At 67.0% G+C, this 57,671-nt stretch carries 51 protein-coding genes and 1 pseudogene (2 of these 52 cut by a window edge); 28 read left to right on the top strand and 24 right to left on the bottom strand.

What is annotated here, in order from left to right:
- The 4 genes from G6N36_RS22805 to G6N36_RS29445 all read left to right on the top strand — a co-directional run.
- A protein-coding gene (locus G6N36_RS22805) for a succinate dehydrogenase subunit SdhC (protein ID WP_163689080.1) crosses the window boundary here: on the top strand, positions 1–153 show its end. Its footprint begins 687 nt before the window's first position; the window shows 153 of its 840 coding nt (coding positions 688–840); its start codon lies off the left edge, out of view; the stop codon is at positions 151–153.
- Between the two features lie 32 nt (positions 154–185).
- The gene (locus G6N36_RS22800; RefSeq protein ID WP_163689079.1) at positions 186–2,132 is read left to right on the top strand and encodes a fumarate reductase/succinate dehydrogenase flavoprotein subunit; all 1,947 of its coding nucleotides are present in this window, start codon (positions 186–188) and stop codon (positions 2,130–2,132) included.
- Complete coding sequence (locus G6N36_RS22795) at positions 2,132–2,884, top strand: succinate dehydrogenase/fumarate reductase iron-sulfur subunit (protein ID WP_163689078.1); 753 nt, start codon at positions 2,132–2,134, stop codon at positions 2,882–2,884. Before G6N36_RS22800 ends, G6N36_RS22795 begins: the two co-directional genes overlap by 1 nt.
- Positions 2,885–2,947: 63 nt before the next feature.
- Complete coding sequence (locus G6N36_RS29445; RefSeq protein ID WP_170311137.1) at positions 2,948–3,109, top strand: hypothetical protein; 162 nt, start codon at positions 2,948–2,950, stop codon at positions 3,107–3,109.
- 13 nt (positions 3,110–3,122) lie between these two features.
- Here G6N36_RS29445 and G6N36_RS22790 read toward each other — a convergent pair whose 3' ends face one another.
- Both G6N36_RS22790 and G6N36_RS22785 read right to left on the bottom strand, forming a co-directional pair.
- The gene (locus tag G6N36_RS22790) at positions 3,123–3,608 is read right to left on the bottom strand and encodes a flavin reductase family protein (RefSeq protein WP_163689077.1); all 486 of its coding nucleotides are present in this window, start codon (positions 3,606–3,608) and stop codon (positions 3,123–3,125) included.
- Between the two features lie 20 nt (positions 3,609–3,628).
- Positions 3,629–4,711: an NAD(P)H-dependent amine dehydrogenase family protein gene (locus G6N36_RS22785; RefSeq protein WP_163689076.1), complete on the bottom strand. Its 1,083-nt coding sequence runs from the start codon at positions 4,709–4,711 to the stop codon at positions 3,629–3,631.
- Positions 4,712–4,949: 238 nt separating this feature from the next.
- Here G6N36_RS22785 and G6N36_RS22780 point away from each other — a divergent pair, with 238 nt between their 5' ends.
- Positions 4,950–6,785 carry an acyl-CoA dehydrogenase gene (locus tag G6N36_RS22780; RefSeq protein ID WP_163689075.1) on the top strand — a complete coding sequence of 612 codons (1,836 nt, stop codon included), beginning with the start codon at positions 4,950–4,952 and terminating at the stop codon, positions 6,783–6,785.
- A gap of 224 nt (positions 6,786–7,009) precedes the next feature.
- Here the strand turns inward: G6N36_RS22780 and G6N36_RS22775 are convergent, their stop codons facing one another.
- A complete protein-coding gene (locus tag G6N36_RS22775) occupies positions 7,010–7,951 on the bottom strand; it encodes a TIGR03564 family F420-dependent LLM class oxidoreductase (RefSeq protein WP_372512305.1) in 942 nt (313 codons plus the stop codon).
- Positions 7,952–7,981: 30 nt separating this feature from the next.
- Between G6N36_RS22775 and G6N36_RS22770 the strand changes: the two genes are divergently transcribed.
- Entirely contained in the window at positions 7,982–9,103 is a 1,122-nt protein-coding gene (locus G6N36_RS22770) for a TDT family transporter (protein WP_163689074.1), read from the top strand.
- Positions 9,104–9,288: 185 nt separating this feature from the next.
- Here the strand turns inward: G6N36_RS22770 and G6N36_RS22765 are convergent, their stop codons facing one another.
- A complete protein-coding gene (locus G6N36_RS22765) occupies positions 9,289–10,587 on the bottom strand; it encodes an acetyl-CoA C-acetyltransferase (RefSeq protein ID WP_163689073.1) in 1,299 nt (432 codons plus the stop codon).
- A gap of 47 nt (positions 10,588–10,634) precedes the next feature.
- On the opposite strand from G6N36_RS22765, the gene G6N36_RS22760 reads away from it, so the two are divergent.
- Together G6N36_RS22760 and G6N36_RS22755 are read left to right on the top strand one after the other, a co-directional pair.
- The gene (locus G6N36_RS22760; RefSeq protein ID WP_163689072.1) at positions 10,635–11,990 is read left to right on the top strand and encodes a 3-oxoacyl-ACP reductase; all 1,356 of its coding nucleotides are present in this window, start codon (positions 10,635–10,637) and stop codon (positions 11,988–11,990) included.
- 5 nt (positions 11,991–11,995) lie between these two features.
- Positions 11,996–12,820, top strand: a complete 825-nt coding sequence (locus G6N36_RS22755; RefSeq protein WP_163690832.1) for a MaoC/PaaZ C-terminal domain-containing protein — start codon at positions 11,996–11,998, stop codon at positions 12,818–12,820.
- Between the two features lie 18 nt (positions 12,821–12,838).
- Here G6N36_RS22755 and G6N36_RS22750 read toward each other — a convergent pair whose 3' ends face one another.
- From G6N36_RS22750 to G6N36_RS22740, 3 genes are read right to left on the bottom strand one after another with little or no spacing between them, the layout of a single operon-like run.
- Complete coding sequence (locus tag G6N36_RS22750; RefSeq protein WP_163689071.1) at positions 12,839–13,462, bottom strand: TetR/AcrR family transcriptional regulator; 624 nt, start codon at positions 13,460–13,462, stop codon at positions 12,839–12,841.
- Positions 13,463–13,521: 59 nt separating this feature from the next.
- Positions 13,522–14,694: a glycoside hydrolase family 3 N-terminal domain-containing protein gene (locus G6N36_RS22745; RefSeq protein ID WP_163689070.1), complete on the bottom strand. Its 1,173-nt coding sequence runs from the start codon at positions 14,692–14,694 to the stop codon at positions 13,522–13,524.
- Between the two features lie 11 nt (positions 14,695–14,705).
- The gene (locus G6N36_RS22740) at positions 14,706–14,843 is read right to left on the bottom strand and encodes a hypothetical protein (protein WP_163689069.1); all 138 of its coding nucleotides are present in this window, start codon (positions 14,841–14,843) and stop codon (positions 14,706–14,708) included.
- Positions 14,844–14,866: 23 nt separating this feature from the next.
- Here G6N36_RS22740 and G6N36_RS22735 point away from each other — a divergent pair, with 23 nt between their 5' ends.
- From G6N36_RS22735 to G6N36_RS22720, 4 genes are read left to right on the top strand one after another with little or no spacing between them, the layout of a single operon-like run.
- Entirely contained in the window at positions 14,867–15,040 is a 174-nt protein-coding gene (locus G6N36_RS22735) for a DUF2613 domain-containing protein (protein WP_083128208.1), read from the top strand.
- Positions 15,018–19,259: a DUF3367 domain-containing protein gene (locus G6N36_RS22730; protein WP_179964847.1), complete on the top strand. Its 4,242-nt coding sequence runs from the start codon at positions 15,018–15,020 to the stop codon at positions 19,257–19,259. Before G6N36_RS22735 ends, G6N36_RS22730 begins: the two co-directional genes overlap by 23 nt.
- 10 nt (positions 19,260–19,269) lie before the next feature.
- A complete protein-coding gene (locus G6N36_RS22725) occupies positions 19,270–20,241 on the top strand; it encodes a phosphotriesterase family protein (protein ID WP_163689068.1) in 972 nt (323 codons plus the stop codon).
- Positions 20,241–21,707, top strand: coding sequence for an AMP-binding protein (locus G6N36_RS22720; protein WP_179964846.1), 1,467 nt, complete (start codon positions 20,241–20,243; stop codon positions 21,705–21,707). Before G6N36_RS22725 ends, G6N36_RS22720 begins: the two co-directional genes overlap by 1 nt.
- Here G6N36_RS22720 and G6N36_RS22715 read toward each other — a convergent pair.
- The gene (locus G6N36_RS22715; RefSeq protein ID WP_235690315.1) at positions 21,673–22,794 is read right to left on the bottom strand and encodes an acyltransferase family protein; all 1,122 of its coding nucleotides are present in this window, start codon (positions 22,792–22,794) and stop codon (positions 21,673–21,675) included. The two genes, G6N36_RS22720 and G6N36_RS22715, sit on opposite strands and share 35 nt — an antisense overlap.
- A 232-nt stretch (positions 22,795–23,026) precedes the next feature.
- Between G6N36_RS22715 and G6N36_RS22710 the strand changes: the two genes are divergently transcribed.
- A complete protein-coding gene (locus G6N36_RS22710; RefSeq protein WP_163689067.1) occupies positions 23,027–24,223 on the top strand; it encodes a cell envelope lipid trafficking protein PgfA in 1,197 nt (398 codons plus the stop codon).
- Positions 24,224–24,234: 11 nt separating this feature from the next.
- Positions 24,235–26,007, top strand: a complete 1,773-nt coding sequence (locus tag G6N36_RS22705; RefSeq protein WP_235690139.1) for an MmpA family trehalose lipid delivery protein — start codon at positions 24,235–24,237, stop codon at positions 26,005–26,007.
- Here G6N36_RS22705 and G6N36_RS22700 read toward each other — a convergent pair.
- On the bottom strand, positions 26,004–27,164 hold the full coding sequence (locus G6N36_RS22700; protein WP_163689066.1) for a glycosyltransferase family 4 protein: 1,161 nt from the start codon (positions 27,162–27,164) through the stop codon (positions 26,004–26,006). The genes G6N36_RS22705 and G6N36_RS22700 overlap by 4 nt on opposite strands.
- 35 nt (positions 27,165–27,199) lie before the next feature.
- Between G6N36_RS22700 and G6N36_RS22695 the strand changes: the two genes are divergently transcribed.
- The 4 genes from G6N36_RS22695 to G6N36_RS22685 all read left to right on the top strand — a co-directional run bounded on the left by G6N36_RS22695 (position 27,200) and on the right by G6N36_RS22685 (position 30,475).
- Positions 27,200–27,991 (top strand): class I SAM-dependent methyltransferase, encoded by a 792-nt coding sequence (locus G6N36_RS22695; protein ID WP_163689065.1) that lies wholly within the window; start codon positions 27,200–27,202, stop codon positions 27,989–27,991.
- A 14-nt stretch (positions 27,992–28,005) separates the two neighbouring features.
- Positions 28,006–29,481: an aldehyde dehydrogenase gene (locus tag G6N36_RS22690; RefSeq protein ID WP_163689064.1), complete on the top strand. Its 1,476-nt coding sequence runs from the start codon at positions 28,006–28,008 to the stop codon at positions 29,479–29,481.
- 207 nt (positions 29,482–29,688) lie between these two features.
- Complete coding sequence (locus G6N36_RS30150; RefSeq protein ID WP_264001522.1) at positions 29,689–29,823, top strand: hypothetical protein; 135 nt, start codon at positions 29,689–29,691, stop codon at positions 29,821–29,823.
- Between the two features lie 31 nt (positions 29,824–29,854).
- Positions 29,855–30,475, top strand: a complete 621-nt coding sequence (locus G6N36_RS22685) for a TetR/AcrR family transcriptional regulator (protein ID WP_163689063.1) — start codon at positions 29,855–29,857, stop codon at positions 30,473–30,475.
- On the opposite strand, the gene G6N36_RS22680 is transcribed toward G6N36_RS22685, so the two are convergent.
- Both G6N36_RS22680 and G6N36_RS22675 read right to left on the bottom strand, forming a co-directional pair.
- Positions 30,472–30,993 (bottom strand): dihydrofolate reductase family protein, encoded by a 522-nt coding sequence (locus tag G6N36_RS22680; RefSeq protein WP_163689062.1) that lies wholly within the window; start codon positions 30,991–30,993, stop codon positions 30,472–30,474. The two genes, G6N36_RS22685 and G6N36_RS22680, sit on opposite strands and share 4 nt — an antisense overlap.
- A 5-nt stretch (positions 30,994–30,998) precedes the next feature.
- Positions 30,999–31,973 (bottom strand): helix-turn-helix domain-containing protein, encoded by a 975-nt coding sequence (locus tag G6N36_RS22675; RefSeq protein WP_163689061.1) that lies wholly within the window; start codon positions 31,971–31,973, stop codon positions 30,999–31,001.
- Positions 31,974–32,013: 40 nt separating this feature from the next.
- Here G6N36_RS22675 and G6N36_RS22670 point away from each other — a divergent pair, with 40 nt between their 5' ends.
- Entirely contained in the window at positions 32,014–33,171 is a 1,158-nt protein-coding gene (locus tag G6N36_RS22670) for an acyl-CoA dehydrogenase family protein (protein WP_163689060.1), read from the top strand.
- Positions 33,168–34,181 (top strand): acyl-CoA dehydrogenase family protein, encoded by a 1,014-nt coding sequence (locus G6N36_RS22665; RefSeq protein ID WP_163689059.1) that lies wholly within the window; start codon positions 33,168–33,170, stop codon positions 34,179–34,181. Before G6N36_RS22670 ends, G6N36_RS22665 begins: the two co-directional genes overlap by 4 nt.
- Here G6N36_RS22665 and G6N36_RS22660 read toward each other — a convergent pair.
- From G6N36_RS22660 to G6N36_RS22650, 3 genes are read right to left on the bottom strand one after another with little or no spacing between them, the layout of a single operon-like run.
- On the bottom strand, positions 34,159–34,983 hold the full coding sequence (locus tag G6N36_RS22660) for an arylamine N-acetyltransferase family protein (RefSeq protein WP_163689058.1): 825 nt from the start codon (positions 34,981–34,983) through the stop codon (positions 34,159–34,161). The genes G6N36_RS22665 and G6N36_RS22660 overlap by 23 nt on opposite strands.
- Positions 34,984–35,027: 44 nt before the next feature.
- Complete coding sequence (locus G6N36_RS22655; protein ID WP_163690828.1) at positions 35,028–35,810, bottom strand: crotonase/enoyl-CoA hydratase family protein; 783 nt, start codon at positions 35,808–35,810, stop codon at positions 35,028–35,030.
- A 46-nt stretch (positions 35,811–35,856) separates the two neighbouring features.
- On the bottom strand, positions 35,857–37,098 hold the full coding sequence (locus G6N36_RS22650; RefSeq protein WP_163689057.1) for a serine/threonine-protein kinase: 1,242 nt from the start codon (positions 37,096–37,098) through the stop codon (positions 35,857–35,859).
- A 176-nt stretch (positions 37,099–37,274) separates the two neighbouring features.
- Here G6N36_RS22650 and G6N36_RS22645 point away from each other — a divergent pair, with 176 nt between their 5' ends.
- Together G6N36_RS22645 and G6N36_RS22640 are read left to right on the top strand one after the other, a co-directional pair.
- Positions 37,275–38,018: a lysophospholipid acyltransferase family protein gene (locus G6N36_RS22645; protein WP_235690314.1), complete on the top strand. Its 744-nt coding sequence runs from the start codon at positions 37,275–37,277 to the stop codon at positions 38,016–38,018.
- A gap of 41 nt (positions 38,019–38,059) precedes the next feature.
- Positions 38,060–39,328, top strand: coding sequence for an alpha/beta hydrolase (locus tag G6N36_RS22640; RefSeq protein WP_163689055.1), 1,269 nt, complete (start codon positions 38,060–38,062; stop codon positions 39,326–39,328).
- Here G6N36_RS22640 and G6N36_RS22635 read toward each other — a convergent pair.
- Complete coding sequence (locus tag G6N36_RS22635) at positions 39,318–40,733, bottom strand: WS/DGAT/MGAT family O-acyltransferase (RefSeq protein WP_163689054.1); 1,416 nt, start codon at positions 40,731–40,733, stop codon at positions 39,318–39,320. The two genes, G6N36_RS22640 and G6N36_RS22635, sit on opposite strands and share 11 nt — an antisense overlap.
- Before the next feature lie 24 nt (positions 40,734–40,757).
- The gene (locus G6N36_RS22630) at positions 40,758–41,981 is read right to left on the bottom strand and encodes an alpha/beta hydrolase (RefSeq protein ID WP_163689053.1); all 1,224 of its coding nucleotides are present in this window, start codon (positions 41,979–41,981) and stop codon (positions 40,758–40,760) included.
- Between the two features lie 175 nt (positions 41,982–42,156).
- Between G6N36_RS22630 and G6N36_RS22625 the strand changes: the two genes are divergently transcribed.
- Complete coding sequence (locus G6N36_RS22625; protein ID WP_163689052.1) at positions 42,157–44,337, top strand: acyl-CoA dehydrogenase family protein; 2,181 nt, start codon at positions 42,157–42,159, stop codon at positions 44,335–44,337.
- Here the strand turns inward: G6N36_RS22625 and G6N36_RS22620 are convergent, their stop codons facing one another.
- Complete coding sequence (locus G6N36_RS22620; RefSeq protein ID WP_163683907.1) at positions 44,338–44,487, bottom strand: hypothetical protein; 150 nt, start codon at positions 44,485–44,487, stop codon at positions 44,338–44,340.
- A gap of 108 nt (positions 44,488–44,595) precedes the next feature.
- Between G6N36_RS22620 and G6N36_RS22615 the strand changes: the two are divergent.
- The 3 genes and pseudogenes from G6N36_RS22615 to G6N36_RS22605 all read left to right on the top strand — a co-directional run.
- Positions 44,596–44,670: pseudogene (locus G6N36_RS22615) on the top strand (HD family phosphohydrolase); the annotation flags it as partial.
- 23 nt (positions 44,671–44,693) lie between these two features.
- Complete coding sequence (locus tag G6N36_RS22610; RefSeq protein WP_163689051.1) at positions 44,694–45,398, top strand: GntR family transcriptional regulator; 705 nt, start codon at positions 44,694–44,696, stop codon at positions 45,396–45,398.
- Positions 45,399–45,408: 10 nt separating this feature from the next.
- Entirely contained in the window at positions 45,409–46,323 is a 915-nt protein-coding gene (locus G6N36_RS22605) for an alpha/beta hydrolase (RefSeq protein WP_163689050.1), read from the top strand.
- Here G6N36_RS22605 and G6N36_RS22600 read toward each other — a convergent pair.
- Genes G6N36_RS22600 through G6N36_RS22590 form a run of 3 tightly spaced genes read right to left on the bottom strand, consistent with a single transcriptional unit; the run spans position 46,320 to position 49,727 of the window.
- Entirely contained in the window at positions 46,320–47,621 is a 1,302-nt protein-coding gene (locus tag G6N36_RS22600; RefSeq protein WP_163689049.1) for an amidohydrolase family protein, read from the bottom strand. The genes G6N36_RS22605 and G6N36_RS22600 overlap by 4 nt on opposite strands.
- Positions 47,615–48,730: a CoA transferase gene (locus G6N36_RS22595; RefSeq protein WP_163689048.1), complete on the bottom strand. Its 1,116-nt coding sequence runs from the start codon at positions 48,728–48,730 to the stop codon at positions 47,615–47,617. The genes G6N36_RS22600 and G6N36_RS22595 overlap by 7 nt, the downstream gene beginning before the upstream one ends.
- A gap of 13 nt (positions 48,731–48,743) precedes the next feature.
- On the bottom strand, positions 48,744–49,727 hold the full coding sequence (locus G6N36_RS22590; RefSeq protein ID WP_179964842.1) for a MaoC family dehydratase: 984 nt from the start codon (positions 49,725–49,727) through the stop codon (positions 48,744–48,746).
- Positions 49,728–49,756: 29 nt separating this feature from the next.
- Between G6N36_RS22590 and G6N36_RS22585 the strand changes: the two genes are divergently transcribed.
- Positions 49,757–50,914, top strand: a complete 1,158-nt coding sequence (locus tag G6N36_RS22585) for an acyl-CoA dehydrogenase family protein (RefSeq protein WP_163689047.1) — start codon at positions 49,757–49,759, stop codon at positions 50,912–50,914.
- Positions 50,914–51,642, top strand: a complete 729-nt coding sequence (locus tag G6N36_RS22580) for a GntR family transcriptional regulator (RefSeq protein ID WP_163689046.1) — start codon at positions 50,914–50,916, stop codon at positions 51,640–51,642. Before G6N36_RS22585 ends, G6N36_RS22580 begins: the two co-directional genes overlap by 1 nt.
- Positions 51,643–51,693: 51 nt before the next feature.
- Here G6N36_RS22580 and G6N36_RS22575 read toward each other — a convergent pair whose 3' ends face one another.
- The 4 genes from G6N36_RS22575 to G6N36_RS22560 all read right to left on the bottom strand — a co-directional run.
- Positions 51,694–52,578 (bottom strand): enoyl-CoA hydratase/isomerase family protein, encoded by an 885-nt coding sequence (locus G6N36_RS22575; protein WP_163689045.1) that lies wholly within the window; start codon positions 52,576–52,578, stop codon positions 51,694–51,696.
- On the bottom strand, positions 52,575–54,095 hold the full coding sequence (fadD4, locus tag G6N36_RS22570; RefSeq protein ID WP_163689044.1) for a fatty-acid--CoA ligase FadD4: 1,521 nt from the start codon (positions 54,093–54,095) through the stop codon (positions 52,575–52,577). Before fadD4 ends, G6N36_RS22575 begins: the two co-directional genes overlap by 4 nt.
- Positions 54,096–54,205: 110 nt before the next feature.
- Positions 54,206–56,035 (bottom strand): phosphoenolpyruvate carboxykinase (GTP), encoded by a 1,830-nt coding sequence (locus tag G6N36_RS22565; protein WP_163689043.1) that lies wholly within the window; start codon positions 56,033–56,035, stop codon positions 54,206–54,208.
- A 210-nt stretch (positions 56,036–56,245) separates the two neighbouring features.
- Positions 56,246–57,671 carry the 3' portion of a hypothetical protein gene (locus G6N36_RS22560; protein ID WP_163689042.1) on the bottom strand. It continues 35 nt past the right edge of the window, so 1,426 of the gene's 1,461 nt are visible here — the last part of the coding sequence; the start codon falls outside the window, past its right edge; it ends in the stop codon at positions 56,246–56,248.

The raw sequence follows: 57,671 nt of genomic DNA, 5'->3' as shown, positions 1-57,671 counted from the left end.
CCCGTCCGGTACTGGATGTGGACACAGATCAGCAGGCTGAATACGCGGCACAAGCTGTACGCGTGGATCACGCTGGGAACCCTGATGTTGACCGACTTCTACATCATGCTCGTTGCCAGCGGCACCATTTCTGACCTGAGATTCATTGGCTGACAAGCAGATTCGCGATTTAGTGAGGATTATCAATGACGGAGCCTGAGGCTCTTCGCGCAAGCGGCTCATCGCCGGTCGAACGGCACGAGTACGACGTGGTCGTGATCGGTGCCGGCGGCGCGGGTTTGCGTGCTGTCATCGAGGCGCGGGAGCGCGGCCTGAGGGTCGCGGTGGTCACCAAGTCGTTGTTCGGTAAAGCGCACACCGTGATGGCCGAGGGCGGCTGCGCCGCCGCGATGGGCAACGCGAACCCGAAGGACAACTGGCAGGTCCACTTCCGCGACACCATGCGTGGCGGGAAATTCCTGAACAACTGGCGCATGGCCGAGTTGCACGCCAAGGAGGCGCCGGACCGCGTGTGGGAGCTGGAGACCTACGGCGCGCTCTTCGACCGCACCAAGGACGGCCGGATCAGCCAGCGCAACTTCGGCGGCCACACCTACCCGCGACTGGCCCACGTCGGCGACCGCACCGGCCTCGAGATCATCCGCACCCTGCAGCAGAAGATCGTCTCGCTGCAGCAGGAGGACAAGGCCGAGTTCGGCGACTACGAGGCCCGTATCAAGGTCTTCCACGAGTGCACGATCACCGACCTGGTCAAGGACGGTGACCGCATCGCGGGGGCGTTCGGCTACTGGCGTGAGAGCGGCAACTTCATCCTCTTCGAGGCCCCCGCCGTGGTGCTGGCCACCGGCGGCATCGGCAAGTCCTACAAGGTGACGTCGAACTCGTGGGAGTACACCGGCGACGGGCACGCGTTGGCGCTGCGCGCCGGCGCGACCCTGATCAACATGGAGTTCGTCCAGTTCCACCCGACCGGCATGGTCTGGCCGCCCAGCGTGAAGGGCATCCTGGTCACCGAGGGCGTGCGCGGCGACGGCGGAGTGCTGAAGAACTCCGAGGGCAACCGGTTCATGTTCGATTACATCCCGCCGGTCTTCAAGGGGCAGTACGCCGAGTCCATCGAGGAAGCCGACCAATGGCTCAAGGACAACGACTCCGCGCGACGCACCCCTGACCTGCTTCCGCGCGACGAGGTGGCCCGCGCCATCAACTCCGAGGTCAAGGCGGACCGCGGCACCCCGCACGGCGGGGTTTACCTCGACATCGCGTCGCGTCTGCCGGCCGAGGAGATCAAGCGCCGACTGCCGTCGATGTACCACCAGTTCATGGAACTCGCCGAGGTCGACATCACCAAGGAGCCCATGGAGGTCGGGCCTACCTGCCACTACGTGATGGGTGGCGTCGAAGTCGATCCCGACACCGGCGCGGCCAAGACGCCCGGCTTGTTCGCCGCGGGCGAGTGCGCCGGCGGCATGCACGGGTCCAACCGGCTCGGCGGCAACTCGCTGTCGGACCTGCTGGTGTTCGGCAGACGGGCCGGAATGGGCGCCGCCGACTACGTCCGCGCGCTTTCCGATCGGCCCACAGTGTCCGAGACAGCCCTCGACGACGCAGCCAAGCTGGCGCTCGCGCCGTTCGAGGGTCCGTCCAACGGCGATGCCGCGGAGAATCCGTACACCATCCAGCTCGATCTGCAGGACTCGATGAACACCCTGGTCGGCATCATCCGCAAGGCCGACGAGGTGTCCGAGGCCATCGAGAAGCTCAAGGAGCTGCGGGAGCGTTACAAGCGGATCCGCGTCGAGGGCGGCCGGCACTTCAATCCCGGCTGGCACCTTGCCGTCGACCTGCGCAACATGCTGATCGTCAGCGAGTGCATCGCGATGGCCGCGCTGGAGCGTACCGAGAGCCGCGGCGGGCACACTCGCGACGACCATCCGTCCATGGACGCCGCGTGGCGCAAGACGCTGCTGGTGTGCCGCGCCGACGGTGACGTGGTCGTGCCGGACATCACCATCACCCGCGAGGACCAGGTCCCGATGCGCGAAGACCTGCTCGAGCTCATCGAGGTCGAAGAGCTGGAGAAGTACTTCACGCCCGAGGAACTCGCCAACCATTCGGCAAGGAGAGCCTGATGAGCTACCAAGCGAAGATGAGGGTGTGGCGCGGCGACGAAGCCGGCGGCGACCTGCAGGACTACACCGTCGAGGTCAACGAGGGTGAGGTGGTGCTCGATATCATCCATCGCCTGCAGCAGACGCAGACCGGCGATCTGGCCGTGCGGTGGAACTGCAAGGCGGGCAAGTGCGGGTCCTGCTCGGCCGAGATCAACGGGCGGCCGCGGCTGATGTGCATGACGCGGATGTCGACGTTCTCAGAGACCGAGACCATCACCGTCACCCCGCTGCGCGCCTTCCCGGTGATCCGCGACCTCGTCACCGACGTGTCCTTCAATTACGAGAAGGCCAGAGAAATCCCGTCGTTCACGCCGCCCAAGGACCTGCAGCCCGGCGAATACCGGATGATGCAGGAGGACGTGAACCGGTCACAGGAGTTCCGCAAGTGCATCGAGTGCTTCCTGTGCCAGAACACCTGTCACGTGGTGCGCGACCACGAGGAGAACAAGAAGGCCTTCTCGGGTCCGCGGTATCTGATGCGGCAGACCGAGCTCGACATGCACCCGCTGGACACCCAGCCGAACCGTGCGGTGCAGGCGCAGGAAGATAACGGCCTGGGCTTCTGCAACATCACCAAGTGCTGCACCGAGGTGTGCCCCGAACACATCAAGATCACCGACAACGCGCTGATCCCGATGAAGGAGCGCGCGGCCGATCGCAAGTACGACCCGGTGGTGTGGCTGGGGAACAAGCTGTTCCGGCGGAACTGATTCATGACTGCTCCCGCGGGTAGCCTCTAGTCGAGCGGCCAATCATCGACGAAAGGCAGCGCTATGAGTCTGCGGGAGCCCCACAGCATCAACGACATCCGTAACGCGATTCGTGAATTGAGCAGTCGCGCCGCATTGGCCCGCAAGGAGGGCCGCACCGGCGACGCCGAGGAGATCGAAGCGCGTATCGACGGCTATCGCGAGGAACTGGCAGCCCGCCCCTGACCGGCGGCGGGCGTTACGCGCCCAGACGACGGAATGTGCTGCGGTGGAACACGATCGGTGGCACGTCGTCGTGCACCGTGATGGACCGGACCGCCAAGATGACGATCGTGTGATCGCCGGCTGGGACCAGTTGCTCGATCGAGCTCTCCAGCCACACGCTGGTGCCCCCGACGAAGACGGCGCCGGACTCCCGCGAATGCGTTTCCAGGCCGGCGAACCGGTCGCCGGTCTTGGCGGCCAGCGCGCGCGCGGCGGCGTCGTGTGATTCGCCGAGCAAGCTGATCCCCAGATGGGGCAGGTCCTTGAGCTTGGGCCAGGTCTCCGAGCAGTTCTGCACGCAGAAGGACACCAGCGGCGGGTCGAGAGACACCGGCACGAAAGTGCTCGCCGCCAAACCCACCCGGACACCGTCGACCTCGGCGGCGATCGCGATGACACCGGACGGGAAATGCCCGAAGGCCTCTCGCAAAGATGTGGGGCTGAGATCGTGTTCGCTCATCGCCTCCATCTTCACACGTATCAGTCGGCCCAGCGCCGGGCTTCCACCTCAGCGGGACGCGCCGTTTGCATCGGCACGTCGAGACCGTCGTAGATCCCGGGTTTCTGCGTCGACAACCAGTCCAGCGCGCCGAGCAGCCGGTTGGCCGCGGTGGTGTTGCCACCGTCGGCGCGCGTGCCACCTGGCACGTCGGCGCGACTGGTGATGGTGAGCTCGGGGTCTCCGTGCACGATCACCCGGTGGTCGCCCACTCCCTGGTCGGGATACGGCCAGTCAGGTGCGCAGGATTCGTGGATGCGGGTGATGTGGTCGATGACGATTCGCTCGCGACCGCCCGACTTTCCGATCACCTTGAGCCAGAACGCGCCCTGAGTGCCCTTTTCGAACCGGCCCATCACGGTGTCGACGGACTCCTCCAACGGACGCCGCTCGATCTCCTCGGTGATTTCGTCGAGTTCCAGTCCGAGCCCGCGCGCGATGAGCCGAAGGTTGCCGCCCCACACCATGGTCGGGATGGACGGCAGCAGCATCATCGGCACCTCGTCCATGGATGCGCCAAACCCGCACAACACCTTGACGGCATGCGGCTGGTTGTAGGTGGAGTAGTCGAAGATCTCCTGACAGTGGATCGACTGGATCCGCGTGCACAACCCCGCGGCGATGACGGCCAGCGCATCATTGCCCCAGCCGGGGTCGACACCGCTGACGAGCAGGGTTGCCCCACCCTCCTCGGCGGCCTGGTTCAGGCGGTCAACCCACTCCTGCGGCGCCGAGCGCGGGTCGTAGAGCGAATAGAGCGACGGCGTGACGACGTGCGAACCGGCGCGCAGACACCGTTCGATGTCGGCGATCGCTTCGTCGGGGCGGATGTCGCCGGACGCCATGTAGGCCACCGCGTCACAGTCCGCGAGGACCGCGTCGACATCGGTGGAGGCCGGGACGCCCGTCGGCTGGTCCAGGTTGGCGAAGGTAGCTGCATCCTTGCCCGCCTTGTCCGGCGAAGACGTGATGACGCCCGTCAGTTTCAACCCGGGAAACGCCACCGCGCTCCGGATCGACGTAGCCCCCATATTGCCTGTTCCCCATACCGCGACTCGAAGCACGCGTCCACCCTATCGGGCGGCTCCGTGACGAGATTCACAGTGATCGCAAACGCCCCGAAAACCGGTCGCCAACTGCCTATTCAGGGTCCCGACCAACCACCGGGTTGCTTAGGTCGTGGAAATTGCTCTCGGCTGCTTTGTGTTGAAGTTACCGGGCGGTATAGTTCGGAGCAGTTACTGGTGGGTAACTTAGCCAAAAGTACCCAACCACAGGCGGCACTCTCGACGAGGAGGAACAGTGAGCCACTACAAGAGCAACGTACGTGACCAGGAATTCAATCTTTTCGAGGTCTTCGGACTCGACAAGGTTCTCGGTGACGGCGATTACACGGACATCGACGCCGACACGGCGCGCGAGATGCTCGGCGAGATGGCGAAGCTGGCCGCGGGGCCCGTCGCGGAATCTTTCGCTGACGCCGACCGCAACCCGCCGGTGTTCGATCCCAAGACGCACACGGTGACGCTGCCGGAGTCCTTCAAGAAGTCGATGCGCGTGCTGCTCGACGGCGGCTGGGACAAGGTCGGCGTGCTCGAGGAACTCGGCGGCATGCCGATGCCCCGTGCGCTGCAGTGGGCCCTGATCGAGCACATCCTCGGCGCCAACCCGGCGGCCTACATGTATGCGATGGGCTCGGGCATGGCCGAGATCTTCTACAAGAACGGCACCGACGAGCAGAAGAAGTGGGCCGTGCTGGCCGCCGAGCGCAATTGGGGCGCCACCATGGTGCTGACCGAGCCCGACGCGGGCTCCGACGTCGGCGCCGGCCGCACCAAGGCCGTGCAGCAGGCCGACGGCACCTGGCACATCGACGGCGTCAAGCGCTTCATCACGTCCGGCGATTCCGATGACCTGTTCGAGAACATCATGCATCTGGTGCTGGCCCGCCCCGAGGGCGCCGGCCCGGGCACCAAGGGTCTGTCGCTGTTCTTCGTGCCGAAGTTCCATTTCGATCCCGAGACCGGTGAGCCCGGCGAGCGCAACGGCGTCTACGTCACCAACGTCGAGCACAAGATGGGCCTGAAGGTTTCGGCCACCTGTGAGCTCTCGCTGGGTCAGCACGACAAGCCCGCGGTCGGCTGGCTTGTCGGCGAGGTGCACGATGGCATCGCGCAGATGTTCGACGTCATCGAGCAGGCCCGAATGATGGTGGGCACCAAGGCCATTGCGACGCTGTCGACCGGCTACCTCAACGCCCTGGAGTACGCCAAGGAGCGCGTGCAGGGTGCCGACATGACGCAGATGACCGACAAGACGGCACCGCGCGTCACGATCACGCACCACCCCGATGTGCGTCGTTCGCTGATGACCCAGAAGGCATACGCCGAGGGCCTGCGCGCGCTGTACCTGTTCACCGCGACCTACCAGGACGCCGCGGTGGCCAAGACCGTGCATGACGTCGACGCCGATCTGGCCGTCAAGGTCAACGACCTGATGCTGCCGATCGTCAAGGGTGTGGGCTCTGAGCAGGCATACGCCAAGCTCACCGAAAGCCTGCAGACCTTCGGTGGTTCGGGCTTCCTGCAGGACTACCCGATCGAGCAGTACATCCGCGACGCCAAGATCGACTCGCTGTACGAGGGCACCACGGCCATCCAGGCGCAGGACTTCTTCTTCCGCAAGATCGTCCGCGACAAGGGTGTGGCGCTGGCTCATGTGGCCGGACAGATCGAGCAGTTCGTCAAGAACGAGTCCGGAAACGGGCGGCTGAAGGCCGAGCGTGCACTGCTGGCCACTGCGCTGGAAGACGTGCAGGCGATGGCGGCGACGCTCACCGGTTATCTGATGGCAGCGCAGGAGAACCCGGCCGAGCTGTACAAGGTCGGACTCGGTTCGGTGCGCTTCCTGATGAGCGTCGGCGATCTGGTGATCGGCTGGCTGCTTGCCAAGCAGGCCGCGGTGGCCATCGAGGCGCTGGACAACGGCGCAACGGATGCCGATCGCGCATTCTACGAAGGCAAGATCGGCGTGGCCTCGTTCTTCGCGAAGAACTTCCTGCCGCTGCTGACCAGCACCCGCCAGGTCGTCGAGCACCTCGACAACGACGTGATGGAACTCGACGAAGCTTCGTTCTAGGCGGTCCAGCCCTCACCGCCGCTTCAGATCAAAAGGCCCCCGGACTCTTCCCGGGGGCCTTTTGCGGTTCATGTCATGGGGGCGGGTTCGGGAGGACTGTGGGTGCGTCACATTGGTCTCGCGCGTCCGGTTTTCAACCCTTACCGGCACTTCGGATTAGTCACTCCCGAACCCGTCGTGCGATCGATCGTACGCTTGTGACCGCAGTCACACCAGGGCGATTTTCAACCCCTTTCGTCCCTGGTTCGCAGCAGTGCGCGGGTGCGCGCACGTCCCTCCGGTGAAGCGTCGAAGATCGATGCGGTGAACTCGTCGACACCCGCTGCGCTCAGTTCGTCGAGGCGCTGCGACACGGTTTCCTCGTCGCCGATGATCGCGGCATCCTCGGGTCCGCCATATCCTTCGCGGTCGAGCATCGCGCGGTAGGACGGCAGCGAACCGTAGATCGCGAACTCCTCCGCGGCCTGCCTACGCGCCCCGTCGACGTCGTCGGTCACGCTCATCGGCAGTGACGCGGCCACCCGCACCGCCGACTCGGGGCGGCCCGCCTCGGCCGCCGCACCGCGCAGTGTCGGCACGACATGTTCGGCAAGGGTCTTCGGTCCGGTCATCCAGGTGAGCGTCCCGGCCGTGCGCCGTCCCGCCAGCCGCAGCATCTGCGGACCGAGCGCGGCGAGGTATACGTACGGTGCCGGTGCGCCGGGAATCTGCAACGACCCGCGCGTCGTCCAGAATTCGCCGGTCGAATCCGCGGGCTGCCCCGCCAACAGCGGCTGCAGGCAGTCGAGATACTCACGCATCTGACGCACCGCCCTGTCCCACGAGATTCCCCACACTCCTTCGGTCACCATGCGATGGCTCATGCCGATACCGAGCGAGAACCGGCCTCCGCCGACGAGGCTGAGCGTGAGAGCGCGTTGGGCCAGTTGCATGGGGTGCTGCACCTGGATGGGTATGACGGCCGAGCCCACGTCGATGCCGTCGACCTCGCGCAGCGCGATACCGAGCGCGATGGGCAGGTCGACGTCATAGGGAAGCTGAGCCATCCAGACCCTGCGGAAGCCCTCGTCGCGTAGCTTGGCGAGGTTGCTCACCAGCGAGTCGACGGGAGACGGGCCTGCGGTGTTCAGTCCGACGATGGAAAGGCTGATGTCCATACCCGTCATCGAAGCACGCGAATGCGAACATACTTGCCGATGACGACCGAACTGGCTCGACTCCAACACTTCGGCCCCAACTGGTTCGCGTCGGTGATGGGCACGGGCATCGTCGCCACCGCAGGTGCCACGCTGCCGATCCACATTCCCGGGCTGCACGTGTTCACGCGCGTCGTTTGGGTGGCGGCAGCGGTACTGCTCGTGGTGCTCATCATCGCGGTGACGGTGCAACGTATTCGGCATCCGTCGGCCTCGCGCAGCCACGCCCGCAACCCTCAGATGGCGCACTTCTACGGCGCCGCTCCGATGGCATTGCTGACCGTCGGATCGGGCGCCTTGCTGATCGGCAAGGACCTGATCGGCGAGCGCGTCGCCGTGGACCTGGCGTGGGTGTTGTGGACGGCGGGCACCATCGGCGGGTTGTTCACCGCCGCGACCATCCCGTTCCTGATGTTCACGCAGATCAACGTCGAACCGGACGCGGCCTTCGGCGGCTGGCTCATGCCCGTCGTGCCGCCGATGGTGTCCGCGGCGGCAGGCGCGCTGCTGATCCCCCACATGGCCGAAGGCAGCGGCCGCACCACGATGCTGTACGGCTGCTACGCGATGTTCGGGCTGTCACTCGTCGCCGCGCTGATCATCATCTCGATGATCTGGAGCCGCCTCGCCCTCTACGGCACATCGGGAACCACCCGGGTGCCGACGCTGTGGATCGTGCTCGGCCCACTTGGTCAGGGCATCACCGCCGCGGGCCTGCTCGGTGCGAATGCGGCGTTGGCCGTCCCGCCGGAACTGGCCGACGGGATGAACGTGTTCGCGGTGTTGTTCGGTGTGCCCGTGTGGGGCTTCGCGGTGCTGTGGATCGTGCTGGCCACCGAGCTCACCGTCCGCACGCTGCGGCGTGGGATGCCATTCGCTCTGACGTGGTGGAGCCTGACGTTCCCCGTGGGCACGTTCGTCACCGGAACGACACAGCTGGCCAACCACACCGGACTGCCCGCGTTCCGGGTGGCCGCCGCGATCGCCTACCTCGCCTTGCTGGGGACGTGGGGCTTGGTCGCGGTGCAGACAGCCCGCGGAAGCCTCGGCGGAGGCCTGTTCACTCCACCTCCGGCCGCCGGGCCGATCAAGGCCAAAAAGGATCCGCCGCCCGGCGCCTAGGCCCGGCGAACGTTGGTTACCCGCACGCTCTAAGCCTGTCGGACGTGCCACAAGCCCACACTCGCGGGAGAAAAGGATTAAGAGCCCCGTGCTGACGTCGGGTCGGGGGGTCAGACGCCAACACGGAGCTATCCGGTGTATCGACGGCTCCCACCGAGCCGTTACACGCTTTACCGAAATACTTCTCAGGCCTCGAGAATCGCCGCCACGCCCTGGCCGCCGGCTGCGCAGATCGAGATCAAGCCACGGACCGGACCGCCCGTCTGGTTCTTCTTTTCGGCCAATTGCTTGGCCAGCTGCGCAACGATCCGACCGCCGGTCGCGGCGAACGGATGGCCCGCTGCCAGCGACGATCCGTTGACGTTGAGCTTCGACCTGTCGATGCTCCCCAACGCCTGGTCGAGACCGAGCCGCTCCTTGCAGTACTCCTCGGACTCCCACGCCGCCAGTGTGGCGAGGACCACAGAGGCGAACGCCTCGTGAATCTCGTAGAAGTCGAAGTCGCCAAGGCTCAGGCCGTTTCGCGCCAGCAGCCGAGGCACCCCATAGGTGGGCGCCATCAACAGGCCGTCATCGCCGTTGACGTAGTCGACCGCCGCGGCCTCGCCGTCGACGAAATACGCCAGCGGCTCGATTCCGCGAGCGGACGCCCACTCCTCGGTGCCCAGCAGCGCCACCGAGGCGCCATCGGTCAGCGGGGTCGAGTTGCCTGCCGTCATAGTCGCGTCGCCGGCCTTCACGCCGAACACGGGCTTGAGCTTGGCCAGCTTCTCGGCCGACGAATCGGCGCGCAGATTGTTGTCGCGGTAGACACCGAGGAATCCGGTGACGAGGTCGTCGAAGAATCCGCGATCGTAGGCGGCGGACATGTTCCGGTGGCTGGCCGCCGCCAGCTCGTCCTGATCGACGCGCTTGACGCCCATTTTCTTCGCGGTGATCGCGGCGTGCTCACCCATCGACAGCCCCGTGCGCGGCTCGCTGTTGACCGGGATCTCCACACCGAGCGATGCGGGTAGCTTGCCGACCAGCTTGAGCCGGTCGACGTTGGACTTCGAGCGTCGCAACCCGAGCAGGACGCGCCGCAAGTCATCGCCGAACGCGATCGGAGCGTCGGAGGCGGTGTCAACGCCCCCTGCCGCCGCCACCTCGTAGCGGCCCGCGGCGACGCCGTCGGCGGCGGCGATGGTGGCCTGCAATCCCGTCCCGCAGGCCTGCTGAATGTCGAACGCCGGGGTGTAGGCCGACAACGAGCTGCCCAGGACGCACTCGCGCATCAGGTTGAAGTCGCGGCTGTGCTTGAGCACCGCGCCGCCGATGACGGCTCCCAGCGTTTCGCCTGCCAGGTTGTAGCGGTCGATCAGGCCGTCCAGCGCGGCGGTGAACATGTCCTGGTTGGACGCGTTGGCGTACGCACCGTCCGAGCGGGCGAAGGGAATTCTGTTGCCACCGAGAATCGCGACCCGTCGACGGGTATCACTAGCCATGAGACCCATAGTACCCACCCTTCTTACTCTGGAGTAAGTTCGTCCCCATGGCTACCGATCTGTACTCGCAACTCGTCCACTCGACGCCCGGATCGTTCCTCGCCAAGCAGCTGGGCATCCCGCAGCCCGAAACGCTGCGCCGCTACAAGGCAGGCGACGCACCACTGGCAGGCACGCTGCTGATCGGCGGTGAGGGCCGGGTGGTCGAACCGCTGCGGACCGCGCTGTCCGAGGACTACGAGGTCGTCTCCAACAACCTCGGCGGCCGCTGGGCCGACTCGTTCGGCGGGCTGGTGTACGACGCCACCGGCATCACCGCACCCGTCGATCTCAAGGGCTTGTACGAATTCTTCACCCCCTTGCTGCGCAACCTCGGGCCGTCGGGACGCGTCGTCGTCATCGGGACCACCCCAGACGAGGCCGGCAGCGTGTCCGAACGCATCGCGCAGCGCGCGCTCGAGGGGTTCACGCGGTCGCTCGGCAAGGAGATGCGGCGCGGCGCCACTGTGAACCTCGTGTACCTGGCGGCCGGCGCGAAGCCCGCCGCGACCGGCCTCGAGTCGACGCTGCGGTTCCTGCTCTCGGGAAAGTCCGCCTATGTGGACGGGCAGGTGTTCCGGGTCGGTGCCGACGATTCGGCGCCGCCCGCTGACTGGGATCGCCCGCTCGACGGCAAGATCGCCTTGGTCACCGGCGCGGCGCGCGGTATCGGTGCCACGATCGCCGAGGTGTTCGCCCGTGACGGTGCCAGCGTGATCGTCGTCGACGTCGAGGGCGCCCACGACGATCTCGGAAAGGTCGCATCGAAGGTAGGCGCGACCGCGCTCACGCTCGACGTCACGGCCGACGACGCGGTGGACCGCATTGCCGAACACCTGCGCGAGCACTACCACGGCTCGCGCCTCGACATCCTCGTCAACAATGCGGGCATTACCCGCGACAAGCTCCTCGCCAACATGGACGAAGCCCGCTGGGACGCGGTCGTGGCCGTCAATCTCCTTGCGCCGCTTCGCCTTACCGAAGGCTTGGTGGACAACGGGACGATCGGCGAGGGTGGCAGGGTCGTCGGGTTGTCGTCGATGGCCGGCATCGCAGGCAACCGAGGCCAGACGAACTACGCCGCCACGAAGGCGGGCATGATCGGGCTGACCGACGCGCTGTCCGCCGAGTATGCCGACAAGGGCATCACCGTCAACGCCGTCGCGCCCGGCTTCATCGAAACCAAGATGACCGAGGCCATCCCGCTGGCGACGCGCGAGGTAGGACGCCGGCTCAACTCGCTGTATCAGGGCGGCCAGCCGGTCGACGTCGCCGAGACCATCGCCTACTTCGCCAGCCCCGCATCGAATGCCGTCACGGGCAACACGATCCGGGTATGCGGCCAGGCCATGCTGGGGGCGTGAGCGCGATGAACAACATGCTCCGCGCGGCCGTGGGTGCGCTGCCCTTCATTCCGCGCGACGAGTCGCTGCCGGACCGTACCCTGACCGTCGAGGATCTGCCGATCGACAGCGCGAACGTGGCGGCCTACGCCGCGGTGACCGGGCTGCGATTCGGCGACACCGTGCCGCTGACCTATCCGTTCGCGCTGACGTTTCCGACCGTCATGTCGTTGGTCACCGGCTTCGACTTCCCGTTCGCCGCCTTGGGTTCGGTGCACATCGAGAACCACATCACGCAGCACCGCCCGATCGCGGTGACCGACTCCGTGTCGGTGCGCGTGCACGCCGAGAACCTGCGTGAGCACCGCCGCGGCCTGCTCGTCGACATCATCACCGAGGTGAACGTCGGCAACGAGACGGCGTGGCATCAGGTGACGACCTTCCTGCATCAGCAGAAGACCAGCCTCTCCGACGAGCCGAAGCCGCCGCCACAGAAGCAACCGAAGTTGGGTCCCCCGAACGCGGTGCTGCGCATCACGCCGGGCCAGATCAGGCACTACGCATCCGTCGGCGGGGACCACAACCCGATTCACACCAACCCGATCGCCGCCAAGCTGTTCGGTTTCCCGGCGGTGATCGCACACGGAATGTTCAGTGCTGCGGCGGTTCTGGCCAATATCGAGGGCCAACTGCCGGACGCGGTGAAATATTCGGTGCGGTTCGTCAAGCCGGTGGTGCTGCCTGCGCGGGCAAACCTCTACGTCGAGCGCGGCACCGACGGCTGGGAGCTGGCGCTGCGGCACGCCGCCAAGGGCGATCCCCATCTGTTGGGTTCGGTGACAGCGCTCTAGGGATCGTGCCGTTGACGCCTAGCTGGCGGTGATCGCCGTCGCGTCCTTGTCGGACTGCTTGCCCTTCAGGCCACGCCAGAACAGGTTGATCATCAGTTCCGCGGCTTCGTCCACGGAGGCGTCGCCGGTGCTGACGCGCGCGGCCACGGCCTCTCCCGCCCCCACCAGCGCGACGGCCATCATGTCGAAGTCGGTGTCCGGCTCGGGATTGCGCGTGCCCGCCCGTAGCAGTCGGCCGACCAGGTCGATGATCCGCTCGCGGCCCTCGCGCACGGTGTGGGCGAACGCCTGCGAACTGGTGGCCTGGTTGTAAAGCACCATCCACGACGCCCGGTTGGTGTCGATGTAGGTGAGAAACGCCAGAACAGCGTTGCGCAGCAGGTCTTTCGGGCTCTGCGTGAAATCGATCTTGTCGCGCACGTCTTCGACGAATCGGGACAGCTCGCGGTTCAGGCACGCACCGAACAGCTCCTCTTTGGAGCCGTAGTACAGGTACAGCATGGGTTTGGAGATCTTGGCTTCGGCGGCGATGGCATCCATCGACGTCTCGTGGTAACCGTTCACCGAGAAAATCTGCACGGCGGCGTCGAGCATTTGTTGCTCACGCACCGCGCGTGGCAACCGCTTGGTCCCACCTGCCATTACTCAAGAGTAAGCAATGAGCGGACTCTGGGGGTCAGCAGCTCGACTCCTGCCAAATATCAGCAGCGCGGGTTGGGACCTTTGACCGCAGCCATCCGCAGCACCGACGCGTCGACCTGAGGCATCGACAGCTCGCCCGTCGAGACCGCCTTTTCCAACCGGTCCAGCACGGCAGGCACCTCGCCCGTCGTCACCCACAACGCGGTGTCGGCGCCGGCCTGCAATCCGCGCAGCGCCGCCTCGGCGACCCCGAAGCGATCCGAGATCGCCCGCATCGACGACAGGTCATCGGTGAAGACGGGTCCGTTGAACGGCGGGCCGCCGTAGTCGCCGGAGCGCAGCAGCGCGTACGCACTCGGGCTCAGGCTGGCCGGTTCGTTGCCGGTGAGTCCGGGAACCTGCATGTGGCCGACCATCACGCCGACCGGCAGCTGTGTGTTCAGCGTGCGATACGGAACCAGGTCTGCGTTCTGCAGATCACCAATCGGAGGCGCGGTGACACTGCCGGTGTGGGAGTCCCCGGACCCGTTCCCGTGCCCCGGGAAGTGCTTGAGCACCGGCAGCATTCCGGCGTCGCGCAGGCCGCGCGCGTAAGCGCCGGCGTAGTCGGTGACCACGGCGGGGTCCGATCCGAAGGAGCGGTCGCCGATGACGGTGTCGTCCGGAGCATTCGAGATATCCACCACCGGTGCGAAGTCGATGGTGATGCCCTTGCTTCGCATCGCCTGACCACGTTGCAGCGCAATGGCATACACCTGCTCGGGCGTTTGGGTCCGCGCCAGCTCTCGTGCCGACGGTTGGGTGCCGATCACCGAAGACAGCCGCGAAACCCGGCCACCCTCTTCGTCGACGCTCACCGCCAGCGGCAGCGGCGCCGCCGAGTTCGCGATGTCGACCAGCGAGCCGTCGTTGACCATCGACAGGTCGGTCCAGCTGCCGATCATGATCCCGCCGACGTGCTGGCTCTCGACCACGGCTCGCGCGTCGGCCGCGTTGGTGACGCCGACCATCAACAGCTGCGCGAGCTTGTCGCGGGTCGAGATCTGCGACAGCAGCTCCGGCCCCTGGCCGCACGCCGGGGCCGGGACCAGCACCGGCGCCTGCGGCACCGCGGTCGCCGCCATCTCCGGATGCGGGACCTCCTGATCCGCCGCCGTCGAGCACGCGGACACGAGCACGGGCAACGCCACCGCGGCGCACAGCCCGCGCAACCCCGAACCAATTGAAACCATGGGCCCCGACCCTAGTAGGAAACGAAGCCGCGTTCGATCCCCCGGTCCCGCAGCTTGTCGAACTGACGGGGACCGATGTACTCGTAGCCGTTCGGATATAGGTGGTCCCACCCGTTGAAGACCAGCTCACCGCTCGGCGGGCACGGCATACTTCGTCTGCTACTTTGGCCGGATGGATCGGTTTCTCGTGCCCGCCGCGGCCAGCATCGTTGTCGGCCTGCTGCTGGGTGCGGCTGCCGTATTCGGGGTCACGCTGATGGTGCAACAGGACAGCAAGCCGCCGCTGCAGGCAGGCGATCCGGCGTCGTCGGTGCTCAACAGGGTTGAGTACGGCGACCGAAGTTAATTTCGCGCCCCTGTCGCGACGCTGGCTGTGGGTGGTCGCTGCGGCGGCGCTGGTTCTGTCGTCCGCGCAGTCACCCGGGCAGATCTCTCCTGACACGAAGCTCGATCTGACCGCGAACCCCCTGCGGTTCCTGTCCCGCGCGTTCGATCTCTGGAACAGCGAGCTGCCGTTCGGCCAGGCCCAGAACCAGGCCTACGGCTATCTGTTCCCGCACGGCGCGTTCTTCCTGGCCGGCGACGTGCTCGGACTGCCGGGGTGGGTGGTCCAGCGGCTGTGGTGGGCGCTGCTGCTGGTCGTCGGATTCTGGGGCCTCCTCCGTGTCGCCGAAGCGCTCGGCATAGGCAGCACCACCTCCCGCGTGATCGCGGCAGTCGCGTTCGCGCTGTCTCCTCGGGTCCTGACCACCATCGGTGCGATCTCGTCGGAGACGCTGCCCATGATGCTGGCGCCCTGGGTGCTGCTGCCGGTGATTCTGGCCCTGCGGGGCACGGGCGCTGTCCGGGTGCTGGCTGCGCGGTCGGCGGTGGCCATCGCGTTGATGGGCGCGGTCAACGCCGTCGCGACGCTGACCGCCTGCCTGGTCGCCGCGATCTGGCTGGTCTGCCACAAACCGAACCGGTTGTGGTGGCGCTTCACCGGTTGGTGGGCACTGTGCATCGTGCTCGCGGTGACGTGGTGGGTGGTCGCGCTCGCGTTGCTCGGCCGGATCAGCCCGCCGTTCCTCGACTTCATCGAATCCTCCGGTGTGACGACGCGGTGGATGTCGCTGACCGAGATGCTGCGCGGCACGGACGTGTGGACCCCGTTCGTCGCGCCGAACGCGACAGCGGGCGCCTCGCTGGTGACGGGTTCGGTGGCGGTGCTCGCGACGACGCTGGTTGCCGCTGCCGGTCTGGCGGGGCTGGCGATGCGGTCCATGCCAGCCCGCGGACGTCTGGTCGCCATCCTGCTCGCCGGTGTCACGGTGCTGGCGCTCGGATATTCGGGCGGGCTGGGATCACCTATGGCCCATGCGGTTCAAGCCTTCCTCGATGCGGACGGCACTCCGCTGCGCAACATCCACAAACTCGAACCGCTGCTGCGGCTGCCGATCGCGCTCGGTCTGGCGCACCTGCTTGGCCGCATCCCGTTGCCGGGCAGCGCACCGCGCGCGGTGTGGCGGGATGCGTTCGCCCACCCCGAACGCGACAAGCGGGTGGCGGTTGGCGTCGTCGTACTGGTGGCGGTGATGGCCGCGACGTCACTGGCCTGGACAGGTCGGCTCACTCCACCGGGGGCGTTCGACGCGATCCCGCAGTACTGGCACGACACCGCCGACTGGCTCGACGAGCACAACGATTCGGGGCGTGTGCTGGTGGCGCCGGGCGCCCCGTTCGCCACCCAGGTGTGGGGCAGCAGCCACGACGAACCGCTGCAGGTGCTGGGCGACAGCGCGTGGGGAGTGCGGGACTCGATCCCCTTGACGCCGCCGGAGACCATTCGCGCCCTGGACTCCGTCCAACGGCTGTTCGCGGCAGGCAGACCGTCCCCTGGATTGGCGGATACCCTTGCCCGGCAAGGTATCTCGTATGTCGTGGTGCGCAATGATCTCGACCCGGAGACGTCGCGATCGGCTCGACCGATCCTGGTGCACCGCGCAATCGACGGGTCCCCGGGCCTGCAGCGCGTCGCCGAGTTCGGCGATCCGGTCGGGCCCGGCACCCTGCCTGGTTTCATCACCGACAGCGGTCTGCGACCGCGCTATCCCGCCGTGGAGATCTACCGGGTCAACCCGGCCACGCCCGCGACTCCGGTGACGCCCTACCTCGCCGACACCGATGCGATGGCGCGCGTCGACGGCGCACCCGAGGTCCTGCTGCGCCTCGACGAGCGTCGCCGCCTCCTTGGGCAGCCACCGCTGGGGCCCATGCTGCTGACGGCGGATGCGCAGCAGGCCGGTCTGTCCGTGCCTGCGGGGTCCGGTGTCGTCGTCACCGACACCCCGCTCGCGCGGGAAACCGACTACGGCCGCGTGGACGACCACTCGTCGGCGATCCGCACTCCCGACGATCCGCGCAACACCTTCAACCGCGTGATGGACTATCCGACCCCGGGCGCCGAGACGGTCTACGGACAGTGGTCCGGCGGCCGGGTTTCGGTGTCCAGTTCGGCGTCGGATTCGACCGCTCTTCCCAACGTGGCACCCGCAACCGGACCGGCCGCCGCCGTCGACGCCGACTCGTCGACCAGCTGGGTGTCCAACGCGTTGCAGTCCGCAATCGGACAGTGGCTTCAGGTCGACTTCGATCATCCGGTCACCAACGCCACCATCACGGTCACCCCGAGCGCCACCGCGGTCGGCTCGCAGGTACGCCGCATCGAGATATCGACCGTCAACGGCACCAGCACATTGCGCTTCGACGAAGCGGGTAAGCCGTTGACCGTGGGGCTGCCGTACGGCGAGTCGCCGTGGGTGCGCATCACCGCCGTCGCCACCGAGGACGGGTCGCCCGGCGTCCAGTTCGGCATCACCGATTTCACCGTGACCCAATACGACGCGAACGGGTTCGCCCACCCCGTCGACCTGCGCCACACGGTGGTCGTACCGGGGCCACCCACGGATTCGGCTGTGGCGCAATGGGATCTGGGTTCAGAACTGCTGGGCAGGTCGGGCTGTGCGCAGAGCCCCGACGGCATTCGGTGCGCTGCGACCATGGCTCTGTCACCGGAGGAACCGGTGAATCTGAGCCGCACACTGACGGTGCCGGAGCCGATGGCCGTGACGCCGACCGTATGGGTGCGAGCACGTCAGGGTCCCAACCTCGCCGACCTGGTGCGGGCACCCGGCACTGCGATCGCCACCGGAGACGCGGACCCGATCGACGTGCTCGGTTCCGCGTACGCCGCCGCGGACGGCGACCCGGATACGGCGTGGACCGCGCGCCAAGGCGTCGTACAACAAAAGTCGCCGCCCACCTTGACGCTGAGATTGCCCAGCCGCCGCGAGGTGGCCGCCGTCCGGGTGACGCCCAGTTCGTCCGAGCTGCCTGCACATCCGACGCTGGTGGCCGTCGACCTCGGCGATGGACCGCAGGTACGCAGGCTGGTCGGCGACGCCGGCGCGCAGACCCTTGACCTCAAAGCCCGCGTGACCGACACGGTGAAGGTGTCGATCCTCGACTGGGACGACATCATCGACCGCACGGCGCTCGGATTCGATCAGCTCAAGCCCCCCGGGTTGGCCGAGGTGACGGCCCTGGACGCGCGGGGCGCCCCGATCGCGGCGGCCGACGCCGAACGCAACCGCGCGCGGATGATCGAACTACCCTGCGGCCGCGGCCCGATCATCGGTGTAGCCGGTCAGTTCGTCCAGACGTCGATCAGCACGACGGTCGGTGCGCTGCTCGACGGCGAGCCGGTGACGGCGCAGCCGTGCCAGGCCGGACCGATCCGGCTACCCGCCGGTCAGCAGGAGCTGCTGATCAGCCCCGGCGCCGCGTTCACCGCCGACGGCGTCCAGCTCGACGGCCCGCTGGCGAATCGGATTCGTTCGGCGACAACGGTTCCCGCGCACATCGGCGAGTGGAGCGCCGATCATCGCGAGGTCAATGTGCCGGCGTCGAACACGTCGCGGGTGTTGGTCGTCCCGGAAAGCGTTAACCCCGGGTGGATCGCGCACCGCACCGACGGCACCGCGCTGACACCGGTCAAGGTCAATGGCTGGCAGCAGGGCTGGGTGCTGCCGCCGGGCACCGAAGGACCCGTCACACTCACGTTTCCGTCGAATGCCCCGTACCGGGCCGGGCTGATCGGCGGTCTCGCCCTGCTGCCGGTGCTGGCGCTGCTGGCCTTCGTACCGGCGCGCCGTCGCACCGAACCGGACGAACCCGCGCGGGTGTGGCGGCCGGGTAGGTGGCCGACGACTGCCGCGGTCCTTGCGGTCGGAGCGCTGATCTCCGGGGTCGCGGGCGTCATCGTCGTCGGCATCGCCGTGGGTTTGCGGTATTTGCTGCGCAACCGCGAACGCCTCCGCGACACCGTCACGGTCACGACGACCGCCGGCGGGCTCATCCTGGCGGGGGCCGTCCTGAGCCAGTACCCCTGGCGATCGGTGGACGGATACGTCGGCCACTCGGTAGGGGTGCAGCTGCTTGCTCTCGTCTCGGTGGCGATGCTGGCCGCTTCCGTCGTGCCCGACGATCGCACCCGTTTCACAGCCACGGACACCACCGAGCCCTAGCATCGGCTATGTGCCGCAGCTGAATACCGCCCGGGGCGAGATCACCACGACCGACCTGGGGGTCACGCTCATGCACGAACACGTTTTCGTGCTGTCTCCAGAGATCCACCACAATTTCCCCGAAGTCTGGGGCGATGAGGCCAAGCGTCAGGCCGACGCGGTCACGCGACTCAATGAACTCAAGGCGCGGGGTGTCGACACCATTGTGGACCTCACCGTCATCGGGCTCGGTCGATACATTCCGCGCATCGCGCAGATCGCCGAGCAGACCGACCTCAACATCGTCGTGGCGACCGGCGTCTACACCTACAACGACGTGCCGATGTTCTTCCACTTCAGCGGACCCGAAACCCCGCTGGGCGAGCCGATGGTCGACATGTTCGTCAGCGACATCGAGAACGGTATTGCGGGCACCGGCATCAAAGCGGCCATCCTGAAGTGCGCCACCGACGAACCGGGAGTGACGCCCGGAGTGGAGCGGGTATTGCGCGCGGTGGCGCAGGCGCACCGACGCACGGGTGTGCCGATCTCGACGCACACGCACGCGGCGACCCGTCGCGGTCTCGAGCAGCAGCGGATCTTCGCCGAAGAGGGCGTAGACCTGTCCCGCGTGGTCATCGGCCACTCCGGCGATTCCACCGACCTCGGTTACCTCACCGAGCTCGTCGAGGCGGGCTCCTACATCGGGATGGACCGGTTCGGCGTCGACGTCTTCCTCGGTTTCGAGGAGCGCGTCAACACCGTGGCGCAGATGTGCGAGCGCGGCCATGCCGACAAGATGGTGCTCTCCCATGACGCTGCGTGCCTCATGGACTGGCTACCGGAGGACATGGTGCCGGTAGTGATGCCGAACTGGCATTACCTGCACATCCACAACGACGTGGTCCCGGCGCTGAAAGAGCGCGGCGTCACCGACGAACAACTCACCACGATGTTCGTCGACAATCCGCGCCGGATCTTCGAAGCCCAGGGCGCCTACTGATGGCTGACGTTCCACCCATCCCCACCCAGTTCTCCACGCTCGCCGAATCAGAACCGGACGCCCCTGCGATCACCTGCGCAGGCCGCACGATCACGCGCCGCGAGCTCGACGCGTCGACCAACCGGCTCGCTCGCGCCTACGGCGAACTCGGTGTCGGACAGGGCGATTACGTCACGATCGTGCTGCCGAACTCCATCGAGTTCGTCCAGGCTGTGCTGGCCATCTGGAAGCTGGGCGGAATCCCACAGCCGCTTTCGGCGCTGATGCCCGATGCCGAGTTGGCCGCCCTCTTGGAGCTGCGGCCACCGAAGCTCATCGTCGGTCGCAATGATCCGAACGGGGTATCGCGAAGCGTCGCAGCGGATTTCACACCGGATGCGGCACTCTCCGACGAAGCTCTTCCAGAGATCGTCTCGCCCGTGCTCAAAGCCATGGCCTCGGGCGGCAGCACCGGAAGACCGAAACTCATCGAGGCGGGTATCGACAGCCGTTTCTCACCGCTGGCCGGGTACGTGATGGGTTCGGCGGACGGTGATGTCAACCTGATGTCGGTGCCGCTGACCCACAACACCGGTTTCACGACGATGGCGATCGGGCTCGTGCAGGGTCATCACCTCGTGGTGATGCCGCGGTTCGATGCGCACGAATTCCTGCGGCTGGTCACCGAGCACCGCGTCAGCTTCCTCTCCACAGTTCCCACGATCATGCAGCGCCTGCTCCCGGTATACCGCGCGAATCCCGACTCCTACGACCTGTCCTCGATCCGGCGGCTGTGGCACGTGGCCGCGCCGTGTCCACCGTCGGTCAAACAGGCGTGGATCGACATCCTCGGACCGGACGCAGTATGGGAACTGTACGGCGGCACCGAATTACAGGCGCTGACGTTCATCTCCGGCGACCAGTGGCTGACCCATCCGGGGTCGGTCGGCGTGGTGGTCGCCGGCGAGATGAAGGTGCTCGACGACGACGGGAACGAGTGCCCGCCCGGCGAGACCGGCGAGATCTACATGCGGCGCTCGCCTGGAACCTCGCCGACGTACCGCTACATCGGCGCCACCGCGAAACAACGCGACGGCTGGGATTCGCTGGGCGATCTCGGCTATTTCGACGAGGACGGCTTCCTGTATCTGAACGACCGCCGCGTGGACATGTTCACCGTCGGCGGCCGCAACGTCTACCCCGCGGAGATCGAGTCGGCGCTGTCGGCACACCCGAATGTGTTGTCCTGTCTGGTGGTTGGCATACCGCATGAGGATCTGGGGCAGGTGCCGCATGCGATCGTGCAGGCCGACGGACTCGACGAGGCGACGGTCATCGAGTTCCTGTCGGACCGTCTGGACGGCTACAAGCTGCCCCGCGAAGTGGAGTTCAGCGATACCCCGCTGCGTGACGATGCGGGTAAGGCGCGCCGGTCCGCGGTACGCGACGAGGTCATCGCGCGATTGCAGGCTCCGTCACATCGGTGACCGAGCTGTCAAGGGGTGTTGGATCGTTTCGTCTCTCCCAGCGCCGCAACGCGTTTCGGCACGGTGACTCGACCAGCGCGTAGCTCACGGCCGCGATGGCGAATCCGAACACCACCGTCAGCAAGAGCACGATCGGCATGTGCCCGTTGAAGGCGAACTCGCCGATGACCGGGAACACCATCGCCAGCGCCGCGAGGTGCCAGACGAACAGACCGTAGGACCATCGGCCGAGCGTCACCATCGTCGGGCTGCCCAGCAAGCGGTGTGAGGTGTCGGGCCGGTCCAGCACCAGCGGGGCGATCAAGGCGGCGGCGACGACCGCACCCATCGCGGTCTTCACGATGAACTGGCTCACCGTGCCCGGCGTCAGCCCCTCGGGACCGGCGATCGGTGACGCGGCCACCGCGAACGCGACGACCGCGATGCCTGCCATCAGCACGCGTCTCCTGGCCAGCCGGTGCGCCCACCCGACGGGCGTCACGGTCAACTCGGCCAGCAGCATGCCTGCCGCGAACCAGGAGAAGAACGCCGGCGGCCAGTTCAGCGGGTTGACGCCGTAGGGCGCGGAGACCGGGCTGGCCCCAACCAGCACAGCCCAGGCGAAGCTGGCCACCGCCGTCGCCGCGATGACGGGGATTCGGGTCCGCACCGGCAGGCGTCGCGCCAGCAGCGCCAGGAACGGCAGCGCAAGGTAGAACGCCACTTCCACCGACAGGCTCCACATCTGGGTGAGACCGGCGGTCAGCGTCAGCGGCACATATATCTGGGTGAGCGTCAGGTTGGCCAGCCACACCGTCAGGTCGGCCTTGGCCTCCGGCAGCAACGTGAGGATCACCACGACCGCAACCAGATAGCCGGGCATGATGCGCACGATCCGTGATCGCAGGTAGTGCCCCGTCGGCGGCTTCGGTCGCAGACCGCGGGCCGCGGCGGCGTGACCGCGCCACAACAGGAAGCCCGAGAGCGCGAAGAACACCGCGACCGCGAGGTCGAATCTGCCGAAGAACCGGCCGGTGACCCCGCCGGTGTGACCGGTCTGGAAAGCCACGTGGGTCACGACGACGCCGACCGCCGCGCAGGCCCGCATGCCCTCGACGGCGGGCAGGAATCCGCGCGTTCCGCCGACGGCGTCTTCGGCGCCGCCGGAGTCACTGCTGGAATCCGTCACGACAAACAGTGTGCCGGGAGGAGGGAAAGCCGCTGAATACGGGTACTCGGGCGGCTCAAGGTTGGCTGCACTCGGAGTAAACATCCAACTTAACTTGTGCTGTTAGGGTCGAACGGGTTTGCGGGACTCCCGCAGGTGAAGGAGGCACGGTTTGAACCGCGCAGTGGCGCTCCGTATCGCGGCTTGCGGCATTATGGGGCTGGGCGCTGGCTTGTTGATCGCCGCGCTCTTGCTGTCGACCTATACCCTCGGGAAGATCGCGAAGGTTCCGCTGAACCTGGACGCGACACTGATCAGTGATGGCACCGGGACGGCGTTCGATCCGGCCTCGCTGAACCGGGAGAAGTTCGTCATCGACCGTGATGTCCCGCTGGCGCTGCAGGAGCAGGTCTCCGTCGAGGCACCGTCGAACGCGGACGTGGTGACACTGCAGGTCGGCAGCACCCTGCGCCGCACCGACAAGCAGCAGGACGAGGGCCTGCTGCTCGCGATGGTCGACACCGTCACGATCAACCGCGAGACGGCCGAAGCGGTCTCGAGTGAGAGCAACCCCGGCGGTGCGGTCCAGAAGCCGCGTGCCATCGACGACGACCAGCCGCCCACCAATATCGCGCTGCCGCACGAAGGGCTGACGTACCGGTTCCCGTTCGACACCGAAAAACGGACGTATTCCGTCTTCGACCCGATCGCGCAGAAGCCCTTCGACGCCAACTACGACGGCGAGGAAGACGTCAACGGGCTGACGACGTACCGGTTCAGCCAGAACGTCGGATACGACTCCGACGGCAAACTCGTCGAGCCGATCAAGTACTCGTCACTGCTCGACGACGACGCCGACAGCGAGGTCACCGCCTCCGCCGCGATGTGGGGTGTCCCCGGCGAACCCGACGAGCGGATCACGATGTCGCGCTATTACGCCGCGCAGCGCACGTTCTGGGTGGATCCGGTGTCGGGCACCATCGTCAAGAAAGAGGACCACGGCTACCACTACTACGCACGTGAGCCGCTCAAGCCCGAGGTGACCTTCGTCGACTTCAGGGTCGGCTACAACGAGGAGACCATAGAGTCCCAGGTCGCCAGTGCCAGAGAAGAGCGGGACCGGGTGGGGCTGTGGGGGCGCATCCTGCCGATCACGTTCATCGCCATCGGCCTGGTGTCGCTGGTCGGTGGTGCGCTGTTGGGATCATTCAGCCTGCGGGCCGAGTCCGCCCTCATCGACCCCGGACTCGACGAGGCCGATCACAGCTTCTTCGACACGCAGGGGATGAAGGTGCCGGGCGCCGAGGCCAAGACCGAGAAGCTGCCCGCGCAGAAGCCGACCGATCTGCCGCCGGACAGGCCGGTCTGACCGCGCCTTTCATGGTGCCCGCACGGGCGCGATCGCTGATCGCCCCGGCGTATGCGCTGGTGCTGTCCCTGGCCGTGAGCGCGCCGCTGTTGGCGCCGGGCTACCTGCTGCTTCGCGATGCGGTGTCCACGCCGCGCTCATATCTGTCGGATGCCGCGCTGGGGCTCGCGGAGGCGGCACCGCGCGCGCTGCCCCAGGATTTCGCGGTGGCGCTGGCGTCGACGGTGATCGACGGCGGGGTGGTGGTCAAACTGCTGTTGGTTGTCGGTCTGTGGCTTGCCGGCTGGGGAGCGGCGCGGTTGGCGGCTGTGGTCCTGCCTTCCGCCGGCGGTGCCGGCAATTCAACCGGAGCGGGATTGGCCGGCCAGTGCGTCGCGGCGACGCTGGCGATCTGGAATCCCTACGTCGCCGAACGTCTGCTGCAGGGGCACTGGAGCCTGATCGTCGGCTATGGCTGCCTGCCGTGGGTGGCCACCGCGATGCTGCGCCTGCGCGAGCCGGAACCGGGTTGGACGGGTGTGGGCGCGATCGTGTTCTGGATCGCGCTGGCCGGGTTGACGCCGACGGGGCTGATGCTCGCCGCGAGCGTGGCCCTGGTGTGTGTGTTCGCGCCGGGAGCGGGCTGGCCACGTTGGCGGTGCGCTGCGATCGCGCTGGGCACCGCGTTGATCGCGGCGCTGCCGTGGCTGGCGGCCGCGGTGGTGGCGAGGTCCTTGGCGCCGTCACAGGCCGAGGGAGTGGCGGCGTTCGCGGCGCGTGCCGAACCCGGGCTCGGCACGTTCGGGACTCTGGCCAGCCTCGGCGGGATCTGGAACAGTGAGGCCGTACCCGCTTCGCGCACAACACTTTTCGTCGTCATCGCAGCTGTCGTCCTGCTCGGCATCGTGGCGCTGGGGTTGCCCGTGGTGATCCGCAACCGCACGGCGGTGCCGCTGTTGTGCCTGGCCGGACTCGCGGTGGTGGTGCCCGCGCTCATGGCGACCGGCCCGGGTTTGGTGGCCGTCGAGGCGACGGTACGGGCACTGCCCGGACTCGGTGTGCTGCGCGACGCGCAGAAGTGGGTGGCGTTGGCGGTTCCCGGCTACGCGCTCGCGGGTGCCGCCGCGGTCGTCACACTGCGGCAGGGCCTTTGGGGACTTCCGAGACTTCCGGCCGCGGCGACTTCGCTGATCTGCTGTGCCGCGCTGATCGCGACGCTGCCCGATCTTGCGTGGGGAGTGGGCGGCAAGGTCGCACCGGTGAATTACCCCGCGGGGTGGGCGACGGCAGCGGCGATGATCAACGACGATCCGCGTCCGGTTGCCGTCCTTCCGGTCGACAGCATGCGGCGCTTCAAGTGGGCGGGCGATGCGCCCGTGCTCGACCCGCTGCCCCGGTGGGTGCGGGCAGACGTGCTGTCGACGGGCGACCTGACGATCGGCGGCCGGACGGTGCCCGGTGAGGGTGAGCGGGCGCGTGAGGTGCAGCAGCTGTTGGTGGCCGGTGCCGATCGCGACCAGTTAGCCGACGCCGGCGTCGGCTGGGTGGTCGTCGAATCCGGTGGCACCGCAGAGACATTGGCGTTGCCCGTCGCTTATCACGACGCCGATCTCACCGTTTACCGCGTGGGTGGCGACCTTTCGCGGGCATCGGGGCGCGGTGTCGTGCTGGCCGCGCATCTCGCCTGGCTGGCGCTGCTGCTGGGCGGACTGGCCGCGCTGATCTTTCGCCGAACGTGGGTTACCCGCGCGCTGTTTCGCCAGAAGCGTGCGTCGAGCCCACACTCGGGGCCAGAGGAGCGCTAGACGACGCCGCTGACCGGTGTTCCGGCGTTGACGGCCTCGAGCACGGTGCGCATCGCACTGGTGCTCTGCTCCCAGGAGAACTCGCCGCTGCGGACCGCGGCCTTGGCGCCGAGCTGGTCGCGCGCCACCGGATCGGTCAACAGCCGATCGAGCCCGTCGACGAGCCCGCTGTGATCGTCGACGAGCAGGCCGGTAACCCCGTCGACGATCGAATCGGTCAGCCCGCCCGAGGACCGGTAGCCGATGGTCGGCACACCGTGCTGGCCGGCCTCGATCACGGCGAGCGCCCAGCCCTCTTTGCGCGACGGCAGGACATGGACCCAACTGCGCTGCAGCACCTCGTGTTTGGTGTGCTCATCGACGTGTCCGTGGAACGTCACCGCATCGGAGATGCCGAGCAGTTCGGCGTGCTCGACCAGACGCTGCGCCCACCAGCCGCCGCCGAGGACGTCCAGATGAATGCCCGGAACGCGCGGGCGCAGTTCGGCGATCGCCTCAAGCGCGTCCTCGATCTGCTTGTGCGGCACCAGACGAGAGAGCACCACCACCCTCGGCGTCGCCGACCGCGGCGCGGTCAGGGTGGCCGCGGGCGCCTCATCGAGACCGTTGCGCACAACCGCGATCCGGTCGGGCTGCACACCGAGCGCGGCCAGATCCCGCGCCGATGGCAGTGACACCGTGACGTACTGATTGCGACGGTGTAGCCACGGCGACAGCTTCGACTCCACGAACCAGCCGAAGCGTCCCATCATCGGTCCGGCGACGGGCCACTGCTCACGGTGGCAGTGGTGCACGAGCACGGCGACACGTCGGCCATAGGCGAGCCGGGCCAGGAACGGGATCCCGTTCTGCGAGTCGATCACCACATCTGGCCTGACCTTGCGCAGCGGGCCAAGCCCGAGGCGGGCGAGCACCATCGACAGCCCCGCCCAGATGTAGATGGAGTAGGAGCCACCGCCGCGGCTCACCCGCACTCCGTCGACGATCTCGCGCCGCGCCGAACCCGGATAACGCGCGGTCCGCAGGGTCACGTCGACGCCCGATGCGGCCAAGTGGGCCCCGATGCGCTGTAAATACGTCTCGCTGCCGCCGCCCTGCGGGTGCCCGGTATCGCGCCAGCACAACAGCAGCACGGAGCGAACACCTCGGTCAGACATCCCGTCCACCCTAGACGCTGGCTAGGGTGGCCTGGATGGCCGTCACCGACCTTTTCGCCCGTCGGGCGACGCTCTCCAGGTCGGTGCGGCTACTGCGAGAGTTCCGCTTCGAGCAGCCCGATCCGGCCCGGTTCTACGGTGCGCTCGCCGAAGACACCTCAGCGCTGATCACCGACCTGTGGCGGGCCGAGCACGGGCTCGCGCCGACCGGGCAGACCCTGCTCGACGTCGGCGGCGGACCGGGCTACTTCGCGACGGCGTTCGCGCGCGAGGGTTTCACCTACATCGGGGTCGAGCCCGACCCGGCCGAGATGCACGGAGGATCCGCCAGAAACGACGGCACCGCCTACGTGCGGGCGTCGGGCACCGCGTTGCCGTTCGCGGACGACAGCGTCGACGTCTGCCTGTCGTCCAACGTGGCAGAGCACGTCGCCGAGCCCTGGCGGTTGGGCAACGAGATGCTGCGCGTCACGAAGCCGGGCGGAGTGGTGGTGCTGTCGTACACCGTGTGGTTGGGCCCGTTCGGCGGACACGAGACCGGCGGGTGGCACTACCTCGGGGGACAGCGCGCCGCCAGGCGCTACACGAGAAAACACGGACACCCCCCGAAGAACAACTACGGCTCGTCACTGTTTGCGGTCTCGGCCGCCGACGGACTGCAATGGGCGAACGCCACCGGCGCCCTACTCGCCGCTTTCCCCCGCTACCACCCGCGATGGGCGTGGTGGATGGTGCGCGTCCCGGTGCTGCGCGAGTTCACGGTGAGCAATGTGGTGCTGGTGCTGAAGCCGCCGATTGCAACAGGTTCTACTTTCGGGGCTTCGTAGGTAATGTGACGGTCATGACACAGACCGTCGCGTTCAAGACCCAGTGGGACAAGCTCTTCATCGGCGGCAAGTGGGTCGAGCCGGCCTCCTCGGAGGTCATCGAGGTGCGCTCACCCGCCACCGGCGAGCTGGTGGGCAAGGTGCCGCTGGCCACCGAAGCCGACGTCAACGCCGCATGCGCGGCCGCACGCAAGGCCTTCGACGAGGGCCCGTGGCCGCACATGAAGCCGCAGGAGCGCGCCGCGATCCTCGCCGCCGCCATCAAGGGCATGGAAGAGCGCGCCGACGAGCTCAAGTACCTGCTCGCCGCGGAGACCGGTCAGCCGCAGACGATCGTCGACATGATGCAGTACGGCGCCGCCATGTCGGCGTTCCAGTACTACGCCGGCGCAGCCGACAAGTTCCCGTGGCGCGACATCCGCGACGGCGTCTACGGGCAGACGCTGGTCGTGCGCGAGCCGATCGGTGTCGTCGGTGCCGTCACCGCATGGAACGTTCCGTTCTTCCTCGCGGCCAACAAGCTGGGCCCGGCCTTCCTGGCGGGCTGCACCGTCGTGCTCAAGCCCGCCGCGGAGACGCCGCTTTCGGTGTTCGCGATGGCCGAGATCTTCGCAGAGGCAGGCCTTCCCGAGGGTGTGCTGTCGATCGTGCCCGGCGGCCCGGAGACCGGACGCGCGCTGACGTCCAACCCCGAGCTGGACAAGTTCACGTTCACCGGCAGCTCCGCCGTCGGCAAGGAGATCGCCAAGATCGCCGCCGAGAAGCTCAAGCCGTGCACTCTGGAGCTCGGCGGCAAGTCGGCGGCCATCATCCTCGAGGATGCCGACCTGGACGCCACGCTTCCGATGCTCGGCTTCTCCGGTGTGATGAACAGCGGACAGGCGTGTGTCGCGCAGACCCGCATCCTCGCGCCGCGCTCGCGGTATGACGAGGTCGTGGAGAAGATCGCGAACTTCATCTCCGCGATGCCGGTCGGCCTGCCCGACGATCCGAACGCCGCGATCGGACCGCTGATTTCGGAGAAGCAGCGTGAGCGCGTCGAGGGCTACATCAAGAAGGGCGTCGAAGAGGGCGCGCGCATCGTCACCGGCGGTGGCCGCCCCGAGGGCCTGGACAGCGGCTGGTTCGTCCAGCCGACGGTCTTCGCCGATGTCGACAACTCGATGACGATCGCCCAGGAGGAGATCTTCGGACCCGTGCTGGCGGTGATCCCCTACGACACCGAGGAGGACGCCGTCCGCATCGCCAACGATTCGGTGTACGGCCTCGCGGGCAGCGTGTGGACGACCGACAACAAGAAGGCGATCGAGATCGCGAAGAAGATCCGCACCGGTACGTACGCGGTCAACATGTACGCATTCGATCCCTGTGCTCCGTTCGGCGGCTACAAGAACTCCGGTGTCGGCCGCGAAAACGGACCCGAAGGTATCGAGGCCTACGTCGAGCCCAAGAGCGTGCTCCTGCCGTTCGGCTACACCCCCGAGGACTGAGCGACGACCCCGGCTTGCTTCAGCAGCGCCAAATTATGCTGTAGACCATAGTCGCGGGCATCCTCGTTTTTCGGTCCACGCTCCCCCGGCCAGGAGATACACGATTTACCTGCTGTTTACCGATGAATGAGCTGTGACGCGGAATACAATTCTCGCGTTCGTGTGTTGTCTCTTTTATGATGCTTGACATAGGCAGGGAGGCACGCCATGTGGATCGTTGAGATCAACGTCGCTGGTCGTCGATACGTCCACGAAGTGCACGCCCGGCGACCGTTCGTCCGCTCGAGTTCACGCAAGCTCGGCTGGCGCCAGTCGCAGCTTCCGCAGACCAGCGCCGCATGACCTTTGCCGGAGGTTTGTTCTGTCTCCCAGCATGACCAAGTCCGCGACCAAACGCGGATCCACGCGCACCGCCATGTTGGTCAGTGCCGCCGAGGTGCTGCGGGAGCGTGGCGCCGCAGGCGTCACGATCGACGAGGTGCTGGCCCGCAGTGGCGCACCCCGCGGGTCGGTGTATCACCACTTCCCCGACGGTCGAAATCAGATCCTCGCCGAGGCGCTGCAGTACGCCGGTGAAGCCATCACCGAGGTCATCGACGAAGCCGCCGCCAACGGCGGCATGTTCCTGGTCAGAAAATTCGTCGTGTTCTGGGAGGAACTGCTCGTCGAGAGCAATTTCACCGCGGGCTGTCCGGTGGTCGCCGCCGCGATCGGCTCGGCCGACGAAGAGCCACAGCTCACCACGGTCGCCGGCAGCATTTTCAGTCTCTGGCGCGACGCGCTCACTCGGGCGTTCGTCTCCGACGGCTTTACCGACGTCGACGCCGCATCGCTGGCCACCATGTGCATCGCCGCACTGGAGGGAGCGGTCGTACTGTGCCGGTCGACACGTAGTGTCGGCCCGCTGAACGACGTCGCTTCCCAACTCGAGTTCCTGATCAAATCAAGGGAATTCGTGCAGCGCTACGGGTTGCCCTCCAACCCCGTCGGCTAAGCCTTACGCCAACGCGCGCAAACGAATTCACCGTTGACCCCGGCCTCCGCCAACACCCATTCCGAGCGGATCGGCAACACCGGAGATCCGCCGCCCAACGAGCACGGGGTGTAGCTCACGATCATCTCGTCGATCAGACCGGCGGCCGCGAACTGCCCCGCCACATCTCCGCCGCCCATCACCCACACGTCCTCGCCCGCGGCGGCGGCGACCAGCTTCGAGTGCAACTGGCGCACATCACCGTCGAACGTCTGCACCGGGTGTCCCTCGACGATGATGTGGGGACGGTGGGTCAGCACCCACGACGGTTGTTCGTAGGGCCACGCGCCGGGCTGATTGCGCAACAGCCACTCGTAGGTCGCCGATCCCATCACCAGTGCACCAATGGATTTCATGAAATCGTCATACCCGAACGGGCCGTCGGGATCGATCTCACGTGACGTAAGCCAGTCGAGGCTGCCCGACTCGTCGACGATGTAGCCGTCCAGGCTGGACGCGGTGTAGTAGACGGTGGCCATGTTCGTTACCTTTCGCGCGCTTTCGTCATCCATTCGAGTGGGTCACCATGTCCGGTACGGATGCCATGGTGGGCAAGCATCGCCCTGGCCAGTCCGCGGCGGTGCGCGGAGAAGGTCAGCACGTGGGCGACAATTCCGTAGAGCTGGAACGACTCCGGCGGGTCACAAAGCGCATCGATGACTGTATCGCCCAATCGCCCGGCCACCGAGTACTCCGAAACCATTGCGCTCCAGCGCTTTGCGATATCCGCATGATGATCGGCCAACTGTTCAGCCGTGCACGTGTCGGGCTGTGTCGCGGCACGGTCAGGAAAATCCCGGCCTTCGATCGTCGCCAGCCACACCTGTTTGGTCCACACGACGGCGCCGAGCACCGCCCCGACGCTCGCTTCGGGACCGTCCCATTCGAGCACTTGCTGTCCTGGCGAAATATCGTCTGCCCACTGCTCTTTGGACAGTCCGGTCGCCTGATCGATGAGGTAGGCGGTGTCGGCCACGTCGTGGGCGACCATCAACCTCGAGATGTCGGGTTGTTCGGCCCCAGCGGACTTTTCGTCGCTGTCGAGCCAGAGAGAGTTTGGGGGATGGAAGTGCAACCCGTTCGGTGCGGGCAGCCGGAATCCGATCTCGGCCGCGCGCGACGGCGGCGTCCCGAAGGTACGGCTGAACGCGCGGGAGAACACCTCGGCCGACGACCAGCCCTCATCGGCGGCCACCGCCGACACGGACTCGCCCCGGTGCAGACGCCACGCCGCGCGCTCGAGCATGATGCGGCGCCGCAGCGCGGCCGGAGACTCCCCCGTCAGCCGCCGGACCTCCCGGGAGAAGTGGAACTCCGACGCGTAACTGCTGCGCGCCATCTCGCCGACGTCGCTGTTGTCGGCGTCCACGACCGCGTCGAGCAGTTCGCGGAGTCGGTCGCGGTGGGATCGCTCGCTCACGGTGTTCGAGTATGGTCGCCGCGACCCCGACAGGGACATGACAATTCCTGCTGCGCTGGGGCCACTACTGTCATGGGCAGTGACTGAATTCGACGAACTGTGCGCCAATGACCCGGAGCTGGCCGAACTACGATCGGCCATCCGGGAGTTTCTGGTCGCCGACCGCGAGAAGTTCGGCTGGGAGCCTGCGATCGACTCCTGGCTGGCCAGGTGGGACGGTGAATTCTCCGCCCGGCTGGCCGACGCGGGCTTCGTCGGCCTGACCATCCCGACCGAGTACGGCGGACACGGGCTGGGGCACCTGCACCGCTATGTGGTGACCGAGGAGTTGCTGGCGCACGGCGCGCCCGTCGCCGCGCACTGGTTCGCCGATCGCCAGTTCGCCCCGTCGCTGTTGTCCTACGGCAGCGACGAGCAGCGTAAGGAGTTTCTGCCGGTCATCGCCAAGGGCAGGCTGCATGCGGCCATCGGGATGAGCGAACACGACGCAGGCTCCGACCTGGCCGCGGTCAAGACGCGCGCCGAGCAGGTCGACGGCGGCTGGTCGCTGAGCGGCACCAAGGTGTGGACCAGCGGCGCACATCTCGCGCAACGGATCGTCGTGCTGGCCCGCACCAGCCCGCTCGATCCCGAACATCGCCACGCCGGGTTCAGCCAGTTCTTCGTGGCGCTGGACTCCCCCGGCATCACGATCGACCCGATCGTGCAAATGGGCGGAGAACATCACTTCAACGAGGTGACGTTCGACGACGTGTTCGTGCCCGATACCGACGTGCTGGGCAGCATCGGCGACGGCTGGCGGCAGGTCACCTCCGAGCTCGGCTTCGAGCGCAGCGGACCCGAACGCATCCTGTCGACGGTCACCTTGGTCTGCGACGCCATCCGCGCTCTGCCCGACGATGCCGACGACGGCACCGCCGCGGCGGTCGGTGACCTCGTGGCCCGGATGATTTCGCTTCGCCAGCTGTCGATTTCGGTGGCCCGCGCACTGGCCGCCGGTGAGGACGCGGCGACCAGCGCCGCCCTGGTGAAGGATCTGGGCACCCGATTCGAGCAGGACTCCGTCGAGTTGGTCGCTGATCTCCTCGACCGAGTGGACGACGGTCGAACCCCGGAGGCCCGGCGCCTGCGTGCGTTGTTGGACACCGCTCGATTGCATTCGCCGTTGTTCACGCTGCGCGGCGGCACCAACGAGGTCCTGCGGGGTGTGGTGGCACGAGGATTGGGTGTGCGGTGAACGAACTGGAACAACTCGTCGCCGACATCGGTGAGCGCGCGTTGGAAGCCCGGCACGGCAGGCCCGCGTACCCCGACACATTCGACGAGAAGCTGTGGCGCAACCTCGAAGAGACCGGGCTGAGCCGGTTGACGTCCACCGAGGACGCCGGGCCCGCGGAAGCGGCGACACTGCTCACGGGTCTGGCCCGGAGTGCGGCAGCGGTTCCGATCGTCGAAACCGACCTATTGGCAATGTTTCTCGCGGCCAAGGCCAACGTCACCGTCCCTGAGACCGGACCGCTGACCGTCGCGCTGGCAGATGCCGACCTGCGCGACGGCACCGTAGCGGGAACGGCACACGATGTGCTGTGGGCGGACTCGACGCCCGTGGTGGTCGCCGCGAAGACGGCCGACGGACTGTACGTCGGACTGGTGACCGCTGAACCGACCGCGACGAGCCACAACCTCGCCGGCGAGCCACGCGGCACATTCGACTTCGAGTTCCAGGCGCACGACGTGCTCGACGCTCAGGTAATCGACGAGTTGACCCGCCGTGGTGCATGGGCTCGTTGCGTGCAGGTGATCGGCGCACTCGAAGCCGCCCGGGATCTCACGGTGAGGCATACCAGCGAGCGTGTTCAGTTCGGCCGTCCGCTGTCCAAGTTCCAGGCGGTGCAGCACTCACTGGCCGAGATGGCGGGCGAGATCGAGCGTGCGCGAGCCGCCACCGATCTGGCCGTCACCGCCGCCACTGACTTCGGATTCGACAGCGCGGCAACTGATTACGCGGTGACAGTGGCCAAGGTGGCCGTCGGCCGCGCCGTCGAGTCGGTGACCAGGATCGCGCACCAGCTGCACGGCGCGATCGGCGTGACCGTCGAGCACCGGCTGTGGCTGTTCACGACGCGGGCCCGCAATTGGGTCGACGACTTCGGTGCGACAACGCAGTACGCGCGGCGACTCGGGCGGATTGCACTCGCCGCCGAGGACCCGTGGCAGGTCGTGGTCAGCTGTCCAGAACCGCGTTGACGCGTGCTTCGACGTCCACCCGGTCGCCGAGGTCGGTCAGGTTGATCCCGAACCTGTCGGTCAGGGTGTCGAGCACGTCGGCTGCGGTTGCGAATCGGATGCGCTCGGTGGCCCCGCCGCTGTGAATAGCCAGGTTGCGGCCACGCAGATTCCAGCGGGCGTCGTCGGTGACCAGCGCAACCGACAGCCCGACGACGAACGTCGACCGCGGATACGTTGACACATACCAACTTCCGACTTCACGGTCGATACGCGGGCGCGGTTGCGTGGTGAACATGTACAGCGTCTGCCAGTCGCCGCGGATCTGCGCCTGTAGCACGTAGCCATCTCCGTCGGAGAGAATGCGGTACGGCTCATGCCGGGTGGGCTGCACGGTGTCGACCTCAAGCCGAATGGGGGACGACAGGGTCTGTCCTCCGAAGCCGACGTCGACGAGCCACGGCCCGTCGTCGCCGGGCACGGTCACCGACAGCGCCTCGTGCGTCATCGCGGGCAGTTCACCCGAGGTGTCCATCCACACGACTCGTGCGCCGAGGCGCTGCACTCCAAAACCCAACTCCGCGAGCGCATATCCCATCACGCCGTTCTGCTCGTAGCAGTAACCGCCGCGACGCCGCGCCACGAGCTTGTCGAACAGCGCCGCCCGGCCGAGATCCGCGACGGGAATTCCCGTCAACGGGTCGAGATTCTCGAACGGAATCGCGGCGGTGTGGGCCGCGACAAGCGCGCGCAACGTCTCGAGCGTGGGCGTAGCAGGGCCGGTGTAGCCGATACGAAGGAAGTAGTCGGACAGGTCAGTCATCACACCATCGTGGGACCTCAAGAACCGTTGAGGTCAAGGCTCTGTCAGGTGCCCGTCCACTTGGGCGCGCGCTTCTCGGCGAACGCGATCGCACCCTCCTTGGCGTCGTTGGACATGAAGACGGGCGCCAGGATGTTCATCTGGTTGGTCCACATCTCCTCAGGTCCCCAACTGCGCGACTCGACGATGATCCGCTTCGTGGCGGCCACGGCCAGCGGCCCGTTCGCGGTGATCTTCTCCGCCAGCGCAATCGCCGCGTCGAGCGCTTGCCCCGGCTCGGCCAACACGTTGACCAGGCCCAGCTCCTTGGCACGCGCGGCGGGCAGGTTCTCACCGGTCAACGCCAGTTCCATCGCCACGGCGGGCGGGATGCGCTGCGGCAGCCGCAATAGTCCACCGCCGCCGGCGACCAGTCCGCGCTTGACCTCGGGGATGCCGAAGGCCGAGTCATTGGACGCCACGATCAGATCGGTGGCCAGCGCCAGCTCGCATCCGCCGGCCAGGCAGTACCCCTCGACCGCCGCAATCAATGGTTTGGCCGGCGGCTTCTCGGTGAAGCCCATGCCGCGGCCCTCGACGACGACGTTCTCGCCGCGCGCGAAGGCCTTGAGGTCCATCCCCGCGGAGAACGAACCCCCTGCTCCGGTCAGCACACCCACCGAGAGTCCTGCGTCGCCGTCGAGCCGGTCCATTGCGTCGGCGAGACCTCGGCTGACGTCGGCGTTCACGGCGTTGCGGGCCTGCGGCCGGTTGATGGTGATGATCAAAATCCGGTCGCGCTGCTCGACCAGGACGGCTTGTTCGCTGTTGTCACTCACGCGGCTGATCGTAACGGCCGCCCCGTCGTGTTAGGCAGGCGGCGGCGCGCGACGATCAGCCCTTCTTGCCGTTGCCGTTGCCGTTGCCGTTGCCCCTGCCTTTTGGTTTCTTCGGAGCTGGCGCCTCATCGACGACCGGAACGGAGGTCGGCGACGGCGGCGGCTGCGAACTCACCGGGGGCGGGGGCGCGGGAACGGCACTGCTTGTGCTGATCGGCTGTGGTGACTGCGTGGTCGACGACGGATCAAGGGCCAGCGCGAGCGTTCCGACGGTCAGCGCGACGAACGCCGCCGCTGCAAGCAACAGTTTCCGCCCCCGGCTCATGGGCCTGCGGCGAGCCGATGGCACGAAGTAGTTGGCTGATGGAGCGTCGTTGACTGGCGGAGCCAGGTAATTGGCGGTCGGCGACGGCGGTTGTGCGAGCACCTTGGTTGACGGCCGGTGCCTCGCTGCCGGTGTCCCTACAGTCGAATACTGCGCATCCGGGGCGCCTGAGAGTGCGGCCCGCATCTCGACGGCACTGCCGAATCTCGCGCCGACGCCATCGGCGCCCATCGCCCGATTGATCACCGCTGCTAGGTCGACGTCAACATCGGGTCGAACCGCCTCGATCCGTGGGGGCGGATCGTCCAATATGGCCCGGATCAGCGACGCGGGGTTCTCCTGCGGAAACGGCCGTCGCCCGCTGAGCGCTTCGTATGACATGACGCCCACCGCGTAGAGGTCGTCAGCTACCGAGGCGGGAGCACCCGCGACCCGCTCACGGCTCATGTACGCCATCGTTCCGACGATCTGCCCGGTTGCGGTGAGGGCTGCACCCGCGGTCTTCGCGATGCCGAAGTCGGCGACCTTCATAGCGCCGCCGTCATGGGTGACCAGGACGTTGCCGGGTTTGATGTCGCGGTGCACAACCCCCGCTGCATGGGCGGTCGCCAGCGCGCCCAACACGTCGTCGAGCATCGCCCGGACCCGATGCTGCGCCATGGGCCCCGTCGCGATCTCGTCGTCCAGGGTGCGGCCCGGCAGCCGCTCCATCACGATGAACGGTGTCCCGTCGTGCTCACCGCAATCGTGCACCGCCACGATATTGGGATGGTTGAGCGAGGCGGCGGCCTGCGCCTCCGTCTCGAACCGGTGACGCGCATCGGCGTCGGCCTTGAAGGCGGGATACAGCAGCTTGATGGCCACTGGTCTGCTCAGACGGGTATCCCACCCGTCGTAGACCTCGGCCATCCCGCCGCGGCCGAGCAGGCCCCGCACCTCGTATCGGCCCGCAAGCACTTCGCGGCCCTCCATGGCCGATAAGGTAGCCCGACAGACCCTGCGCCAAACCCTGATGCTCGCGCGGTGAATTTCGGCGGCCGCGCACGGGGTAAACTAGAACACGTTTCAATTTGAAGCAAGGGGAAGCTGTGACCGACACCGAACCTTCGGAGCTCACCAAGTGGGATCCGGGTCTGACCGAACGCGTCATGGGGATCATGCGGCCCTTCCTGAAGCGGTACTTCCGCTCGGAGACGCGAGGGCTCGAGAACATTCCGCCCGGGGGCGCGCTGCTGGTCTGCAACCATTCCGGCGGCATGCTGCCGATGGACGTCCCGATTCTGGCGGCCGACTTCTACGACCACCACGGTTACGACCGCCCGCTCTACACGCTGAGCCACGACATGCTGTCGGTGGGCCCGACCGGTGATTTCTTCAAGAAGATCGGCTACATCAGCGCCAACCACGCCAACGCCGATGAAGCCCTGCGGTCCGGCGGCCTGGTGGTGGTCTTCCCCGGTGGCGATTACGACGTTTACCGGCCGACGTTCACCGAGAACGTGATCGACTTCGGCGGCCGCACCGGCTACGTGAAGGCCGCCCTGAACGCCGGGGTGCCGATCGTGCCCGCCGTGGGAATCGGTGGCCAGGAGACCCAGATCTTCCTTACGCGCGGGACCTGGCTGGCCAAGCGTCTGGGGCCCATCGCCCGTCTGGCGCGCACCAAGATCGTGCCGGTGTCCTTCGGTTTCCCGTTCGGCCTGTCCCTGGTGGTTCCGCCCAACATTCCGCTGCCATCCAAGATCGTGATGAAGGTGCTGCCGGCCATCGACCTCACCGCCGAGTTCGGTGAGGATCCCGACATCGACGAGATCGACGCGCATGTGCGGCATGTGATGCAGCGGGCGCTGGACGAACTGGCCGGCGAACGCCGGCTTCCGATACTGGGTTGAGCTGGTTTTGAATATCGCCGCGGTGGCTATCAAGGTCTTTCATGAGTAAGCGTCGCTACACGGTGCTGCGCGCGGTCGCAGAACTCGTCAACGCCGCCAACGGCGTACAACCCGTCGCTCGTGAGGGTTACCCCACGATTCCGGTGTTTGCGTTCGGCTGGCCGACGTCTGAGATGTCACCGGTGTACATGGGCGTCTCGATGCTCGACGCGCTGCGCCGCGGCCTGCGCGGCGACTTCCGCGGGACCTCGGGCCGAATCGCGTTGGTGTTGACGGCAATTGCGTGGGCTCTGCTCTACCTCATCCATCGCCGCAACGTGGCCGCGGAACCGCACTTCGAGGAACCACTGCGCAGGGCGCTCGGCAACGACTACGAACAGATCGCCGCCCAGTCGCAGCCGCGGCGCCGAACCCAAATCGGCGTGTGGCCAACCGACCTGGTCCGCAGGCGCTATGTTGAGAAGGCGAGCACCGTGCAGTACGGTCCGCACGCCCGGTCGAACCGCGCCGACATCTGGCGCCGTGCCGACCTGCCCCGCGACGGTAAGGCACCCGTGCTGCTGCAGGTACCCGGCGGCGCGTGGGCGATCGGGATGCGGCGCCCGCAGTCTTATGCCCTGCTGAGCCATATGGCCGAACGCGGCTGGGTGTGCTTGTCGATCGACTACCGCGTCAGCCCCAGGAACACCTGGCCTGACCACATCGTCGACGTCAAGCGTGCCATCGCCTGGATCAAAGAGAACATCGCCGACTACGGCGGCGACCCGAATTTCGTCGCGGTAACCGGGGGTTCGGCCGGGGGTCACCTCTCCTCGCTGGCCGCGCTGACACCGAACGATCCGCAGTGGCAGCCCGGATTCGAGGATGCCGACACCTCGGTCGTGGCCGCCGTACCGATCTACGGCCGCTACGACTGGTTCACCTCCCACGGTTCCGGCCGCAAGGAATTCATCGCGTTCCTGCAGAAGTTCGTGGTGAAGAAGCCGTTCGCGCAGAACAGGCAGACGTACCTCGACGCGTCCTCGATCAGGCGGTTACGCGCCGATGCGCCACCGTTTTTCATCCTGCACGGTCAAGACGACTCCATCATCCCGGTGGGTGAGGGCCGTGAGTTCGCCTCGGCGTTGCGCGAGGTATCGACGTCCACCGTCGCCTACGCGGAGATCCCGCACGCGCAGCACGCGTTCGACTTCTACTACGGGTCGCCACGCGCGCACTACACGGCGCGGGCGGTCGAGGTGTTCCTCTCCTGGGTGCACGCCAAGCGCCAGGCCAAGACAGAGTCGGCCGTGCCGGCGATCACGACATAGCGTTTTCGATCACCGTCAGCTGCTCGGAAAGTCCACCGGCACAGCGAATTTCGACGAACGCGTCGACCATCGCGTCAGTCAGCTCGTGCGGATCGCGCAGGGTGGCGCCGTCGGAGAGCACCGACACATTGAGCTGGTCGACGTAACTCCACACCGTGATGTTCAGTCCGCTACCGGTGGTGAGCGGGCCGACCGAGTAGATCTCGGTGACCAGCGCACCGCCGACGCGACCGGGCTCGCGCGGCCCTGGCACATTCGAGATCGGGATGTTGAGCACCTTGTTCTGGCCGTCCTTCTCCGCCAGCCAGTGGAACAGTCGCTCCGCGGGTGCCGGCGGGAAGTAGGACGACCACAGGCTCACGAGTTCGGGGCCCATGAGGTGATGGGTTTCCTTGGCGTTCACCGCCGCGTCGTGCACGGCCTTGACCCGCTCCAACGGATCCTCGAGTTCGATCGGCACCACCATCATGACGCCGCTGAACCGGTTGCCCGAGATCCGGTCTTTGGAGAAGTCGAAACTCACCGGCACTGAAGCCAACAGCGGGTGATCGGCCTTGCCGTCGTATTTCAGTGACAGCTGCCGCAGGGCGCCCGCCGAGATCGCGAGCACCATGTCGTTGATCGTGACGTTGAGGTGCTTCGCGGTTTCCTTCACGTCGGCCAGCGACAGCGTCGCGGTCGCGAACTTGCGTTGCGCATCGACGCGATGGTTCATGAACGACGGCGGCGGGGTGAACGGGCGGGTGAGCTCGGGCGACAGCTTCCGCGAACTCTGCCGCACCCGTCGCAGCCCCTTAGCGGTGTACGCCACCACGCCCGGAAATCGGCCGATGTGCCGCATGTGGTCGGCGAAGGCCGTTCGCAACAGCTCACTCTTGGTCGGCGGCGGGTCACACGCGTAGGAGTCCCGGTCGGTTTGCAGCCCCTGCTGCAGATCCATCCCGCGGGCCAGCAGGTTCGCCGAGGCCACACCGTCGGCCAGGGCATGGTGAATCTTGCCGAGCACCGCGATCCGGCCGTTGGCCAGGCCTTCGATGAAGTACATCTCCCACAGCGGCCGACTGCGGTCGAGCGGGGTACTGGCGATCCGTCCCACCGCCTCGTCGAGCTGACGGCGGCCGCCGGGACTGTCGACCCGATACGGGCGGACGTGATATTCGAGATCGACCTCGCAGTTCTCCCGCCACATCGGGTGGTGGAACTTGAGCGGGACGTCGACGAGCTGATAGCAGAACGGCTCGAGCTTGTGGAGACGACCGTGGATGACTTGGCGGAACTCATCGATGCCGAACTGCCGGCCCTTCAGCTCGGAGATGTCGATAACCGCGAGCTTGAGAGTGTGCATGTGCACGGTCGGCGTCTCGCTGTACAGCAGGACGGCGTCCCACCCGCTGAGTCTCTTCACAAGCTACCTCCCTGCCCGGGGCAGCTAGATGACCTTCTTCGCCCCGATCAGCGACCGGTTGCGGTGAATCTGGTTGAGGAACAACCCGATTGCGGTCGACATCGATCCCGTGCGAGCGCCGTCGATCATATCGAACGCATGACCCGCGCCCGGCAGTTCGACGTAACCCACGACTGTTTGCGACACCGCGCGCAGTTGCTCGACGAAGCTGCGCGCCTGCGCGACGGGGATGACGCTGTCGCCGGTGCCGTGGATGACCAGGAAGGGAGGCGCGTCGGAGTGCACGCGGGCAATCGGCGACGCCTTTCGGAACACGTCGCGATGCTTGTCGAGCTTGCGCTTGACCACCACGCGTTCCAGGAAGTCGACGAACCTGACCCGTTCGACGGTGGAGCGGTCCTCCCAGTCGTAACGGCCGTAGATCGGCACGACGGCGTCTACCGAGGTGTCGGAGCCCTCCGGAAGTTCCGCCTGCATGTCCGGGTCGTTGGGGGTCAGGCCGGCCAGCGCCGCCAGGTGGCCGCCGGCGGAGGTGCCGCCGATCGTCACGAAGTTGCGGTCGCCGCCGAATTTGTCGACGTTGGCGCGCGCCCACGCGATCGCCGTCTTGACGTCGGTGATGTGCGACGGCCACGTGTGGTGCGGCGCCACTCGATAGTCGATGGACAGGCAGACCCAGCCGAGTTCGGCCAGGTGCGACATGAGCGCATAGCCCTGCAGCAGCCTGCTGCCGTGGACCCAGGCACCGCCTGGCACGAAGATGAACACCGGCGCGGGTTCGGCGGGCAGAGCCTCGCGGCGCCACACGTCGAGAAGCTGAGACGGCCGGGGGCCGTATTGCACCGACGTGCGGTGGACGTTGCGGCGCTGCTCGCGCATCTTCCACAGCGGGGGCACCTTCTCGGGTGCCGGCCACTCGATGTCGAGATCCTTGGCGTTGACGATGCCGCGCAGCGCAGTCGCGGTGACGTTTTGGGTGCTGTCGCGCTCGGCGCGCTTTTGCTCACCGCTTCCGGGGCTAAGCACTGACTTCGCCGTCGCGTTCAGGAAGTCGGGGAGGTGGCGGTATCCCCAGACGCTCATTGCGGTGGCAGCGCCAAGAGGCTCAAGGTGTTTCCCGATGACGGGCAGGGACGCCGACGCCACGCTCATGGCCATGATGTAGTCCGAAGGCCCGGCGTTCAGCAACCACCGGGCACGTGTCCAGATCGTCGGTCCGGGGTACCGCGTGTCCGGTTGAGGAGACATTTCGCGACTGTACCCCGCTACAGAGTTTCCAAACGAGGACATTCGCCAGATGTCTAGTGATTGCGCTCGAGACGTTATTTGTGACCCGGATCACGTAGACGCTGAGCTGCACCGGAGGGCTAGCGTGACGTGACGAGCGTCGAATGTAAACCGAATGCGAATGAGGATTCCCATCGTGAGTAAGTCAGCCCTGGCGATCACCGAAGAGCACACAGATCTTGCCGACGCGGCGTTTGGGCAGCTCAGCCGGGTGAAGAGCCGGGCCGCCGCACGCTCGGCGCTCGAGGGCGGGTCCGCACATCCCGCCGACGTCTGGAAGGCGGCCGCCGACCTGGGCTGGACCGGCCTGGCGATCGCCGAGGAACACGGCGGTTCTGGCTTCGGGCTGTCCGAATTGGCGGTGGTCGTGGAGGCCCTGGGACACGAGCTGTGCCCCGGTCCGTTCCTTCCGAGCGTTGCCGCAGCCGTGGTCGTGGACCGCTGCGCATCGGATTCTCTTCGCGCACAACTACTTCCGGGGCTGGCCGACGGCAGCACCATCGGCGCACTGGCGGTTTCGGGCAGTGTGACGATCGGTTCCGATCTGGTGGTGACCGGCGAGAGCCCCGCCGTGCTGGGCGCGCCGGACGCTGACGTGCTCGTCGTTGTCGCTGGTGAGGACGTTGTGGTGGTCGACGCCGGCCAGAATGGGGAGGCGGACGGTGTCACCGTGACGGCACTGGAGTCGCTGGATCCCACCAGAAGCCTCGGATCGGTCGCGCTGAGCGGTGTGCGCGTCGCCGACGACCGGGTGCTGCGCGGCGCCGCCCGCAGGGCACGCACGGTGTTCCGGATCCTGGCGTCCGCCGAGGCGGTGGGCGTCAGCTGGGCGACGCTCGAGATGGCCGTCGAGTACGCCAAGGTGCGCGAGCAGTTCGGTCGCACCATCGGCACGTTCCAGGCCGTCAAGCACCATGCCGCCAACATGCTCGTCAACGCCGAAGAGACCACCGCGGCGACCTGGGATGCGGCGCGCGCCGACGACCTGGACACCGCGTGGTTCGCCGCCGCGGTCGCCGCCTCGCATGCGATCCGGACCCAGGTCTTCAATTCGCAGAACAATATTCAGCTGCACGGCGGTATCGGGTTCACCTGGGAGCACGATTCGCACCTGTATCTGCGCCGCGCCCGCACCCTCGCCGCGTTGATGCAGGAGGCCGGCGATCCGCTGCTCGACATTGTCGAGGGCCAGCGCAGCGGACAGGCGCACGGCGCGTCGTTCACGTTGCCCGACGAAGCCGAGAAGTACCGCGAGCAGGCGCGCGAAGCCGTCGCGACACTGCGCGGGCTGCCCGCCGATCAGCAGCGGGACTTTCTCGTCGACTCCGGCTATTTGGTGCCGCACTGGCCCAAGCCGTGGGGCCGCGCCGCGGACGTGCTCGAGCAGTTGGTCATCGAGGAGGAGTTCGCCGATGTCGACCGCCCGGACATGGGCATCACCGGCTGGGTGACGCTGACGATCTCGCAGGCGGGCACCGATGACCAGCGTGAGCGCTGGGTCGAGCCGGTACTGCGCGGTGAGGTCATGTGGTGCCAGCTGTTCTCCGAACCCGGTGCGGGCAGCGACGCCGCGGCGGTGCGCACGTCGGCAAAGAAGGTCGAAGGCGGGTGGCGGATCACCGGGCAGAAGGTGTGGACCAGCCTGGCCCACCTGTGCCAGTGGGGGCTGGCTACCGTGCGTACCGATCCCGACGCCCCCAAGCACGCCGGCGTCACCATGATGGCCATCGACATGAAATCCGAAGGCGTCACGGTCAATCCGCTCAAGGGCCTGACCGGTCACGCACACTTCAACGAGGTGTTCTTCGACGACGTCTTCGTGCCCGACGCGGACGTGGTCGGCGACGTGAACAAGGGCTGGCTGGTAGCCCGGGCGACGCTGGGCAACGAGCGGGTGTCGATCGGCGGCGGGTCGGGCGGCACGAGCGGCTTCTCCGCAGACGATCTGATCAAGCTGCTCGACAATGCGCCCGCCGAAACCGCCGCGTACTACGTGCGTCGTGCGGGTGAGGTGATCGCCGAGTCACACACGCTGCGGCTGCTGAATCTGCGTCGGGTAACGCGCGCGATCGCCGGGTCCGAACCAGGCCCCGAGGGCAACGTCACCAAGCTGCTGGTCGCCGAGGCCGGCCAGCGGATGACCGAGCTGGGCCTGGAGCTGGCCGGGTCGGCGGCCATCGTCGGACAAACGCCGACGCTGACGCTGGCCTATCTGGGCAATCGGGCCATGACCATCGCGGGCGGCACCTCCGAGATCACCCGCAACACGATCGCCGAACGCATCCTGGGACTGCCGCGCGATCCGCTGCTGAAGTGACTACAGGCCGCTGAGGTCGGCGCTCTGTTCAGGGTCGACGCACTGGCTGTACACGCCGGCCCAGCGCTGCCGGATCGGGGGCAGCGGACGGCCGAGGAACTGGGCGTGCGCGGTGCCGAGGATTCCGCCACCGACGATTGCCACGCGCATTCCGCCGAACCTTCCGACGCGCTGCGACCAGCCATCGACCGGCGGGTATTCCGCTGGGGAACAACAGGTTAAGAATTGGTATAGACCAAATTCCGGTAGAGTGGCGGCGTGGCGCGCACCTGGCTGACACCTCGGTTCGGCGCCCGGGTCGGCTGGTTGGCCGGTGCGCACGTGGCGGCCCGCGTGCTGCGTCGCAGCGATCGCCCATGACCACGCCGCACCGGCCGTCGAAGCCGTATCTCGTGCGCACCGGCGTCGACGGCATTCTCGCCGACCTCGACGAGGGTGACGCGGTCCCGCCCGAGCGTGAGCTGGCGACGCGATTTGGGGTCTCAAGGGAAACCGTCCGACAGGCGCTGCACGAGCTTCTCGTCGAGGGACGCATCGAGCGCCGGGGCAGGGGAACCGTGGTGTCGCGACCGAAACACGTCCAACGGCTGTCCCTCGAGTCGTACACCGAGGGCGCCGCCGGCCACGGCCGGGTACCGGGCGGCCTGCCGGTAGCGTGGGAGGACATCAGCGCGAGTAGGGAAATTGCTGAGGCGTTGGATATCTCGGCCGGTGATGACGTCATGCACCTCGAGCGGGTTCTGCTTGCCGACCGCCAGCGCATCGGCCTGGAGAGCACGTACCTGCCGCGGCACAGGTTCGGCCGGCTGACCGAGAGGTTCGATCCGGCGACGTCGCTGTATGCGGCGATCCGCAACTGTGGGGTTCAATTCGGCTCCGCCACGGAGCGCATCGAAACCGTGTTGCCCTCGCCCAGGGAGGCCGCGCTGTTGGAGACCACGACGGCGATGCCGATGCTGCGACTGCACCGTCGCTCGCTCGACACCAACGGGCGTCCGATCGAGATGGTCCGTGCGCTGTACCGCGGGGACCGCATCGCCTTCGAAACCACGCTGACGTAATACTGGTTTGGTGGCAGGCGCCTCCAAATCCTCAGACTTCCATCCAGACCTGCGCCGCATCGCGCGGTTGGTCCCCAAGCAGGTGGTGACGCCGGTGACGCTGCCCGCCATTCGGTTGGTCACCCGCAAGATGTGGCGACGCGTCCCCAAGGACGTCGAGGCGCTGACCCTCCCGTCGGGTGTCGGGGTGCGGTTGTACCGGCCGTCCGACGCCGACGGGCCCGGACCCGCGCTGGTGTGGATCCACGGCGGCGGCTTCGTCATCGGCCATCCTGGTCAGGACGACGTGCTGTGCCGACGCTACGCCCAGCGTCTCGGTGTCACGGTCGCCTCGGTGGATTACCGACTGGCGCCCGAGCACCCGTATCCGGCCCCGCTCGAGGACTGCTATGCGGCACTGACCTGGTTGGCCGGACTGCCGACGGTGGACGCGAACCGGGTCGCGATCGGCGGCGCCAGCGCGGGCGGCGGACTGGCGGCGGCGTTGGCGCTGCTCGCCCGCGACCGTGGCGAGATCGCAGTGGCCGCCCAATTGCTGGTGTACCCCATGCTGGACGACCGCACCGTGGGCCGCGACGTGCGGGACAATCCGGGCCAGCGGCTGTGGAACCGGTCGAACAACAAGTTCGGGTGGTCGGCCTACCTGAGCGACGCGGACCCAGAAGTCGCCGTGCCCGCACGACGGACCGATCTGAGCGGCTTACCGCCGGCGTGGATGGGTGTCGGGACGCTCGATCTGTTCCACGACGAGGACCTCGGGTATGCCGAGCGACTGCAGGCAGCCGGCGTGCCGTGCGAAGTCGAAGTTGTGAAGGGCGCCTTCCACGGCTTCGACGGGATCGCTCCGAAAGCCCAAGTGTCGCAGGAGTTTTTCAACAGTCAGTGCACCATCCTGCGGCGACTGCTCGCGCCGGCGGCCGCCTAGCGCTCGGTCACCACCGTCCCGGCGATGATCGTGGCCGCGACGAGGCCGGAGTCGAGTTCTCCCAGCACCTCGTTCGGTTTCGCGCTCAGGACGCACAGGTCGCCCGGTTGACCCGGCGCGATCCGGCGCGGCACCGTGGGCGCGTCGGCCGCGCCGAAGAACATCGTCAGCGCGTCGTGCGGTGCCACCCGTTCGTCGGTCCCGAGCACCGCACCCCCGGCGGTGGTACGAAAAGCCGCCGCGCGCATCGCCTTCCACGGGTCGTCGTGACCGAAGGGCATGTCAGTCGAGAGCGCGACGGGCACCTTGGCGGCCAACAGCGAAGCCACCCGCCACAGTTCCTGATGTTCGGCCGCGGGCACATCGACCAGATACTGGTCACCCCGCTCGGCGACGAAATTCGGCTGCGTTACGACCGTCACCCCGACATCGACCAGGTCGGCGATGTTGTCGTCGGGCACCACCGCGGCATGTTCGATGCGATCGTGCGGATGACGGCCCGCCGCGCGCAGCGCAGCCAGCGTCACCACCAACTGCGCAGCGGTGACGCAGTGCACCGCGACCGGCGCGGCATCGGCGTGCCGCTGCGCGATCCACTCGGTCAAGCCCGCGAGATCGAGGTCGGTGTCGTGCAGTATGCGCTTACCCGGCGCAAGGCAGTGCACCCGTTGACGCAGTTCGCCGCGACGGTGGGCGTCCAGGAGTTTGACGACATCCCCGACCTCCAGATCCGGGGTCGCATCGGTGACACCGGTAACCCCGTACGCGGTCAACCGTGCGCTGATGTCGGCGAGCCTGCTTTCGTTGCGCTGCAACGTGTCCGACCACGTATGGTCGGAGCTGCGTAGCCGCCCGTCCGGATGATCGGCGAGTCCGACTCGTGCCAAGCCCGCCGAGTTCAGCGTCCACAGGACACCGCTGCGGTGCTGGACCCTGACCGGTACCGGCGGCGAGACGTCGTCCAAGGCGACTCTGTCCAACGGCCCGGCGACCGCCTCGTGGTACCCGACGGCCCTTACCCAGCCATCATCGCCGACATCGGCGGCCGCGAGGACGCGCGCCAATTCGGTGCGGGTGTGCACTTCGGCCGGCCCCACCCGGACTGACGTCAATGCCGCTGCGGCCGAACGGAGGTGGACGTGATGATCGTGCAGGCCGGGGATCACCGTCCCAGCCCTGGCGTCGTATACCTGCTCGCCGGGTAGGGTCTCGAGGAACGGCTCCACCGCGATGATCCGGTCTCCCACGCGGATGTCGACGACACCCCCGTCGAGGAGCGTCGCACGTTGAATCAACATGCCGCATAATGCCTGTCGGTGATCAACTGTTCCACGATCCCGTTGTCGGCACCCAACTCCGAGGCCCTGGTGGACAGCTGGGGCATCGCACTGCACCGGGTCTCGCCGGCATCCGGCAGTTCGGCGTAGGTCGCGGCGACGGCGGACATCGAGAACTCGATCAGCTCACCACCGCCCCTTCGCAGCGACTGCACCACGGCCTCCGCGGCTTCCAGACCGGTCAGCGGGTCGGCGATCGCGTCACCGCAGAAGACCGGCGAGTCATCATCACCGCAGACCAACCCGCCGGAGACGGCTGCATCGTCGCCGAAGGCGACCCAGTTGGCGTGCTCCTCCCTGGTGCCGTGGCCGGTGATCCTCAGCCAGATTTTTCCGTCTCGCGGACCGATCGCCACCGGTCCGAGCCCGCGGCGGATCAAGGCCGCCGGGCGGGATGACTCGATCACGACATCGGCGGCGGCAAGCAGCGCCTGCAATCCAGTGGGATCGTCGAAATCCACCAGATACGAGAGCTTTCCACCGTTCATCCAGTCGAAGAACGCCGGTGCTCCCGCGCGTGCCCCATCGGGACGTGACGCGCTTTCGACCTTCACGACGGTCGCACCCGCACGCACGAGCAGTTGCCCGCAGAGCGGGCCGGCCCACATCGCCGACAGGTCGGCGACCAGGAGTCGCGAGGGGCTGCGCGCTGTGGTGGCCGCACCGAGCGGGTAGACGCGGGGCGCTTCGGCGGGCGTCTCGCCGAGCGCGGCGACCGGAAGTCCAAGCAGGCGACCGCGTTCGGTGATCTCGGCGCTGTCACGTTCGGCGATCCAGCGGTGCACCTCGGGCCAGACGTCATCTCCGACGGCATCGGTCTCTATCAATGCGGGCACCGTGTCGACGTCGTCGGGACGAGACAGCGTCAGCGCGCACCACCCGTCACGGCTTTGCATGAGATGCGTCGCCCCACCGGCGGAGATTCGGCCTTGTGGTGTGTGGCCGAGTAGCCCTGCGCGGCCCGCGATTATGACGTCGGCGTCAACTTCGGCGTCGGTAAGGGTGCGAAAACCGTTGGCGACGCGGCGAGCCCGCGACACCACTCCAACGGGAACCGCCAGTGACGTCACAGCCCTATTGTGCTCAGAACTGCAGGGCAGTAAAGCGCCAGTCCAGAACCTGCTGGTCAGGCTCGCCGACCGCATAGACGACGGACCGAAGCTCGAGGACGCCGCCACGGCCGTCGGGGAGCGGCACCGCGCCCTCGACATGCAGTTCGCTGTACAGCGTGTCGCCCTCGTGTACCGGCGCGGTGTGGTCACAGGACTGCCAGCCCAACACCGTCACCATGTCGGGCAACAGTCGGCTGGCTTGTGCAAGCGCCAGCCCGATGGTGTGCCCGCCATACACCAGCCGTTGGCCGCCGCCTCGCCAATCATGATGGGTGGCGGCGATATTCAGCGTCAGACGCGCGAGTTCGGGCGCGCTGGTGACCACGTCGGCGCTGCTGTGCAGCACGGTGCCGGCAAGCCCCGCGTCGAAGTGCGCTCCGGGTACCTTGGCGCGGTACGCGTCGGCGTTCCAGTCGGCGGTCGGATCGGGTACCGGCGCCTGGTCATTGCCGATCGCCGACATGTCATCGGCATGGCCGGTGTCGGGTGCTCTCTCGCTGAGCGGCAGCATCGCGCAGCGGTGGAAGTCGAGGACCAGTCGACCGACGTCATCGACGGTCGTCATCCGCAATGCCGCAAGACCGGTCGGTGCGCGGCCGGGCTTCACCGAGTTCTGTTTCAGTCCAACGACTTCAGCGCGGGTGAACAACGTGTCGCCGATGACCGGGTAGCGGTGGAACCTCAGCCCGCGGTAGAACAAGTTGGCCGTGACCCGCTGCGTCACCAGGGTCGTCTGCCCGATCGCCACGTCGCACACGAGCGCCGGATGGGCAAGCGGCGTGGAGGCACCGGTGACGGCCGCCGACAGTTCGGCATCCAGCGCAAGGCGCAGACGGTCGCCGACGATCGACTGGTGCACGGCGGCGGCGCCGGCGGTCAAAGTCATCGATGGTGCGGCGTCGAAGACCTGGCCGATCTCCAGATCGTCGAAGTACGGGCCGGCCACGGCAGCCATGTTGGCATTAGGCCGCACAAAGTGTCAATATGGCCGTACAAATGTTGACCCAAGAAGAAGCCATGCTGGTGGAGACGGTGCGGGCCTTCGTGGACCGTGACGTCAAGCCTGCCGTACGGGAGACCGAACACGCCAACGAGTACCCCCAGGCGTGGATCGAGCAGATGAAGCGCATCGGCATCTACGGTCTGGCGATCCCCGAGTCGTACGGTGGTTCGCCGGTGTCGATGCCGTGCTACGTCGAGGTCACCCAGGAACTCTCGCGGGGCTGGATGAGCCTGGCCGGCGCGATGGGCGGGCACACCGTGGTGGCGAAGCTGCTGGCGTTGTTCGGCACCGAGGAGCAGAAGCAGCGGTATCTGCCGCCGATGGCGACCGGTGAGCTGAGGGCGACGATGGCGCTCACCGAGCCCGGCGGCGGGTCGGATCTGCAGAACATGAGCACCGTCGCAACGAGCGAGGGCTCCGAGCTGGTCATCAACGGGTCCAAGACATGGATCAGCAACGCCCGCCGCTCCGGCCTGATCGCGCTGCTGTGCAAGACCGATCCGACCGCGACGCCGAAGCACAAAGGCATCTCGATCGCGCTGGTCGAGCACGGTCCTGGCCTGACGGTGTCACGGGATCTGCCGAAGTTGGGCTACAAGGGCGTCGAGTCCTGCGAACTGACCTTCACCGACTATCGCCTGCCCGCGACCGCGATCCTCGGCGGCGAGCCCGGGAAGGGTTTCGCGCAGATGATGAAAGGCCTTGAAACAGGCCGTATTCAGGTCGCGTCACGCGCGCTCGGTGTAGCCACCGCGGCACTCGACGATGCGCTGAAGTACGCGCAGGAGCGCGAGAGCTTCGGCCAGCCGATCTGGAAACACCAGTCGATCGGCAACTACCTGGCCGACATGGCGACCAAGCTGACGGCCGCACGGCAGCTGACGCTGTATGCCGCACAGCGCTACGACAGCGGCGAACGGTGCGATATGGAGGCCGGCATGGCCAAGCTGTTCGCCTCCGAGGCGGCGATGGAGATCGCGCTGAACGCCGTCCGGATCCATGGCGGCTACGGCTATTCGACCGAGTTCGACGTCGAGCGCTACTTCCGCGATGCGCCACTGATGATCGTCGGTGAGGGAACCAACGAGATTCAGCGCAATGTGATCGCCGCCCAACTGGTTGCCCGCGGCGGCATCTAGTGCGATCAGCGCCCGCGTACCAGACTCTGCGCGAGCAACTTCGCGACGACATCGCGACGGGTCGGTACAGCGACGGCTCTCGATTGCCCACCGAGTCCGAACTGGTCGAACGCCATAGCCTTTCACGGCAGACGGTGCGCCGGGCCTTTCAGGATCTGGTCGCCGAGGGCGTGGTGTACCGGGTGCCGGGGCGCGGCACATACGCCAGCGAGACCGGACAACGGTATCTGCGGCAGCTCGGCTCGATAGAAGATCTGATGAGTCTGTCCGACGACACCACGATGGAGGTGCTCACCGGGTTACGCAGACGGGTGGACCTGCATGCCGCGAGCCGGCTGCGACTGGACGACGACGTCGTCTACTCGGTGGTGTTCCGGCGGCTGCACGACGGCGTGCCGTTCGTGATGACCACCGTGCACCTGGTTCCCGCGGTCGCCCACGCGGTGTTGTCGTCGCCCGAACTTCAGGACGGCGCCGTCGGCACCCAGACCGTGATCGGCATTCTCGAGCCGCGTTTGATCGAGCCGATCACCGAAGCGGCGCAGTCGATTACGGTTGCGCTCGCCGAGCCTGCGGTCGCGGAGGCGGTGTCGTGCGAACCCGGCCATCCCATGCTGCGGGTTGACCGGCTCTACTCCGACGCGAGCCACCGCCCCGTCGAGTTGTCCGTCAGCCACTTCCTGCCTGAGCAGTACACCTATCGGGTGACGTTGCGCCGCTCCGGCTAGTGGCGATTTCGGTGCGGTAACGATCGCTGAGCGGTCGTGCGCGCACCGAAATCACAGGATCTCGTCGATCAGTCCCCACCGCAGTGCTGTCGGCGGGTCGATGGTCCGTCCGCTCAGCACCAGATAGGCGGTCCGCCAACGCCCGATCCGACGGGTGACGCTGACGGTGCCGCCCGCTCCGGGAATCAGCCCCAGGCTCAACTCCGGAAGACCGAAGACCGCATCCGGCCGCGACCGAACCCAGCCGCAGAAAGCGGCCATCTCCAACCCGCTGCCCAGCACCTGACCGTGCACCTCGGCCCGGCAGCGCGTGCCCAGGCGGGCGGTAAGTTCGTCGAGCACCAGCGCCGGACTTTGCCGGGTGCGCGCGAGATGGGCACTGGCTGGATCGTCGAACGTGCCGAACTCGGCGAGATCGCCGCCGCTGCAGAACGATGGACCATTGCCCGACAGCACGACATCGGTGACCGATGGATCGAGGCGAGCCACCTCGAGCGGTTCCAGTAGCGCCGCACGCGCGTCGGTCGAAAACGCGTTGTGCCGCTGCGGTCGGTTGAACCGCACGTAGAGGGTGTCCTCGACGCGCTCGGCCTGTACCGGGTCCGGAAGACTCACCGGTCGCGCCGGTCCCCGCTCACCCAGCCAGCGCGCGAATTCGGGTCCGGACTGCAGCGTGGAGTAGGCGAGCGATTCGGTGACGACGCCGGCGAACGCGGCCGCGTCGGGGTCGAACGCACGTAGTACATCGCTACAGATCGCGGCGGCATGCGGCCAGCGCAGGCAACGCTCACGCAGTTCGTCCAGCGCGTCGGGTATCGAGCCGACGGTCACGGCACGGCTATCGTCAGCGGGCTGCTCGGTGAGCGTGAAAGTTGCGTCATCCGAGGGGGATCCGGTCGCGACGACCACACCCGGACCGAGTTCGACAAACTTCACGAATACTTCTCTATCAGCTCCTGCTTGAACATCTTGCCGGTTTCGGTACGGGGCAACTGCGCCTCGAATGAGATCGACCGCGGACACTTGTAGTGCGCCAGCCGTTCACGCAGCCAGGTCAGTAGCTCGTCACCGAACGCCTCGCTCGCGTCGGCGGGGTCGACCGTCTGGACGACGCCCTTGACACTCTGGCCCATCTCGTCGTCGGGGATGCCGAACACGGCCGCGTCGAGCACCTTCGGATGGGTGATCAACATGTTCTCCGCTTCCTGCGGATAGATGTTGACGCCGCCGGAGATGATCATGTGGTGCTTGCGGTCGGTGAGGAACATGTAGCCCTCGTCGTCCACATAACCAACGTCGCCGACGGTCACCCAGCCGTGCCTGTCGCGTGACGCGGCGGTCTTCTCCGGATCCTTGTGATAGACGAAGGGCACGACACCCAGGTCGAAGTAGATCTGCCCCGCCTGACCGGGCGGCAGGTCATTGCCATCGTCATCGAGGACGTGGGCCACACCGAGCAGCGGCTTGCCAACAGAGCCAGGGCGTTTCAACCATTCCTCGGCGGGGATGAAGGTGATGCCCGCGCCTTCGGATGACGAGTAGTACTCGTCGACGATCGGGCCCCACCAGTTGATCATCTGTTTCTTGATGTCGACCGGGCACGGTGCGGCGGCGTGCACCACACGGTGCAGGCTCGACAGATCGTACGAACTGCGAACGTCCTCAGGAAGTTTGAGCATCCGCACGAACATCGCCGGGACGAACTGGCCGCTGGTGACCCGGTACCTCTGGATGGCGTCCAGCGCCGATTCCGGGTCGAACTTCGACATGATCACCGTCGTCACGCCCATCGCCTGCGCGCTCATCGACCAGAGGCATGGCGCGGTGTGGTACAGCGGCGCCGGGCTCAGGTATACGGACTCCGGGCTCATCTGGATGGCCATCAGCAGCGCGGACACCAGATTCGGTGCGTCGGCAGGCTTGACGTGGGTGAGTTCTCGGCGAATTCCCTTGGGGCGGCCGGTCGTTCCGGACGAGTACTGCAGCAGATCACCCTCGATCTCGTCGTCGATGGGCAAGCTCGGCCGGTCCGCCACGCACTCTGGATAGCGCTGCCAGCCGTCGAGGTCGTCGTCGGCGATCAGCAGCAGGTCCGGCAGTGCGTCCAGCTCCGCCAGGCCTTCGCAGACCTTGCGCGTCGCGCGCGACCCGATCATGGCCTTCGCGCCGCTGTTGTCGATGATGTACGCGACCTCGGGCGGCGTGAGGTGGGTGCTGATCACGGTGTAGTACAGGCCGCTGCGCCGCGCCGCCCACATCACCGTCGGCAGATGCTCGTTGTTCTCCATCAGCACCGCGACGGTGTCACCTTCGACCAGACCCGCATCGCGGAAGTGGTGAGCCAGCCGGTTGGCCCGCTCCTCCAGGTCCTTGAACGTGACGATCGTTCCGGCCGGATGAATGATGACGGCCGGCCTGTCGGGGGTGGCCTCGGCATGCTCGCGAATCTGCATGCGCCGACTCTACGATGTGCGATCTTGACAGGTGTCAAGAGGGTACGGCGGGCTACCCGGGGCACGCCAAAGCCCCCGCCGGCGAGCGGGGGCTTTGGCGTATCGCGGCGCTACTCGGCTTCGGCGAGGCGGTGCTTCAGGGCGTCGAACTCGTCCTTGATGCCGGTCGGCAGCTTCTCACCGACGAACTCGAACCACTCCTCGATCAGCGGGATTTCCTCACGCCACTCGTCCACGTTGACCGCGAGTGCTTCGTTGACATCTGCCGCGTCGACATCCAGACCGGACAGATCGAGGTCCTCAGCGGTCGGCACGATGCCGATCGGCGTCGTCTTCCCGCCGGCCTTCTGCTCGATGCGATCGACGATCCACTTCATCACTCGGCTGTTCTCGCCGAAGCCCGGCCACAGGAAGCGGCCGTCGTCGCCGCGACGGAACCAGTTGACGAAGAAGATCTTCGGCATCTTCGATTCGTCGGCGTTCTTGCCGATGTCGATCCAGTGGGCGAAGTAGTCGCCGACGTTGTAGCCGAGGAACGGCAGCATGGCCATCGGGTCACGCCGGACGGTGCCGACCTTGCCCTCGGCGGCGGCGGTCTGCTCGGAGCCCAGCGTGGCACCGATGAACACACCGTGCTGCCAGTCGCGGGCCTGCGTCACCAGCGGCACCGTCGTCTTGCGACGGCCGCCGAAGAGGATCGCCGAGATCGGCACGCCCTGCGGGTCGTCCCACTCCGGAGCCAGCGTGGGGCACTGCGACATCGGGGTGCAGTAACGCGAGTTGGGATGCGCGGCTTTGCTTTCCGTTTCGCGCAGGACCCAGTCGTTGCCCTTCCAGTCGATGAGGTGGTCGGGCTCGCCCTCCAGGCCCTCCCACCAGACATCGTTGTCGTCGGTCAGCGCGACGTTGGTGAAGACGGTGTTGCCGGCCGCGATGGTCTTCATCGCGTTGGGGTTCGACGACCAGTTGGTGCCGGGAGCGACGCCGAAGAAGCCGAATTCGGGATTGACCGCATACAAGCGACCGTCCTTGCCGAATCGCATCCAGGCGATGTCGTCACCGACGGTCTCCGCGCGCCAGCCCGGGATCGTGGGCTGCAGCATCGCCAGGTTGGTCTTACCGCACGCCGACGGGAACGCCGCCGCGACGTAGTACGACTTGTTCTCCGGCGAGATCAGTTTGAGGATCAGCATGTGCTCGGCGAGCCAGCCCTCGTCGTGCGCCATCGCCGACGCGATGCGCAGCGAGTAGCACTTCTTACCCAGCAGCGCATTGCCGCCGTAACCCGAGCCGTAGCTCCAGATCTCGCGGGTCTCCGGGAAGTGGCTGATGTACTTGGTGTCGTTGCAGGGCCACGGCACATCCTTCTGGCCGGGCTCCAGCGGGGCGCCGATCGAGTGCAGCGCCTTGACGAAGAAGCCGTCATCGCCGATCTTCTCCAGCGCCGCCTTACCCATCCGGGTCATCGTCCGCATCGACACCACGACGTATTCGGAGTCGGTGAGCTCCACGCCGAGCTTGGGATCGTCGGCGCCGAGGGGGCCCATACAGAAGGGCACGACGTACATCGTGCGGCCGCGCATGCTCCCGCGGTACAGGTCGGTCATGATGCCGCGCATCTCGGCGGGGTCCATCCAGTTGTTGGTCGGACCCGCGTCGATCTCCTTCTCCGAACAGATGAAGGTGCGAGATTCCACGCGCGCGACGTCGGAGGGATCGGACAGAGCGAGGTAGGAGTTCGGCTTCTTCTCGTCATTGAGTCGCTTGAAGGTCCCGGCCTCGACGAGCTGCTGGGACAGCCGGTCGGCTTCCTCCTCGGACCCGTCGGCAAACACGACCCGGTCGGGCTGCGTGAGTTCGGCGACCTCCTGGACCCAGGCGAGCAGCCCCTTGTGCTTCGTCGGTGCGGTGTCCAGACCTGGAATGGTCGCTGCGGTCATGTGTGTCTCCTGCAATCTTGCTGCGTATGCGTTTCTGCCAGGACCCGGGACTGAGGAGCGTGTACCAATGAAAGGCAGCGCGTCTCGGTCGTCCCTGTAATAAAGAGGTTAACGCGGGTGACATACCCGCGGTAAATCGGATCTATGTCCGATCACTCACAGGAACGATTCAGAAGACCCGCTCAGAGGCTGTGTGCGCGGTGTATCGATTCAGCTGGTCGTGGCTTTTCCGTACAGCTCGGCCCGGACGGCGTCGACGGCCGCCAACAGCGGGGGCAGCCGGCGGTCCCTGGCCTTCGCCGCATTGGCCGTCTGCAGCGCGTGGTCGCGCAGTTCGGCGTCGATCTCGGCAACCCGGCCCGCGGCAGTGGCGCCCTCCACCTCGTCATGGTGGGCGAGCTCGGAGGTAAGCGCCGTCTCGGCGACCAGGATCCGAGTGGCGACCCGCTCCTCCACCGCGGACCGCAATACGTTGACGGCGTCGCTGATCCAGCGGTCGAGCACCCCTCGATCGTGCAGCAGCCCGCGAATGCCGACCACCCACACCGTCAGCACCAGCCCGACGACGCCTCCTGCCGCAAGTCCCGCGACGGTCATCCCGGGTGCAAGCCCGGCGAACAGCCGGGTCACCACGAGCGCCACCCCGAGCCCGAAGCCGGCGCCGAGGATCATCATCAACTGGGTTTCCTGCCGACGTGATTGGAGTGGCGGTGCGGGGATCTCGGGTGTCGACGGGGGTGCGGCGGCCGGCGGCACGGGTAGGCCCGCCTCCGTCGCCACGTCCGTCAGCTGATCGGTGATGCCCTCCTCCACCTCGTCGACGACCTCGCGCATGCGGGCCCGCAGCCGCGTCTCGAACGTGCCGATCTTGAGGCGGGTCAACTGCGCGGCGTCCTCGGCCAGTTCACTGCGCACGGACGTGCAGCGGTTACGGGCGAAGTGCCCCAGCTGCACACGGGCCTGCTGCAGTTGGCTACGCAACGCGATCGCGCGTTCGGACTTCGACAGCCGTCGGCGGCTCAGGATGTCGTCGCGTTTGGAGTGCAGTGCGCTCACCCGGGCCCGCCGGTCCGTCCCGTCACCGTCGGCCCGGTAGTGTGCGATATCAGCGAGCAGCCGGGTTTCCCACGCGCGCAGACGGTTTCGGCGCGCGACATCGGCACCGGACAGACACTGCCGCAGCAGGCCGACAAGCTCGTCGATGCGAGCCGCACCCAGATCGGGTGCGGCCGCGGCACCCACCCACTGCACCTGGGCGTAGTTCGGCGTGCGTTGCGTCAGTAGCTCGCGATTTGCAGCCAGTACCTCGCGCCAGTGGCGGTGCGCATCGATCTTCGACACCACACCGATCACCAGGTCGGTATATCTGCTGGCCAAATCGATTAGCGCACACTCCGATTCGGTCATCGGTGCGATCGCGGACACGGTGAAGACGACGGCCGTCGGAGCATGCGTCGGATGCAGTTCCTCGGATTCGACGAAAGTGTGCTCGGGCAACTGCTCTCGCAACGCTGCGATCAGGCTGGTGGTACCGGCCAGCCACGGACCCACCACCAGCACGACGTCGCGGCCCTGAACACCGGGCGACGTCAGACTTGGCTCGACCGCTGCAACCAGGGCGTCGGCCGCGGCGACC

The sequence above is a fragment of the Mycolicibacterium gadium genome (assembly GCF_010728925.1).
GTDB lineage: Bacteria > Actinomycetota > Actinomycetes > Mycobacteriales > Mycobacteriaceae > Mycobacterium > Mycobacterium gadium.
The sequence above is the reverse complement of the archived record's forward strand: the minus strand, read 5'-3'. Positions and strand labels throughout refer to the sequence as shown.

Coding starts and splice junctions, on each gene's coding strand:
- G6N36_RS22800 (WP_163689079.1), top strand. CDS start 186: ATGACGGAGCCTGAGGCTCTTCGCGCAAGCGGCTCATCGCCGGTCGAA.
- G6N36_RS22795 (WP_163689078.1), top strand. CDS start 2,132: ATGAGCTACCAAGCGAAGATGAGGGTGTGGCGCGGCGACGAAGCCGGC.
- G6N36_RS29445 (WP_170311137.1), top strand. CDS start 2,948: ATGAGTCTGCGGGAGCCCCACAGCATCAACGACATCCGTAACGCGATT.
- G6N36_RS22790 (WP_163689077.1), bottom strand. CDS start 3,608: ATGAGCGAACACGATCTCAGCCCCACATCTTTGCGAGAGGCCTTCGGG.
- G6N36_RS22775 (WP_372512305.1), bottom strand. CDS start 7,951: ATGACGGGTATGGACATCAGCCTTTCCATCGTCGGACTGAACACCGCA.
- G6N36_RS22770 (WP_163689074.1), top strand. CDS start 7,982: ATGACGACCGAACTGGCTCGACTCCAACACTTCGGCCCCAACTGGTTC.
- G6N36_RS22765 (WP_163689073.1), bottom strand. CDS start 10,587: ATGGCTAGTGATACCCGTCGACGGGTCGCGATTCTCGGTGGCAACAGA.
- G6N36_RS22760 (WP_163689072.1), top strand. CDS start 10,635: ATGGCTACCGATCTGTACTCGCAACTCGTCCACTCGACGCCCGGATCG.
- G6N36_RS22755 (WP_163690832.1), top strand. CDS start 11,996: ATGAACAACATGCTCCGCGCGGCCGTGGGTGCGCTGCCCTTCATTCCG.
- G6N36_RS22750 (WP_163689071.1), bottom strand. CDS start 13,462: ATGGCAGGTGGGACCAAGCGGTTGCCACGCGCGGTGCGTGAGCAACAA.
- G6N36_RS22745 (WP_163689070.1), bottom strand. CDS start 14,694: ATGGTTTCAATTGGTTCGGGGTTGCGCGGGCTGTGCGCCGCGGTGGCG.
- G6N36_RS22740 (WP_163689069.1), bottom strand. CDS start 14,843: ATGCCGTGCCCGCCGAGCGGTGAGCTGGTCTTCAACGGGTGGGACCAC.
- G6N36_RS22735 (WP_083128208.1), top strand. CDS start 14,867: ATGGATCGGTTTCTCGTGCCCGCCGCGGCCAGCATCGTTGTCGGCCTG.
- G6N36_RS22720 (WP_179964846.1), top strand. CDS start 20,241: ATGGCTGACGTTCCACCCATCCCCACCCAGTTCTCCACGCTCGCCGAA.
- G6N36_RS22715 (WP_235690315.1), bottom strand. CDS start 22,794: ATGCGGGCCTGCGCGGCGGTCGGCGTCGTCGTGACCCACGTGGCTTTC.
- G6N36_RS22705 (WP_235690139.1), top strand. CDS start 24,235: ATGGTGCCCGCACGGGCGCGATCGCTGATCGCCCCGGCGTATGCGCTG.
- G6N36_RS22700 (WP_163689066.1), bottom strand. CDS start 27,164: ATGTCTGACCGAGGTGTTCGCTCCGTGCTGCTGTTGTGCTGGCGCGAT.
- G6N36_RS22695 (WP_163689065.1), top strand. CDS start 27,200: ATGGCCGTCACCGACCTTTTCGCCCGTCGGGCGACGCTCTCCAGGTCG.
- G6N36_RS22690 (WP_163689064.1), top strand. CDS start 28,006: ATGACACAGACCGTCGCGTTCAAGACCCAGTGGGACAAGCTCTTCATC.
- G6N36_RS30150 (WP_264001522.1), top strand. CDS start 29,689: ATGTGGATCGTTGAGATCAACGTCGCTGGTCGTCGATACGTCCACGAA.
- G6N36_RS22685 (WP_163689063.1), top strand. CDS start 29,855: ATGACCAAGTCCGCGACCAAACGCGGATCCACGCGCACCGCCATGTTG.
- G6N36_RS22680 (WP_163689062.1), bottom strand. CDS start 30,993: ATGGCCACCGTCTACTACACCGCGTCCAGCCTGGACGGCTACATCGTC.
- G6N36_RS22675 (WP_163689061.1), bottom strand. CDS start 31,973: ATGTCCCTGTCGGGGTCGCGGCGACCATACTCGAACACCGTGAGCGAG.
- G6N36_RS22660 (WP_163689058.1), bottom strand. CDS start 34,983: ATGACTGACCTGTCCGACTACTTCCTTCGTATCGGCTACACCGGCCCT.
- G6N36_RS22650 (WP_163689057.1), bottom strand. CDS start 37,098: ATGGAGGGCCGCGAAGTGCTTGCGGGCCGATACGAGGTGCGGGGCCTG.
- G6N36_RS22645 (WP_235690314.1), top strand. CDS start 37,275: ATGGGGATCATGCGGCCCTTCCTGAAGCGGTACTTCCGCTCGGAGACG.
- G6N36_RS22640 (WP_163689055.1), top strand. CDS start 38,060: ATGAGTAAGCGTCGCTACACGGTGCTGCGCGCGGTCGCAGAACTCGTC.
- G6N36_RS22630 (WP_163689053.1), bottom strand. CDS start 41,981: ATGTCTCCTCAACCGGACACGCGGTACCCCGGACCGACGATCTGGACA.
- G6N36_RS22620 (WP_163683907.1), bottom strand. CDS start 44,487: ATGCGCGTGGCAATCGTCGGTGGCGGAATCCTCGGCACCGCGCACGCC.
- G6N36_RS22610 (WP_163689051.1), top strand. CDS start 44,694: ATGACCACGCCGCACCGGCCGTCGAAGCCGTATCTCGTGCGCACCGGC.
- G6N36_RS22600 (WP_163689049.1), bottom strand. CDS start 47,621: ATGTTGATTCAACGTGCGACGCTCCTCGACGGGGGTGTCGTCGACATC.
- G6N36_RS22590 (WP_179964842.1), bottom strand. CDS start 49,727: ATGGCTGCCGTGGCCGGCCCGTACTTCGACGATCTGGAGATCGGCCAG.
- G6N36_RS22585 (WP_163689047.1), top strand. CDS start 49,757: ATGGCCGTACAAATGTTGACCCAAGAAGAAGCCATGCTGGTGGAGACG.
- fadD4 (WP_163689044.1), bottom strand. CDS start 54,095: ATGCAGATTCGCGAGCATGCCGAGGCCACCCCCGACAGGCCGGCCGTC.
- G6N36_RS22565 (WP_163689043.1), bottom strand. CDS start 56,035: ATGACCGCAGCGACCATTCCAGGTCTGGACACCGCACCGACGAAGCAC.